General features: G+C 63.7%; 48 protein-coding genes and 1 pseudogene (1 of these 49 running past the window's edge). 33 read left to right on the forward strand and 16 right to left on the reverse strand.

What is annotated here, in order from left to right; genetic code table 11:
- The 7 genes from JQ567_RS04475 to JQ567_RS04505 all read right to left on the reverse strand — a co-directional run.
- A partial coding sequence (locus JQ567_RS04475) for an ATP-binding protein (RefSeq protein WP_212437680.1) occupies positions 1–1202 on the reverse strand: 1202 nt, incomplete at its 3' end.
- A 232-nt stretch (positions 1203–1434) separates the two neighbouring features.
- Positions 1435–2070 carry a pyridoxamine 5'-phosphate oxidase family protein gene (locus tag JQ567_RS04480; RefSeq protein ID WP_212437681.1) on the reverse strand — a complete coding sequence of 212 codons (636 nt, stop codon included), beginning with the start codon at positions 2068–2070 and terminating at the stop codon, positions 1435–1437.
- 29 nt (positions 2071–2099) lie between these two features.
- A complete protein-coding gene (locus JQ567_RS04485; protein WP_212437682.1) occupies positions 2100–3401 on the reverse strand; it encodes an ArgE/DapE family deacylase in 1302 nt (433 codons plus the stop codon).
- A gap of 67 nt (positions 3402–3468) precedes the next feature.
- Positions 3469–5139 carry an ABC transporter ATP-binding protein gene (locus JQ567_RS04490; RefSeq protein ID WP_212437683.1) on the reverse strand — a complete coding sequence of 557 codons (1671 nt, stop codon included), beginning with the start codon at positions 5137–5139 and terminating at the stop codon, positions 3469–3471.
- Positions 5136–5969, reverse strand: a complete 834-nt coding sequence (locus tag JQ567_RS04495) for an ABC transporter permease (RefSeq protein ID WP_212437684.1) — start codon at positions 5967–5969, stop codon at positions 5136–5138. The genes JQ567_RS04490 and JQ567_RS04495 overlap by 4 nt, the downstream gene beginning before the upstream one ends.
- The gene (locus JQ567_RS04500; RefSeq protein WP_409363577.1) at positions 5969–6970 is read right to left on the reverse strand and encodes an ABC transporter permease; all 1002 of its coding nucleotides are present in this window, start codon (positions 6968–6970) and stop codon (positions 5969–5971) included. The genes JQ567_RS04495 and JQ567_RS04500 overlap by 1 nt, the downstream gene beginning before the upstream one ends.
- Positions 6967–8544 (reverse strand): ABC transporter substrate-binding protein, encoded by a 1578-nt coding sequence (locus JQ567_RS04505; RefSeq protein WP_212437685.1) that lies wholly within the window; start codon positions 8542–8544, stop codon positions 6967–6969. The genes JQ567_RS04500 and JQ567_RS04505 overlap by 4 nt, the downstream gene beginning before the upstream one ends.
- 151 nt (positions 8545–8695) lie before the next feature.
- Between JQ567_RS04505 and JQ567_RS04510 the strand changes: the two genes are divergently transcribed.
- Together JQ567_RS04510 and ggt are read left to right on the forward strand one after the other, a co-directional pair.
- Positions 8696–9571 (forward strand): helix-turn-helix domain-containing protein, encoded by an 876-nt coding sequence (locus JQ567_RS04510; RefSeq protein ID WP_212437686.1) that lies wholly within the window; start codon positions 8696–8698, stop codon positions 9569–9571.
- A gap of 266 nt (positions 9572–9837) precedes the next feature.
- The gene (ggt, locus tag JQ567_RS04515) at positions 9838–11556 is read left to right on the forward strand and encodes a gamma-glutamyltransferase (protein WP_249165240.1); all 1719 of its coding nucleotides are present in this window, start codon (positions 9838–9840) and stop codon (positions 11554–11556) included.
- Positions 11557–11679: 123 nt separating this feature from the next.
- Here ggt and JQ567_RS04520 read toward each other — a convergent pair whose 3' ends face one another.
- Positions 11680–12174, reverse strand: coding sequence for a MarR family winged helix-turn-helix transcriptional regulator (locus JQ567_RS04520; protein ID WP_249165241.1), 495 nt, complete (start codon positions 12172–12174; stop codon positions 11680–11682).
- A 164-nt stretch (positions 12175–12338) separates the two neighbouring features.
- Here JQ567_RS04520 and JQ567_RS04525 point away from each other — a divergent pair, with 164 nt between their 5' ends.
- The 10 genes from JQ567_RS04525 (at position 12339) to JQ567_RS04570 (ending at position 23139) form a co-directional block, all read left to right on the forward strand.
- Positions 12339–13616 carry an amidohydrolase/deacetylase family metallohydrolase gene (locus tag JQ567_RS04525; protein ID WP_212437687.1) on the forward strand — a complete coding sequence of 426 codons (1278 nt, stop codon included), beginning with the start codon at positions 12339–12341 and terminating at the stop codon, positions 13614–13616.
- Between the two features lie 18 nt (positions 13617–13634).
- The gene (locus JQ567_RS04530) at positions 13635–16037 is read left to right on the forward strand and encodes a xanthine dehydrogenase family protein molybdopterin-binding subunit (RefSeq protein ID WP_212437905.1); all 2403 of its coding nucleotides are present in this window, start codon (positions 13635–13637) and stop codon (positions 16035–16037) included.
- The gene (locus JQ567_RS04535; RefSeq protein ID WP_212437688.1) at positions 16034–16870 is read left to right on the forward strand and encodes a xanthine dehydrogenase family protein subunit M; all 837 of its coding nucleotides are present in this window, start codon (positions 16034–16036) and stop codon (positions 16868–16870) included. The genes JQ567_RS04530 and JQ567_RS04535 overlap by 4 nt, the downstream gene beginning before the upstream one ends.
- Complete coding sequence (locus JQ567_RS04540; protein ID WP_212437689.1) at positions 16867–18078, forward strand: 2Fe-2S iron-sulfur cluster-binding protein; 1212 nt, start codon at positions 16867–16869, stop codon at positions 18076–18078. The genes JQ567_RS04535 and JQ567_RS04540 overlap by 4 nt, the downstream gene beginning before the upstream one ends.
- A 78-nt stretch (positions 18079–18156) precedes the next feature.
- Entirely contained in the window at positions 18157–19311 is a 1155-nt protein-coding gene (locus JQ567_RS04545; protein WP_212437690.1) for an ABC transporter substrate-binding protein, read from the forward strand.
- A 72-nt stretch (positions 19312–19383) separates the two neighbouring features.
- Positions 19384–20256, forward strand: a complete 873-nt coding sequence (locus tag JQ567_RS04550; protein WP_212269167.1) for a branched-chain amino acid ABC transporter permease — start codon at positions 19384–19386, stop codon at positions 20254–20256.
- A complete protein-coding gene (locus JQ567_RS04555) occupies positions 20253–21299 on the forward strand; it encodes a branched-chain amino acid ABC transporter permease (protein WP_212437691.1) in 1047 nt (348 codons plus the stop codon). The genes JQ567_RS04550 and JQ567_RS04555 overlap by 4 nt, the downstream gene beginning before the upstream one ends.
- Positions 21299–22081, forward strand: a complete 783-nt coding sequence (locus JQ567_RS04560; protein WP_212437692.1) for an ABC transporter ATP-binding protein — start codon at positions 21299–21301, stop codon at positions 22079–22081. Before JQ567_RS04555 ends, JQ567_RS04560 begins: the two co-directional genes overlap by 1 nt.
- Positions 22074–22778 carry an ABC transporter ATP-binding protein gene (locus JQ567_RS04565; protein WP_212437693.1) on the forward strand — a complete coding sequence of 235 codons (705 nt, stop codon included), beginning with the start codon at positions 22074–22076 and terminating at the stop codon, positions 22776–22778. The genes JQ567_RS04560 and JQ567_RS04565 overlap by 8 nt, the downstream gene beginning before the upstream one ends.
- On the forward strand, positions 22768–23139 hold the full coding sequence (locus tag JQ567_RS04570) for a Rieske (2Fe-2S) protein (protein ID WP_249165242.1): 372 nt from the start codon (positions 22768–22770) through the stop codon (positions 23137–23139). The genes JQ567_RS04565 and JQ567_RS04570 overlap by 11 nt, the downstream gene beginning before the upstream one ends.
- Positions 23140–23208: 69 nt before the next feature.
- Here the strand turns inward: JQ567_RS04570 and JQ567_RS04575 are convergent, their stop codons facing one another.
- Positions 23209–24069: an alpha/beta hydrolase gene (locus tag JQ567_RS04575; RefSeq protein ID WP_312017344.1), complete on the reverse strand. Its 861-nt coding sequence runs from the start codon at positions 24067–24069 to the stop codon at positions 23209–23211.
- Positions 24070–24806: 737 nt separating this feature from the next.
- On the opposite strand from JQ567_RS04575, the gene JQ567_RS04580 reads away from it, so the two are divergent.
- Together JQ567_RS04580 and JQ567_RS04585 are read left to right on the forward strand one after the other, a co-directional pair.
- Positions 24807–25844, forward strand: coding sequence for an aldo/keto reductase (locus tag JQ567_RS04580; RefSeq protein WP_409363578.1), 1038 nt, complete (start codon positions 24807–24809; stop codon positions 25842–25844).
- Positions 25844–26698 carry an amidohydrolase gene (locus tag JQ567_RS04585; RefSeq protein WP_249165243.1) on the forward strand — a complete coding sequence of 285 codons (855 nt, stop codon included), beginning with the start codon at positions 25844–25846 and terminating at the stop codon, positions 26696–26698. The genes JQ567_RS04580 and JQ567_RS04585 overlap by 1 nt, the downstream gene beginning before the upstream one ends.
- 18 nt (positions 26699–26716) lie before the next feature.
- On the opposite strand, the gene JQ567_RS04590 is transcribed toward JQ567_RS04585, so the two are convergent.
- From JQ567_RS04590 to JQ567_RS04600, 3 genes are all read right to left on the reverse strand, one after another.
- On the reverse strand, positions 26717–28318 hold the full coding sequence (locus tag JQ567_RS04590; protein ID WP_212437695.1) for an FGGY-family carbohydrate kinase: 1602 nt from the start codon (positions 28316–28318) through the stop codon (positions 26717–26719).
- Entirely contained in the window at positions 28315–29292 is a 978-nt protein-coding gene (locus tag JQ567_RS04595) for a sugar-binding transcriptional regulator (protein ID WP_312017345.1), read from the reverse strand. Before JQ567_RS04595 ends, JQ567_RS04590 begins: the two co-directional genes overlap by 4 nt.
- A gap of 80 nt (positions 29293–29372) precedes the next feature.
- Positions 29373–30395: a zinc-binding dehydrogenase gene (locus tag JQ567_RS04600; protein ID WP_212437696.1), complete on the reverse strand. Its 1023-nt coding sequence runs from the start codon at positions 30393–30395 to the stop codon at positions 29373–29375.
- Between the two features lie 303 nt (positions 30396–30698).
- Here JQ567_RS04600 and JQ567_RS04605 point away from each other — a divergent pair, with 303 nt between their 5' ends.
- A complete protein-coding gene (locus JQ567_RS04605) occupies positions 30699–31217 on the forward strand; it encodes a hypothetical protein (RefSeq protein WP_212437697.1) in 519 nt (172 codons plus the stop codon).
- 141 nt (positions 31218–31358) lie between these two features.
- On the forward strand, positions 31359–32612 hold the full coding sequence (locus JQ567_RS04610) for an MFS transporter (protein WP_249165244.1): 1254 nt from the start codon (positions 31359–31361) through the stop codon (positions 32610–32612).
- Between the two features lie 44 nt (positions 32613–32656).
- Here the strand turns inward: JQ567_RS04610 and JQ567_RS04615 are convergent, their stop codons facing one another.
- The 3 genes from JQ567_RS04615 to JQ567_RS04625 form a co-directional block, all read right to left on the reverse strand.
- Entirely contained in the window at positions 32657–33925 is a 1269-nt protein-coding gene (locus JQ567_RS04615) for a pyridoxal phosphate-dependent aminotransferase (RefSeq protein WP_249165245.1), read from the reverse strand.
- A 12-nt stretch (positions 33926–33937) separates the two neighbouring features.
- Complete coding sequence (locus JQ567_RS04620; RefSeq protein WP_212437699.1) at positions 33938–35494, reverse strand: aldehyde dehydrogenase family protein; 1557 nt, start codon at positions 35492–35494, stop codon at positions 33938–33940.
- 253 nt (positions 35495–35747) lie between these two features.
- Positions 35748–36680, reverse strand: coding sequence for a LysR family transcriptional regulator (locus tag JQ567_RS04625; protein WP_212032490.1), 933 nt, complete (start codon positions 36678–36680; stop codon positions 35748–35750).
- A gap of 170 nt (positions 36681–36850) precedes the next feature.
- Between JQ567_RS04625 and JQ567_RS04630 the strand changes: the two genes are divergently transcribed.
- From JQ567_RS04630 to JQ567_RS04700, 16 genes and pseudogenes are all read left to right on the forward strand, one after another.
- The gene (locus JQ567_RS04630; protein WP_212437910.1) at positions 36851–38134 is read left to right on the forward strand and encodes an FAD-binding oxidoreductase; all 1284 of its coding nucleotides are present in this window, start codon (positions 36851–36853) and stop codon (positions 38132–38134) included.
- A gap of 153 nt (positions 38135–38287) precedes the next feature.
- Entirely contained in the window at positions 38288–39049 is a 762-nt protein-coding gene (locus JQ567_RS04635; protein WP_212437700.1) for an ABC transporter ATP-binding protein, read from the forward strand.
- On the forward strand, positions 39042–39743 hold the full coding sequence (locus tag JQ567_RS04640; RefSeq protein ID WP_212437701.1) for an ABC transporter ATP-binding protein: 702 nt from the start codon (positions 39042–39044) through the stop codon (positions 39741–39743). Before JQ567_RS04635 ends, JQ567_RS04640 begins: the two co-directional genes overlap by 8 nt.
- A 13-nt stretch (positions 39744–39756) precedes the next feature.
- Positions 39757–40632, forward strand: a pseudogene (locus tag JQ567_RS38815) (branched-chain amino acid ABC transporter permease); the annotation flags it as partial.
- 141 nt (positions 40633–40773) lie between these two features.
- Positions 40774–41670 carry a branched-chain amino acid ABC transporter permease gene (locus JQ567_RS38820; protein ID WP_312017352.1) on the forward strand — a complete coding sequence of 299 codons (897 nt, stop codon included), beginning with the start codon at positions 40774–40776 and terminating at the stop codon, positions 41668–41670.
- A 95-nt stretch (positions 41671–41765) separates the two neighbouring features.
- Positions 41766–42989: an ABC transporter substrate-binding protein gene (locus tag JQ567_RS04650; protein ID WP_212437703.1), complete on the forward strand. Its 1224-nt coding sequence runs from the start codon at positions 41766–41768 to the stop codon at positions 42987–42989.
- A gap of 70 nt (positions 42990–43059) precedes the next feature.
- Complete coding sequence (locus JQ567_RS04655) at positions 43060–43722, forward strand: helix-turn-helix domain-containing protein (protein WP_212437704.1); 663 nt, start codon at positions 43060–43062, stop codon at positions 43720–43722.
- A 24-nt stretch (positions 43723–43746) separates the two neighbouring features.
- The gene (locus tag JQ567_RS04660; RefSeq protein WP_312017346.1) at positions 43747–44715 is read left to right on the forward strand and encodes an ornithine cyclodeaminase family protein; all 969 of its coding nucleotides are present in this window, start codon (positions 43747–43749) and stop codon (positions 44713–44715) included.
- A 25-nt stretch (positions 44716–44740) separates the two neighbouring features.
- Positions 44741–48058 carry a molybdopterin-dependent oxidoreductase gene (locus JQ567_RS04665; RefSeq protein ID WP_212437705.1) on the forward strand — a complete coding sequence of 1106 codons (3318 nt, stop codon included), beginning with the start codon at positions 44741–44743 and terminating at the stop codon, positions 48056–48058.
- 360 nt (positions 48059–48418) lie between these two features.
- Positions 48419–49756: an extracellular solute-binding protein gene (locus JQ567_RS04670; protein WP_312017347.1), complete on the forward strand. Its 1338-nt coding sequence runs from the start codon at positions 48419–48421 to the stop codon at positions 49754–49756.
- A complete protein-coding gene (locus JQ567_RS04675; RefSeq protein WP_212437706.1) occupies positions 49753–50826 on the forward strand; it encodes an ABC transporter permease subunit in 1074 nt (357 codons plus the stop codon). The genes JQ567_RS04670 and JQ567_RS04675 overlap by 4 nt, the downstream gene beginning before the upstream one ends.
- 4 nt (positions 50827–50830) lie before the next feature.
- Positions 50831–51751, forward strand: coding sequence for an ABC transporter permease subunit (locus JQ567_RS04680; protein ID WP_212437707.1), 921 nt, complete (start codon positions 50831–50833; stop codon positions 51749–51751).
- Between the two features lie 10 nt (positions 51752–51761).
- Positions 51762–52523 carry a glycerophosphodiester phosphodiesterase family protein gene (locus tag JQ567_RS04685; RefSeq protein ID WP_212437708.1) on the forward strand — a complete coding sequence of 254 codons (762 nt, stop codon included), beginning with the start codon at positions 51762–51764 and terminating at the stop codon, positions 52521–52523.
- Positions 52520–54061 carry an alkaline phosphatase gene (locus JQ567_RS04690; RefSeq protein WP_212437709.1) on the forward strand — a complete coding sequence of 514 codons (1542 nt, stop codon included), beginning with the start codon at positions 52520–52522 and terminating at the stop codon, positions 54059–54061. Before JQ567_RS04685 ends, JQ567_RS04690 begins: the two co-directional genes overlap by 4 nt.
- Positions 54061–54867 carry an inositol monophosphatase gene (locus JQ567_RS04695; RefSeq protein ID WP_212437710.1) on the forward strand — a complete coding sequence of 269 codons (807 nt, stop codon included), beginning with the start codon at positions 54061–54063 and terminating at the stop codon, positions 54865–54867. Before JQ567_RS04690 ends, JQ567_RS04695 begins: the two co-directional genes overlap by 1 nt.
- On the forward strand, positions 54864–55811 hold the full coding sequence (locus JQ567_RS04700; RefSeq protein WP_212269141.1) for a sugar-binding transcriptional regulator: 948 nt from the start codon (positions 54864–54866) through the stop codon (positions 55809–55811). Before JQ567_RS04695 ends, JQ567_RS04700 begins: the two co-directional genes overlap by 4 nt.
- Positions 55812–56119: 308 nt before the next feature.
- Here the strand turns inward: JQ567_RS04700 and JQ567_RS04705 are convergent, their stop codons facing one another.
- On the reverse strand, positions 56120–56812 hold the full coding sequence (locus JQ567_RS04705; protein WP_212437711.1) for an SDR family NAD(P)-dependent oxidoreductase: 693 nt from the start codon (positions 56810–56812) through the stop codon (positions 56120–56122).
- 259 nt (positions 56813–57071) lie between these two features.
- On the opposite strand from JQ567_RS04705, the gene JQ567_RS04710 reads away from it, so the two are divergent.
- Positions 57072–57671, forward strand: partial view of an SDR family oxidoreductase gene (locus JQ567_RS04710; protein WP_212437712.1) — the 5' portion only. The gene runs 201 nt beyond the window's last position; only the first 600 of its 801 coding nucleotides appear in the window; its start codon is at positions 57072–57074; the stop codon falls past the right edge of the window.

The following is a 57671-nucleotide window of genomic DNA, read 5'->3' on the forward strand; positions in this document are numbered from 1 at the left end:
ACATCCTGCCACCCGTCATCGTCAGCCATATCGGAGCCGAGCCCGGCGCGGGCGCGCGTCAGCATGCGACGGAAGTCGCCCAGGTCCGGCACAGCCGAACCGAGGCCCTCTATTCGGCAGCGGACGACGAACTCCTGATAGAGGACGCCGATGGCACGGAACCCAGCGTCGGGTTCGGCCATGACGGCGCGCAGAATGCGGTCCACGCGCTCATGCCGCTCCGCCAGTGCCTCGACGCTAAGCGGCTGCTCCACCGATTCGGGACGGATCTCCAGCGCCGCTGACTTCGCCGCCATGAGCTGGCCGAGGAGGTCGGGCGGCGACCTGCGCTGGGGCCGATTATGCTCGGGCGGCGGTGCTGCCAGGATGATAGCGCGTGCGTCCGGTGTCGCTTCCGGCAGAGGCATCAGGCGCGGGGTCGCGTTGCGCGGCGTTGTATCCGTCGGACCAATGCGCAGCCCCAGCGGACGGCGGGACAGGGCCGGCCCCAGCGCCATGAATTGGCCGCGCTCCAGATCCCGGAAGGCCTCTGCCTGTCGCCGCTCCATGCCCAGCAGGTCAGCGGCACGCGCCATGTCGATATCCAGAAAGGTTCGCCCCATGAGGAAATTGGACGCCTCGGCCGCGACGTTCTTGGCGAGTTTTGCCAGTCGCTGGGTGGCGATGATTCCCGCAAGCCCGCGTTTGCGGCCACGGCACATCAGGTTCGTCATGGCGCCGAGCGAGAGTTTGCGCGCCTCGTCCGAAACCTCGCCGGCGACGGCCGGCGCGAACAGCTGCGCCTCGTCCACCACCACCAGCATCGGATACCAGTGGTCGCGGGCGGCCTCGAAAAGCCCGCCGAGGAAGGCGGCCGCGCGCCGCATCTGGTTCTCGGCATCGAGCCCCTCGAGATTGAGCACCGTGGAGACACGATGTATGCGCGCTCGCTCGCCGGCGACCTGCAGACCCCGCTCGGTATGGTCCTGAGCATCGATCAGGAGGTGGCCGAAACGGTCGGCAAGCGCAACAAAGTCGCCTTCGGGGTCGATGATGGTCTGCTGCACCCAGGGGGCGCTCTGTTCCAGCAGCCGGCGCAGCAGATGGGATTTGCCGGAGCCCGAATTGCCCTGCACCAGCAGGCGCGTCGCCAACAGTTCCTCAAGGTCCAGGTTAGCCGGGGCGCCTGCCGTCGTGTGGCCCATCTCGATCGCAACGGTCATGTCTCGACTCAAAGTCTCCCTGCGGAGGCGGGCTTAACAACCCGACCGCAGCCCGTCGAGCGCCCAATGGCCGGTTACTCATGTTCTCCACGGCTGGTCGAACGCTTGCATGGTCGCGCATTATGGGAAAAGTGATGACCGTCATCATGGCCCACGCGATTCGATGTCGCTCTTGACAACGCTAAATCCAATATTGTTGGCAGAGCCGTCCGGGGTCGAGACACCTAATTCATCAATAGAGCCTCGTCCGGTAGCCTTCCTCCATGGTCTGCTCGGCCACTTCAACTGATATGGCCGCCGTTTGCTCGGCGATGATGCGGCCGAGGGTCGGGAAGCTGTGGCGTTCGACCTGGGCATTGGGATCCCACAATTTCGAGCGCATCAGCGCCTTGCCGCAATGGAAATAGCATTCGTCGACATGAACCTTGAGCCCGATGATCGGCACGACGTTTTGCACCGCCAGCGGCGTCAGCAGGGCCGGATCCTGGGTGATCTCCGCCTTGCCGTTGATGCGCAGCGTTTCATTGATGCCCGGCACCAGGAAAATCAGGCCGATACCTGGCGAGGCCAGGATGTTACCGAACGTGTCGACCCGGTTGTTGCCGCGGCGGTCCGGGATCAGCAGCGATTTGTCGTCGAGCACCGCGACGAAGCCCGGCGCGTCACCGCGCGGGCTCGCGTCGGCGTTGCCCTTGCCATCGCTCGATGCGAGGACCAGGAATGGGGAGAGCGCGATGAAGTCGCGACAGAACTTGTCGAGATGGTACAGGACCTTCTTCTCGGCGAGCGGGCTTAGCTGCCCGAAATGCGCACGCAGATCTTCTGGCGTCCGGACCAGGGGCTTGCCGCCCGCGCCGTTGCTCTCCATGGCAGAGCTCCTCCTGTCTTGTTGCGTTTTTACGCCACCTCGACACCGCACCAACCCGCGATGAACAGCGCCAGCGTCTTGGTGACCTTCTTCACGGATTCGAGTTCGACCCGCTCGTCGAAACCGTGCGCGTTTTCCATCCGCGCGCCGAAGCAGAATGCGGGGACATCGTAATCGAGCCCGTAGAAGCGTGTGTCGGTGAGGCCGGTGAAGCTGGCATCCTCGAGCGGGCCGCCGAACACGGCCTCATACGCCGCCGCGAGCACCGCCTCGCTGTCCTGCGCGCCGGTCACCTCATAGCCCGGCGACAGAAAGCCGGACCATACGACCTCCGGCGCGTTGTCGACAAGGAACGGATGGGTCTTGGCGGCCTTCGCGACGCAGGCGACGATCTCGGCCTGACAATCAGCGATCGTCCAGCCGGGCAGGATGCCGATGCGGCAATCGACGTCGCACCAGGCCGGCACGCTCGAGGCCCAGTCGCCGCCCTTGATGATGCCGGGATTGAAATTCAGCGGATGGTTTACCTTGCCGAAGAAGCGATGGGTCTTGGCGCGCTCGTTCCACTCGGCCTCCAGCCCTTCGAGGGCCTGGATCAAATGATAGGCGGCCTTGATGGCATTCGAGCCGGTGCCGGCGTGCGAGACGTGGACCGGCAATCCGCGAACCCTGAGGCGGAACCAGATCACGCCGACCTGGGCACGCATCAGTTTGCCGTCGGTGGGTTCGGGGATCAGGCAGGCGTCGGCGCGATAGCCGCGCTGGAGCGTGGAGAGCGCGCCGAGCCCGGTGCTTTCCTCCTCGATCACCGACTGCAGATGGACGCGGCCCTTCGGCGCTAGTCCCGCAGCCTTCAATGCATCGAGCGCGTAGAGCGCGGCGATGGTGCCGGACTTCATGTCGCCGGCGCCGCGGCCGTAGAGCCAGCCATCCTCGACGACGGGCCGGAAGGGCGGACGTTTCCACATGTCGAGCGGGCCGGTCGGCACGACGTCGCAATGACCCTGCAGGATCAACGAGCGCCCGGTTTCCTCGGCTGGCCGATAGGTCCCGACGACCGTGCGGGCGCGCGAGAAATCGGTCTCGACCGGCCCATAGCCGGGCAGGGATTTGAGATCGTCCTGGTTGATGATCCAGTCGTCGACCTCGTAGCCGCGCTGGCGCAGCAGACGCGCGATCATGTCCTGGCACGGCCCTTCCTGGCCGCGCGTGCTCGGTATCGCCGAGAAGGCGATCGTGGTTGCGATCTGCGCCTCGAAGGCGGCCTCGACCGCGGCTTCGATGCACTCGCGGGCGCCGGCGGGAAGGGGAATGACGTTGCTTTGCGACACGGGTCAGTCCTTGCAGGGTTTCACAACAAGATCGGCAGTGTGTCTCGGGAGCAGCATAGCGCTGTCATCATGCGAGCGCCTCGCGTTGCCGCGCGAAATTTGGCTGATCGAAGAAACGGCGCCCCGGAATCGCGTCGAGCAGGTCGCGCGTATAGGCCTCGCGCGGGTTGGTGAACACGGCCGCGGTCGGTCCTTCCTCGACGATGCGGCCATGCTGCAGGACGATGACGCGGTCGGCGATTTCGGCCGCGATGCGCAGATCATGCGTGATGAAGATCATCGCCAGCCGCATTTCGCGCCGCAGTTCGGCGAGCAGCGCCAGCACCTGTGCCTGCACCGAAACGTCAAGCGCGGATACGGCCTCGTCGGCGATCAGCACCTTCGGCCGCAGCGCGAGGGCGCGCGCGATGCAGATGCGCTGGCGCTGGCCGCCCGAAAATTCGTGCGGATAGCGATCGGCGGCTGAGGCGGTCAACCCAACGCGCGCGAGCAATTGCCGCGCCTGCGCCATCGCCTCGTTCCGTGCGGTGCCATAGGCCATCGGGCCGCGCGCCACGGCGTCGCCGACCTTCTGGCGCGGATCGAGGCTGGAGAACGGATCCTGGAATATGATCTGGAGACCGCGGCGCGCCTGGCGCAGCGCCTCGCCGCGGAGCAGCCGCAGGTCCTGGTGGCCGAGCCGGATGGCGCCGGAATCGGGCTCCGTCAGCCGCATGATCATGCGGCCGAGAGTCGACTTCCCGGAACCGGACTCGCCGACAACAGCCAGCGTCTCGCCTTGATGCAGCGTGAGCGAGATGCCGTCGGCCGCGACCACTTCCCGCGGCGGCCGCAGCCAGCCGCGTTTAACGCGAAAAGTCTTGCGCAACTCCACGACGTCGAGCAGCGGTGCGGCCTGCGATGCGGTCTCGCGGCTCTTCACATGCGCCTTCGGCACCGCGTCGATCAGTTCGCGGGTGTAGGGATCGCGCGGATTGCGCAACACTTGCTCGACCGAGCCGTGCTCGACAACCTTGCCGTGGCGCAGCACGACGACGCGATCGGCGACGTCGGCCACCACGCCGAAATCATGGGTGATGAGCAGCACGCCCATGCCGCGCTCGCGCCTGAGATCGTCGATCAGGCGGAGGATCTGGCGCTGGGTGGTGACATCGAGCGCGGTCGTCGGCTCGTCCGCGATCAGTAGCTCAGGCTGGTTCGCGGTGGCCATCGCGATCATGACGCGCTGGCGCTGGCCTCCGGAGAGTTCGAACGGATAGCTGTTGGCAAGCAGCGACGGGTTCGGCAGGCCGACCTGGGTCAGCAACTCCTGCACCCTGGCTTTGATCGCGGCTGCCGGCGGCACCGGTTGCTGGTGCGTGAGGATCGTCTCCTCGATCTGTTCGCCGACGCGTTTCAGCGGATTAAGCGACGACAAGGGCTCCTGGAAGATCATGGCGGCTTTGCCACCGCGCAGCCGGCGCAGGGCGCGGCGATCGAGGGCGGCGGTATCCTGCCCGACCACCTTCACGGCGCCGGACACGATATCGACGCCTTTCGGCAGCAGCGAGAGGATCGCATGCGCGATCATCGATTTGCCGGAACCGGATTCGCCAACCAGGCAGACCACCTCGTTGCGCCCGATCGCAAACGACACGTCCTCGACGGCGAACGGCCGGTCGCCGCCTTCGGGCAACGCAATCGAGAGCTTCTCGACCGAGAGCACGGATGCCGGGTCCTGCACGCTTGGGCTTGTCATGCGCGACGCCTCGAGACGCGCGGATTGAGCACGTCGGACAGGCCCTCGCCGAACAGGTTGATGGCAAGCACGGTGATCAGGATCGCGAGGCCAGGAAAGACGCTCATCCACCAGGCCTGCCGGATGACGGTGCGCCCGGCGCCGATCATGAAACCCCAGGACATCAGGTTCGGATCGCCGAGCCCCATGAAGGAGAGTGCGCTCTCCAGCAGGATCGCGGTCGCGACCGTCAGCGAGACGACGACGAGGATCGGCGAGATCGCGTTCGGCAGGATGTGTCCGAGCACGATGCGGGCCGTGCTCTCGCCTTGGCACAATGCGGCCTCGACAAATTCGCGCCCGCGCAAGCGCAGGAATTCGGCGCGCGTCAGCCGCGCGAGCGGCGGCCAGCTCACCGCGCCGATGGTGAGGATGATGGTGAGCAGCGAAGGGCTGAAGGTCGCAACCAGCAGGATCGCCAAAATGAACGCCGGGACTGTCTGGAACAACTCCGTCACCCGCATCAGCACGAGATCGACTTTTCCGCCGAAATAACCTGATATGGCGCCGATCACGACGCCGATCGTCATGGCGGCCAGCGCGGATGCGATGCCGATCAGGAGCGAGACCCGCGCGCCATGCGCCACGCCCGCCGCGACGTCGCGGCCAAGCGTATCGCCGCCGAGCCACATCCCGTCCTCGCCGGGCGGCGTGAAGGGCGTGCCGCTCATCTCCCACGGCGAGACCGGGAATACGACAGGCGCCGTGATCGCGACGATCAGGACGATGATGAGCAGGACGAACCCCGCCATTCCGCTCGGATGCCGCAGGAAAGCCTTGACCGCGTCCATCAGGCAGCTTCCGTCGTCATGCGCGGATCGATCAGGCGGTAGATCAGATCGGTCACGAGGTTGAGAGCAATCACGATGACGGACAGGATCAGGAAGATGCCGAGCAGCACCGGATAGTCACGCTGCAGCACGGCCTCGAAGGTGAGCCGGCCAAGGCCGGGCCAGGCGAACACCGTCTCGATCACCACCGCGCCGCCGACGAGCGCGCCGGCCTGCATGCCCGCGACCGTCACGACCGGCACCAGCGCGTTGCGCAGCATATGGCTGACGACGATGCGCGGGCGGGCCAAGCCCTTGGCCCGCGCCGTCTTGATGAAATCCTGGTGCGAGACCTCGATGATCGAGGAGCGCATCAGACGGGCGTAGATCGCCAGATAAATCGCGGCGAGCGACATGACAGGCATGATCATGTGCTTCATGATGTCAAAGATGCGCTCGATTGCCGTGTGCTTCGCGTTGATCGTCTCATAACCGAACGGCGGCAGCCAGCCGAGCGTCACCGAGAAGACGAGCACGAGCATCAGCCCGAGCCAGAACACCGGCGTGGCGTAAAGCAACAGCGAGAGTACGGTAAAAACCGTGTCCGCAATGCTTCCGGCAACCAGACCCGCGAGCGCGCCGAGCGTCGTGCCGATCAGGAGCGCGAGGCAGAAGGCCGTGAGCGTCAGCAGCAGCGTTGCCGGCAGGCGCTCGAGGATGAGATCGAGCACCGGCCGGCGCTGGCGATAGGAATATCCGAGATCCAAAGTCAGCACGCGCGCGAGATGCGTGCCGAGCTGTACGAGATAGGGTTTGTCCAGCCCGTATTCCTTGCGCAGATCGTCGAGGATCTTGGGGTCGGCCGCGCCCGATTGCCCGGCCATGACCATGGCCGGATCGCCCGGTGCTGCGCGGACCAGCACGAAGTTGAAGGTCGCGATCACCAGAATGATGGCGACCAGCCGCACAATCCAGGCGGCGACCAAGAGCCCGATTCTTGCGGCGCTCCTGGTTCCCGTCACGATTTGTAGACCGTGCCGAAGGTTTCGTGGGAGCCGATCCCGGTCGTCACGATTTCCTTGAACGCCTTGTCGTAGATGATCGGGTATTCGAGCTCCAGCGTCCAGGCGACGGGCACTTCCTCGACCAGGATCTGCTGCACCTTGGAATAGAGCTCCTGCCGCTTGGCCTCGTCGAGCGCTACCGCCGCTTCCTCGAACAACCTGTCGACCTCGGGGTTTGAATAGCCCTGGGTATTCGAGAACAGGATACCCTTCTTGATGTTGGAGGAGATGTAGGTGCGGGCGACGCCGAGTGCGGGATCGCCGAGCTGATAGAGCAAATTCTGGGTCATCTCGTAATCCCAGTTTCCGACCTTGTCGGCCCAGCCCGCCATGTCGGTGCCGACCAGAACGAGATCGATGCCGGCCTTGGAGAAGCTCTGGCGGAAGAACTCGCCGGCGCGCTGATAGACTTCGCCATAGGGCGGCACGAGGTATTTGATCTCGGCCCGCTTGCCGTTGGCGCCGGGCTTCAAGCCCATCTCGTCGAGCAGCGCAATGGCCTTTTCGACCGAGAACTCGTAGCGCTTTACCTTGGGGTCGTAGAATTTGGTTTTCGACGAGATCGGGCCGGTCGCGACTTTGGCGTTGCCGAAATAAACACGCTTGTTCATCGCGTCGCGGTCGATCAGATGCATCACCGCCTGCCGGAACCGCTTGTCGTTCATCGGCGCGACGCGATTGTTCATCTCGAGCCACTGGTGCGGAGCGAAATATTCGTAGCCCTTGGTGGTGTATTCGAGGTTCTTCTGCGACTTGAAGCGCTGCACGTCAAAGAACTCGACGTCGGACCATTGCACGAGTTGGACCGTGCCATTCTCGAGCGCAAGCGCCCGCGAGGCGCTGTCCGGGATGATGCGGTAGATGATTTCGTCGAGATAGGGTTGGTCCTTGCGGTAGTAGCCATCGTGCCGTACGAGATGGACGTGCGAGCCGCGCACCCATTCCTTCAGCTTGAAGGGGCCGGTGCCGATCGCCTTGTCGTTCATCGGGTTCTTGCGGAACTCGGTTCCCTCGTAGATGTGCTTCGGCACAATCGGGGCCGAGGTGCAGTCGAAGCAGCCGAGGAAAGGCGCGAAAGGCTGCTTCAGCTTGAATACGACAGTCAGCGGATCAGGCGCCTCGGCGGACGCGACGCGCGCGAAATTCTGCCGCGCGCGGGGATGGGTCTCTGTCAGCACCTTCATGCAGCTGAAGACAACGTCCTCTGATGTCATCGGCTTGCCGTCGTGAAAAGTGATGCCCGGGAACAGCTTGAACGTATAGGTGAGGCCATCAGGCGAGATCTCCCACGATTGCGCCAAACCCGGCATCGGCTTCAAATCGGCGCCGTATTTCAGCAGGCTCTCGTAGATCTTGCCGCCGAGCGTCAGCGTCGGCTGTTGCTGGTTGAATGCCGTGACGAGGATCGGCGGTTCGGGTTGGATGATCGTGTTGAGCGTGCCGCCCTTTGTCTGACCAGCCGCTCTGGTGATGCCGAGCGGGATCGCCGCGCTGGCGGCCAGCATTGCAGCAGTGAATTCGCGCCTGTTCATGGACCAACCCCTTCGTTGCGGATTGCGCCATCGTGACGGAGCGCCGTATTCTGTGCTACACGGCACGGGACAGCGATCATCGCGATCGGGCCATCTGGCCCGGAAGATGCATGGCTGTGAGGAGAGCAGGCATCTCACATCAAGAGTCCAGATGAACATAAATGTAAGAGTCGGCACAGCACCGACCGGCGGCGACAGCCTTGAGCGCCCATGCCACAAGCGATGCGGACCGATAGCCGCTGCGAACTATGCCGGCCACCTGCAGACGCAGAAGCGGCCGGTCGTCGCTATGGCAGCGACTTATCCTTCGGAGAGCACCAGCACGCGTCACGCACATCGGCGAGGGCAGTTCATCCTCCAGACCGTCGGCGTCACCTCGATGATGACGGAACGCGGCAATTTCGTCATCCCGCCGGGGCATGGCCTGTGGATTCCCGTAGGGATCGTGCATCAATCGCGTGCCTGGGGCGATATCGAGGCCCAGACCATCTATGTCGAGCCGGATCAGGTGCCGAGCTACCCGGCGACGTGCCGCCTGATCCGCGTTTCGCCGCTGCTCGAGGCGCTGATGGACGAGGCTGTGCGGATGCCGGTGGATTACGACGAGGACGGGCGCGACGGGCAGCTGGTTGATCTCCTGCTAGGCGAGATCGGCCGGATGCCGGAAGTGTTGCTGCACGTGCCGATCCCGCTGGATCCGCGTCTCGCCCGGATCTGCGAAGCTGTGATCGCCGATACCAGTTCCGACCTCACCCTCGACGATTGGGCCGACCGCAGCGGCCTCAGCCGGCGTACGCTGACGCGGATGTTCCGTCGTGAGACCGGCCAGAGCTTTGCGGCCTGGCGCCAGCGCGTCCGGCTGCTGGAAGCGCTCGCCCGCCTCGGCGCCGGCGAATCCGTAACCAGCGTCGCACTCGATGTCGGCTATGACAGCCCGAGCGCCTTCACGGCGATGTTCAGGCGCGAACTTGGTGCTGCGCCGCGCAGCTACCTGCGGTGGGCCGACCAGGAGATCGTGTTGAGATAGCCGGGCAAGATCCGCCCCGCGTTGCGAAATTTTGAATATTTCCAGACGCCAATTGTCGCCCATGCTGTGCTGTGGTGGGCGATTGACGATGCAGCCTTTGTGAGCGGCCTCGCCCTTCCGGTTGATGGCGGCTTCACTGCGCGCTAATCGGCTCCCCTAAAATGCACCGGCTTTCGCGCGGCGGCGTCGCGTGATAGGCGACGTCATGCGATGACATCACGGCATGATCGGCAACGGCAAAGGCCGTCAGGGAGACCTTCGAGTTCATGACACAATGGCGAGACCGGACCACCAGTACCTTTGATTGCGAGAAGACACCTGTGTCCGCGTCGCGCGGCATGGCGGTGACCAATCATCCGTTGGCCTCCGCCGCGGCGCTGGAAATCATGGCGCAGGGCGGCAATGCCATCGACGCCACGGTCGCCGCGCTGTTCACGCTGACCGTCGTCGAGCCGATGATGGTCGGTATCTTCGGCGGCGGCACCGCGGTGATCAGATTGGCCGATGGCCGCGAACTGGTGATCGATGGTCTTTCCACGGCGCCGGCGATGACGCGGCCGGATAGCTACAAGCCGGTTTCCGATAAATGGCCGGACTATATGGAGACCGAGGGGCGAGCCAATCGCGTCGGCCCCAAGGCGATCGCGGTGCCCGGCAATCTGATGGCGTGGTGCGAGATCGCGCAACGTTTCGGCAAGCTTGATTTGCCGACGCTGATGGAGCCGGCCATCCGCCACGCGGCGCGCGGCTTTGAGGTGACGCCCTATCTGGCCACCTGCATCGAAGAAACCGCTGATGATCTGGCGCTCGATCCGGCGATCTCAGCGATATTCCTGCCAAACGGCAAGCCGCTTCGGGCGGGCAGCCGGCTCATTCAATCCGATTATGCCGCAACGCTGCGCACGATCGCGCAATCAGGTCCCGGCGTCATATACGGCGGCGAGTTTGGCCGCGCCATCGCGCGCAAGCTCGAGCAAGCCGGATCGTTCATCCGGCTGGAGGATCTCGCCAACTACCGCACCGTCGAGCGGGAGCCGGTGCGCGGTACGTATCGCGGCGTCGAGATCATCGGTCCGCCGCCGCCGTGTTCGGGTGGTGTGCATACGATCCAGATTCTCAACATCCTGGAAGCCTACGATATCGGCGCCTCCGGCTTCGGCACGCCGCAAACGCTGCATCTGGTGCTCGAGGCGCTGAAGATCGCCGCCGCCGATCGTCGCGCCGTCACCGCCGATCCGGCATTTTTCGACGTCCCGATCGAAAGGCTGATCTCGAAGGACTATGCGAAACAGCGCCGTGCGGAAATCGATCCGCAACGCGCGGGCGCCTACACGTCGAAAGTGCTGTCGAACGAATCCGCCAACACCACGCATGTCACGATCGCGGACGGCGACGGCAACATCGTTACCTCGACGCAGACCATCAACAGCCTGTTCGGCGCGCGTCTGGTGATTCCGGGAACCGGCATCATTCCCAACAACTACATGTTCCTGTTCGATCCGCACCCCGGTCTGGCGCTGTCGTTGATGCCGGGCAAGCGCATCACCAGCGGCATCTCGGCGCTGATCGGCAAGAGGGACGGCAAGCCAATATTCGCGCTGGGGCTGCCGGGTGCGCACCGGATTCCGTCCTGCGTGCTACAGGCGGTGCTCAACATCGTCGATCACGGCATGAGCGTGCAGGAAGTCGTCGAGGCGCCGCGCGTTTTCAGCTGGGGGCTCGAAGCCGAGGTCGAGCGCGGATTTCCGGAGAGCGTGCGCGCTGATCTCGCTGCGCGGGGGCACGATGTCGTTCCGGTCGATCACGTCGGCGGCGGAATGTGCGCCATCACCTTTGCGCCGGACGGGACCATGACAGGTGCTGGGTGTTGGCGCGCCGATGGCGTTGCGGCCGGGTGGGGGGGCGGACTGGCGCGCGCCAACACGTCGTTCTGGCCGGATCCACGCCGGCCCAAGCCGAGATATTCATCGAGTTTGGGGAGGTGATTATAGTCGATGAGCCCGTCTGCGCGCGTCTTGCCAACGGGGCGCAATGAGGCTCGCGACGGCCCAGGGTGACTACAAATTATGCAGATCAAACTAAAAAGTCAGCAGATGACGCCGTGACGCTTAATCGAATATGGCAGAGGCGCTGTCATGATCGGAGTGTGCCGCCACGATACGCTGCATCATCTCGACGAATGCGACTTGCTCCCGTTCACTCAAATTGTCGAGTGTGGCCCGGTGCGCGGCCCGGGCCGAGGCTTCGATTTTTGCCAGGAGCGTCGTTCCCGCCGGGGTCAATTTGCAGAGCCGGGCGCGGCGGTCTTCGTCATTAATGGCTCGCTCGACAAAATTGCGAGCCGCCAGTCGCTTCAGCGCTCCGGTCGTCGTCGTCCGATCCAGCGCGATATCGGCCGCCAATGTGGTCTGATCGGCGGTTATCCGCACCGCAAGCGCCGAAAGCAGGCTGTATTGCAGCGGTGTGATCTCGAACTCGCCGCACGCTTCCTGGAACAGGGCGACATGGATCTGATGCAGCCGCCGGATCAGAAATCCCGGTCGCTGTGACAACGGCCACGGTCGGTGTCTGGTCTCGACGCGACGCCTTTTCGCCTTTTGCAACGCACTCTCCCAGCCCCCGGCACCCGGCGCGGGTTATCCGATTCGAGCGCCGGCGCCATGATTAATCATGGCATGCGCTTTGCTTTTGTAAAATACGAAGTATGCTTCGTATCTCGACAGGAGAGCGGGGGTGAACTCCGCCGGCCGAAACAGAGGAGATCGCTATGTCTATCAGCGCCAGCTTCGACCAGCTTCTGCGCGGCGGCCGGGTGATCTGCCCGGCCTCAGGCATCGATGGCATCCGGGACGTCGCCATTCGCAATGGCAAGATCGCGGCCGTGCAGCCCGACATCCTGCCGACCAGCGCCAGAGAGGTGATCGACGTGACCGGCAAGCTGGTATTGCCGGGTCTCATCGACACGCACGCGCATGTCTATCAATACGTCACCGGCCGCTTCGGCATGAATGCCGACATGGTGGGCGTGCAGTCGGGCGTCACGACGTTGGTCGATCAGGGTGGTCCGTCATGTATGACGTTGCCGGGTTTCCGGCACTTCGTCGCCGAGCCTGCGAAGTCGCGCGTCTATGCATTTCTGTCGGCTTACCTGGTGGGCGGGCTCGAGGGTCATTACTATCCCAAGCTCTACAGCCCTGATGGCGTCGACATCGACGCCACGGTGAAGTCGGCCACGTCCAATCTCGACATCGTTCGCGGCATCAAGGCTCATGCGGAGATCGGTGGTTTCGCGCGCTGGGGCATTCGCGTCATCGAGATGGCGTCCGAGATCGGGCGCCGCGCCGACCTGCCGGTCTATGTGCATTTCGGTCAGCTTTGGGGCTTACCCGAAAGCGGCACCAACGGCGAAGACGTCGACACGATTCTGGAGCGCGTAATCCCCTTGCTGCGCGAGGGCGACGTGCTGGCGCATCCGTTCACGCGCCATCCCGGCGGCTTCGTCAACCGCGAGGGCGAAGTGCATCCCGTGATCCAGGCGGCGCTGGATCGCGGCTTGAAGGTCGACGTCGGTCACGGCAGCCACTTCTCCTATCGTCTCGCCAAGAAGGCGATTGCCGCCGGCATTATTCCGACGACGCTCGGAGCGGACATTCACGGCTACAATACCCACGTGCCTCAGCCTGCCGGCACGCCGGACCAGCACGAGGATGACGAGAATCATCCGTTTGCGGGTCAGGCCAAGTTCAGCCTGGTCCAGGCGATGAGCTCGATGATGGCCCTGGGCCTCACGCTCGAACAGATTGTGCCGATGGTCACCTCGAACCCGGCCAAGATGCTTGGCCGTGCTGACGAAATCGGAGCCCTCAAGGTCGGCAGGGATGCGGACGTCTCGGTCATTGGACAGCGTGCCGGACGATTTGTCCTTTCTGACAACGAGAAGAACGAAGTCATCGCCGAACGCCTGCTGCAGCCCGCGTTCTGCCTACGTGCCGGTACGCGATATGACGCGATCGCGCCAATTCTGCCTCAGGCGGTTGCGGCGTAACGGGGGCAGCGTCAGCCGATCGAGGAGAACGCCACAGTGCGCAATGAGCGCGATTTTCCCTCCGCGGGCGGTGCGGGCGCCGGACAAGGCGTCGGCGCGCGGCTGCCGCGCAAGGAAGACGACCGCCTGATGCGTGGCCGCGGGCGGTTTGTAGCCGACATTCGTCTCGCCGGGCTCCAGGACGTTGCGTTTGTGCGCAGTCCTTTGGCGCATGCGCGGATCCGCGGAATACGGGTGCCGGAGCAGCATCGCGCCAGCGTCTTCACCGCAGCCGATCTGGTCGGCGTCAATCCGATCCGTGCCGTGTCAGCGCTGCCGGGCTTCAAGATCTCCGAGCAACCGGTACTCGCCGCCGGCAAGGTGCGTCAGGTCGGCGAACTGGTTGCGATGTGCGTCGCCCCGACGCGTGCCGAAGCCGAAGACATTGCGGCGGCGGTGATGCTTGATCTCGAGCAGCTTCCCGCCGTCTATGACATGCGCAAGGCGCGGGAACCGGGTTCGGCCCTGGTACATGAGCATTGGGGCGACAACGTCTTCCTCGAAACCAACTTCGAAGTGGACATCGCGTCCGCACTCGATGCGCCGATTAAGGTGTCGCGGGAGATATCGACCGCGCGGCAGTGCATGTCGCCACTCGAGGGGCGCGGCGTCGTCGCGACCTTCGATCATCGCCTCGATCAACTCACGCTCTATTCCGCCGCCCAGATGCCGCATATCACGCGCAGCGGTCTTGCTGAATGCCTCGGCATCGAGCAGGGCCAAATTCGTGTCATTTCGCCAGATGTCGGCGGTGGCTTCGGGCATAAGGGAATCCTGCTGCCGGAAGAAGTCTGCCTTTCGTGGCTGACGATGCGTTGTGGCCATCCGGTGCGCTGGACGGAGGATCGCCGCGAGCATCTCACCGCCAGCTCCAACTGCCGCGAACACCATTACAAGATCACCGTCTATGCCGATCGCGACGGGCGGCTGCGCGGTATCGATTGCGAAGCGACCGTCGATTCCGGCGCTTACTCCTCCTATCCGTTCTCGGCGTGCCTCGAGGCGGCGCAAGTCGCCAGCATCCTGCCTGGCCCTTATTTGATGCTGGCCTATCGCTGCCGAACCTTTTCGGTCGCCACCAACAAATGTCCGATCCTGCCTTATCGCGGCGTGGCCCGCACCGGCGTTTGTTTCGCGCTCGAGCTGATGCTCGATCTGGTCGCGGCGGAAGCGGGATTGGAGCCAGGCGAAGTACGTCTGCGGAATCTGGTGCGGCCCGAGCAGATGCCGTTCGACAATATCACCAAAAAGCACTTCGACAGTGGTGACTATCCCGAGGCGATGCGCCGCGCCTTGGCGTCTATCGACGTCGAGGGTGTGCGGGCACGTCAGCGCAGGGGCGAAGCCGACGGCCGCCGGATCGGCGTCGGCGTTTCCATCTATTGCGAGCAGGCCGCGCACGGGACGTCGGTCTATGCCGGCTGGGGCATTCCCATGGTGCCCGGTCACGAGCAGGCGTCCGCGCGGCTAACGCCGGATGGTGGCCTCGAACTGCGGGTCGGCGTGCATTCGCATGGGCAGGGCATGGAGACGACGCTCGCCCAGGTCGCGCACGAGATGCTGGGCGTCGATGTCGCGAGGGTGCGCATCATCCTCGGCGACACCGCGATGACGCCGTACTCCACGGGCACCTGGGGCTCGCGTTCGATGGTGATGGCAGGCGGTGCGGTCGCAACCGCGTGCCGTGAATTGGGAGAGCGCGCCAAACGCATCGGCGCCAAACTGCTGCAGCATGATCCGGAGGCGGTGGTGCTGCAGAACGGCGAGGTTCAGGGCGTCAACGGTAGCGTTACCTTGAAGGAAATCGCGCACACCTGGTATCGCCGTCCGCAGGATCTGCCGCCCGATGTCGATCCGGGCGGGCTTGAGGTCACATCCGGCTACAAGCCGCAGCGCGATTCCGGAACTTTCAGCTATGCCGCGCATGCCGCGGTGGTCGCGGTCGACCCCGATCTCGGCGAGATCGAAATCCTCGATTACGTCATCGTCGAGGACGGCGGCATTCTCGTCAATCCGATGGTGGTGGACGGCCAGATCTATGGCGGCTTGGCCCAGGGCATCGGCACCGCGCTGTACGAGGAGATGCCGTTCGATGCGGCGGGGCAGCCGCTGGCGACGACGTTAGCGGATTATCTGCTGCCCGGTCCGACCGAAGTGCCTGCGGCGCGTCTCGATCATATGGAGACGCCATCGCCCTATACGCAATTCGGCGTGAAGGGCATCGGCGAGGGCGGTGCGATCGCTCCGCCCGCTGCGATCGTCAACGCCCTTAACGATGCACTGCGGCCGCTAGGTGCGGAACTGATGCAATCACCCGTTACGCCTTACCGTGTCGTCGAGGCGATTCTGGCGGCGCGCGACGCAGAAAGGCCGGCGGCATGAAACCGGCGCCCTTCGGCTATGAACGCCCGCGCGATTTACAGGCGACATTGGCCCTGTTGGGCGGGGCCGAAGCCTCCACCAAGATCATCGCCGGTGGCCAATCGCTGGGTCCGATGCTCAATCTGCGGCTGGTGGAGCCGCGGATGATCGTCGACATCTCAGGGCTTGACGAGCTCAAGCAGGTCGAGCGCCGCGGCGACGAACTCGTGCTCGGGGCCTGTGTCACCCACGCCGACATCGAGGATGGACGCGTTCCCGATGTTACGCGTGGTGCCATGCAAGGCGTTGCCGGTAACATCGCCTACCGCGCGGTTCGAAATCGCGGCACGGTTGGCGGATCCCTCAGCCATGCCGATCCTGCGGCAGACTGGGTTTCCGCGCTCTCGGCGCTGGGCGCGAAACTGACGCTGCGAAGCCTTGCTGGCGTCCGTACGGTCACGATGGAGGAGTTCATCGTCGGTGCGCTGGAATCGGCGCTGCGGGTTGGTGAGATCGTGGAGACGATCCATGTTCCGGCGAGGCCGGCATCGGCGCATTGGGGATACGTCAAGAGTTGCCGCAAGACGGGCGAGTTCGCGCATGCGATCGGCGCGATTCTGATCGATCCGAGCGTCGCAACCGCCCGCGTCGTGATAGGCGCGATCGATGCTGCGCCGATCGTCATCACGAATGCGACGGAATTGTTCGGCGGGCGCGTTGCCGGCGACTACAAGGAGCGCTTCGACGGGCGTGTGGCTGATCTCCTGCTGGTGAAGGCAGGCGTCACCAACGCCGCCCATCGCCATATTCACGTGAATGTTCTGAAGCGCGCGGTCCGCGAGGCCGCCGCATGAACATGATCGCACTTTCCGTGAACCAGCGCGCAGTGCAGGCTCTCGCAGAGCCACGTACCAACCTTGCGGATTTCGTCCGTGAAAAGCTCGACCTGACCGGGACGCATCTCGGTTGCGAACACGGCGTCTGCGGCGCGTGCACGGTGCTGATCGACGGCGTGCCGGCGCGCTCCTGCATCACCTATGCGGTGGCCTGCGAAGGGGCAGAAGTCACCACGATCGAAGGCCTCGATGAAGACGATGTTACGACAGAGCTTCGCGCCGCCTTCACCCGCGAGCACGCGCTGCAATGCGGTTATTGCACGCCTGGAATGCTGGTGTCCGCGCGTGATCTCGTGCTGCGGCTGCCACAAGCCGACGAGCGCCTGATCCGGGTCGGCTTGAGCGGCAATCTGTGCCGTTGCACCGGCTATGTCGGCATCGTGCGGGCGGTCCAATCCGTGATCGAGGCGCGACGTGTACGCAACATTCCACCCGAACCGGGTGGAGGACGGAAGATCCTCGGGCCCGTCGGCTCGGGCCGAAGCCTGGATCGCGGTGCCGATCGGGCCGAACGCGTGCGGCCGGTGGCGAGTGGACAAACAAAGCTGGAGGCGGCCAATGCGGTCGACACGATCCCGGACTTCATTCCGGCCACCGTGTTGACGCAGCATTTCAACGTCGCGCACCCGTCGGAACAGGTCTTTGCGATGTTCAGCGATATCGCGGCCGTTGCGGCGTGCCTGCCGGGCGCGTTGCTGACAGCGCCGCCGAAACCGGAACGGGTGGAGGGTACCATCCGCGTCAAGATTGGTCCGATCGCTGCGACATTCTCGGGCGCTGCGCGCGTCGAAAGCTGCCCGGCCGATATGTCCGGCCGCATCGTCGGCATCGGCAACGACCGGCGCAGCCGGTCCTCGACCCAGGGCGAAATTCGTTATTCGCTGGTGCCGATCGAGCAGGGCGCGGCCACGCGTGTTGAACTTTCCATTGGTTATTCACTTACTGGAATGCTGGCGCAGGTCGGAAGGCCGGGGCTGGTGCGCGACCTCGCTGCGCGATTGATCGCGGAATTCGCTGGCAATCTCGATCGCCGCCTCTCGGGTGCATCGACGGGCGATATCGCGCCAGCCGAGTTGAGCGGAATGTCGCTGTTGTCGGGTCTTTTGCGAACACGGGTTGCGCGCTGGTTTGGCCGTTTCTCGTCCAACAAGGACGGCGCGGCATGAAGGATCGACGCTGCGCACAGTGCGGAGCGGCGAGTTTTGGACTGCGGATGGATTAACAGCGGCAGATTGGAGAATCACATGACATGGACGTTCAGAATTGTTCCAGCGATTGCGCTGGCGGCTGCTTTGCTGGGTGGCACCGCCGATGCCCAAACCATCAAGATCGGGGTGAATGAACCGCTCACAGGCGCATTCGCTGCTTCCGGTACCTACGTCGTCAACGGCGCCAGGATCGCTGCCGACGAGATCAACGCAAAGGGCGGCATTCTCGGCAAGAAGATCGAACTCGTCATCGAGGACAACAAAAGCAATCCGACGGAAGCGGCCGCCGTCGCCGAAAAACTGATCACCAGCGACAAAGTGCCGGTTCTGATGGGGGCGTGGGGCTCGAGCCTGACGCTGGCCGTGATGCCCAAATTGATGGAGTACGAAGTGCCGATGGTGGTTGAGACCTCATCGTCGGGCAAGATCACCACGACGGGAAATCCCTACATCTTCCGTATCTCGCCGCCGTCGGCGATCGAGGCTGCCGCCTTCAAGGGGATCGTCGACAAGCTCGAACTGAAGAAGGTCGATTTCCTCATCATCAACAACGACTGGGGACGCGGCACTGCTGAGGATTTCAGCAAGATGATGAAGGAAAAGGGGATCACGGTCGGCGTCGTCGAGACGATGGACCAGGGCGCGCAGGATATGAGCGCGCAGCTTTCCAAGCTCAAGGGCACCGATTCCGAAACCATCATCGTGACGACGGCGGTGGACCAACTGACGCTGATCTTCAAGCAGGCCGCGGCGCTGGGGCTCAAGAAGCGCATCATCACCACTGGCGGCTCACAGAATCCGGATCAGATCATCGCTCAGGCAGGAGCCGCCGCCAACGGCACAATGCACCTGACGACCTTCCTGCCCTGGTTCCCCGACAAGACGCCGAACCCGGAGGCGACCAACTACTTCATCGCCGAATGGAAGAAGCGCGGTTTCGACTTCGCCGGCTGCACCGAGAGTTTTCGCGGCTATGACGGCATTCGCACCGTGGCGGCCGCAATCGAGAAGGCGGGCAAGGCGGAGCCCGCGGCGATCAAGGCGGCTCTGTGGGATATCAACATCAAGGGCCTGAATGGCGACATCGTGTTCCGGAAATCCGGCCCGGCTGGCAAGGAAAGCGGCCAGAGCCAGCCCAACGTCTATCTGATCGAAATCACCGACGGCAAGATCGGCATGAAGACACTCTGACGTCAAATTGCTGACCGGCAAGGGCCGCGGCGAACCCGCGGACCTTGCTGCGTCGGATAATTGGGAGCCACCTTGAGCGAATTTCTGCAACATCTGATCAACATGCTGGTCCTTGGCGGCACCTATGCCCTGCTGGGCATCGGACTGACGTTGATCTTCGGCATCATGAACGTCGTGAACTTCACGCATGGGGTGCTCTATACGTTCGGCGCCTACATCATGTTCATCGTGGTGCATCAGCTCGGGGTTAACTTCTTCCTGGCGCTGCCGCTCGCCGTGGTGGCCGGCTGGCTGCTTGGCGCGGCGATCGAGCTGATATTGCTGCGGCCGCTGCGCGGCTCCGATATCGACACCACCATGCTTGTCATGATCGGCGCCTGGATCGCGATGCAGTCCGGCGCCCTGTGGATATGGGGCGGTGTGGCGAAATCGGTGACGACGCCGTTCCCCGAGGCGCCGCTGGTGCTCGGTCCGGTCTCCGTGTCCTGGCTTCGGCTGTTCGTGCTCGCCGCCGCAGCCATGCTGATCGTCGTCACCTATCTCCTGATCAACAGGACAAAACTCGGCTGCGCAATGCGGGCGACATTTCAGGATCATGACACCGCCTCGCTGATGGGCGTCAACGTCGACATGATCTACACCTCGACCTTCGCGATCGGCTCGAGCCTAGCGGCCGCGGCGGGTGCGCTGCTGGGTCCGGTCTACGTGATTTTCCCGCAAATGGGCGATCTCGCCGCCGTCAAGGCGTTCGCGATCGTCATCCTCGGCGGGCTCGGCAACATCACCGGCGCGGTGATTGGCGGTTTCATCCTGGCCTTGGCCGAAGAGCTGGGCGCCGGCTACGTTTCGTCGGGATATCGCGATGCGATGGGCTTCCTGATCATCATTGCGGTTCTGATCTTCAAGCCGACCGGACTTTTCGCGCGCTCGGAGCGCGTCGGATGAGAACAGTGGTCGCTATTCTGACGGTCGTCGCGTTCGCATCCGTACCGCTGTGGCTACGCGATCCGTATCTGATGAACGCGTTGATCACGACCGGCATCTTCATCATCGGCGCGATGAGCCTCAATTTGCTGCTTGGGTTCACCGGCCAGCTCAGCCTCGGCCACATCGCGTTCTTCGGTATTGGCGCTTACGTCAGTGCCCTGACGTCGCTTGGATTCGACGCTGGCTTGCCCTTCGGCTTCCGCATGGTTCACGAGCCCTGGCCTCCGATCATCGGCTTTGTGCTGGCGATCGTCATTGCGGGGTTCTGCGGATATCTCGTCGGGCTGCTGTCGTTTCGTGTTCGCGGCGCATATTTCGTGATTGTGACGATTTCCTTCGCCGAAGTGGTCCGGCTGGTGGCCCTCAACTGGGTCGAGCTGACGCAGGGACCGCTGGCGCTGACCAATATTCCCTCGATCACGATCGGAATGCCAGGTCTCGGAGATCTTACCCTCCGCACCAAGTTGCAGAATTACTATCTCGTGCTCGCTGTCGCGGTTATCGCCTATGTGCTGATCTCGCGCCTGGTCCATTCACATTTCGGCCGCGCCATGCGCGGGCTGATGGAAAACGAAACGCTGGCGGTGTCTGTCGGCATCGACGTGACGAAAACGCTCACGCTGGCGGCCGTGATCTCGGCGGGGATCGCCGGAGCGGCGGGCAGCCTCTATGCGCACTACATCCGTATTATCGATCCTGAGGTGTTCGCCTTCATCAACACCGTGACGATGGTGATCATGGTCATCACCGGCGGCAAGGGCTCGTTGGCCGGTCCTGTCGTCGGCGGCATGATCTTTGGACTGTTGCCTGTGTTCCTGCGTCCGATCATGGCGCCGGAGGCACAATGGATCGCGTATGGCGGCGTGCTGATCGTGATCCTGTTCGTATTGCCGCGCGGCATCGTGCCATCGCTGGCACAGCGGTTTGCGAAACGGCGGAACCGGGTCGAAGCGGTGGCCCCGGTTGCCTTCGTAAAGCGCGACGCCAAGGAGCATGCGTGATGGCGGCCCCGGCGACGGCATTGAAAGTCGAGCAAGTCGCCGTACGCTTCGGCGGGCTCGTCGCGCTCTCGGACATGAATTTTAGCGTCGACGAGGGTGAGATCGTCAGCCTGATCGGACCCAACGGCGCCGGCAAGACCACGGCGTTCAACGTTGTCACGGGCTTTCTGGATCCAACCCATGGCGCCGTGAGCTATCGCGGAACCGCTCTCAATGGCCTGAAGCCGCATCAGATCGCCGATCTTGGATTGATCCGCACCTTCCAGCGCACCAGTGTCTTCCCGAACGACACGGTTTACGACAATTTGCTGGTCGGGCTGCATCGCCAGGGCAGGGTCGGCCTTCTCGAAGCCATTCTGGGCCTGCCGCGCGCACGGTCTTCCCAGCGCCGCTTGCGCGAACGCGCCAGCGAATTGATCGAACGGGTGGGCCTTGAACGCCGCGCCCACGATCTTGCAGGGTCGCTGTCCTACGGCGAACAGCGGCTTGTCGGCGTGGCGCTGGCGTTGGCGGCCGAACCGTCGATGCTGCTGCTCGATGAGCCGGTCTCCGGCATGAACGCCTCGGAAACCCATACCTTCGTGCAACTGATCCGCAACATCAGGGATCGCGGTGTCACCATCCTGCTTGTCGAGCACGACATGCCGATGGTGATGAGCGTCTCTGATAGAATTGTGGTGCTGAACTACGGCCGGATCATTGCCGAGGGTTCGCCGGACGTGATCCGGAACAACCCGGCGGTCATTGAAGCTTATCTCGGGCAAGGAGCCAAGCGTGCTTGAGATTCGCGACATGGTCTGTGGCTATGGCGGCGTTACGGCGCTGCGTGGCATTTCGCTGGAGGTCAAGGCCGGGCAACTCGTCGCCCTGATCGGCGCCAACGGCGCTGGCAAGAGCACGACGCTGCGCGCGATCTCCGGACTGGTTGCGCCGCGTTCGGGGTCGATGCGCTTCGAAGGCAAGGACATTGCGGGTGCCAAGCCGCCGCGCGTGGTGGCCGCAGGCATCGCGCATTGTCCGGAAGGACGGCGGGTATTTCCGCACATGACAGTCGAGGAAAATCTCGACATGGGCGCCTATCTGCGCACCGGCTCCGCCGAGATCGCGGCGGACCGCGACCGGATCTATGGCGAGTTTCCGCGGCTTGCCGACCGCAAGCGGCAGGCTGCCGGTACCTTGTCGGGCGGTGAGCAGCAAATGCTGGCGATCGGCCGGGCGCTGATGTCGCGGCCGCGGCTGATCATGTTCGACGAGCCTTCCCTTGGACTTGCGCCCAACATCGTCGAGCGGACTTTTGCGATCATCCGCGGCATCCGCGATGCCGGAACGACGGTTCTGCTGGTCGAGCAGAACGCGTTTGCGGCGCTCGAAATGTGCGACCACGCCTATTTGCTGGAAGGCGGCCGCATCGTGCTCTCCGGGCCCGGCGCCGAGATGATCGAGAACGAGCACGTGCGAAAGGCCTATCTTGGCGGATGAGCAGAACCAGACGGCGGCGCTGTCAGGCGACGGAAAATGGATGCCGGTCTGCGGTCTCAGCCGGTTGATTTCACAAACGATCGTCTGTGCCCGTGTGACCGGCGTCGATCTGATCCTGGTCTGGAACGAAGGTCGCGCGGTAGCCTGCGAACGAATGTGCCCGCACGAACAGGCCGACCTCAGTCTCGGACGCCTGTCCGGAGGACGCTTGTGCTGCCCCCGTCACGCGGCCTCGTTCGATCTCCGCAATGGCCAGATTTCCTACGGCTGGCCGAGCCGGCCGCTGCGGCTGTACCCGATCCGGATCAACGACGATCAGGTCTGGATCGACGCTGACGCGATCAGGTCGCCGGCGACCTAGCACCAACGCTAGGCCCGGACGCAAAATCGCGAAAACAACCCCATGCAAAGTAGAATGGCCAGTAAAATACTACCGGCAGAGCCTTCGGGCGATGTCGACAAGCGCGCCGTCGGGACGCCGCAGCTCGCTCAGGATGCTGAAATGGTCTGCGCCTTCAATCGGGTAGATATTGCCGGGCGCGCCTGCGGCCATGCGTGCTTCGTGAAGCTGGATTGAATCGAAAACCAGCGCCGGCAGTTCGGCGGTACCGTAGGCGATATCGAGGCGTTTGTGGACAGCGGGCAGGCGAAGTGGCGACAATTGTGCCACTTCCTGGTCGGTCAGCTTCAGCGCGTTGTTCAGTCCGGTGTCGCGGATTGGCGCAAGATCGTACACGCCCGAAATCGCCAATCCTGCAGCGACGCGCGGGTGATCGAGCGCCATGGCGACGAGGTGGGCGCCGGCCGACCAGCCCGAGAGGATAACGGGACCGGAGATGCCGTATGCCGCTCCGTTTTGCGCCAGCCAATCGAGCGACTGGGATATCTCCGCCACGATCTGGGTCAACGATGCGTCGGGCGCCAGCGAGTAGCCGGGGATGGCAACCGACCAGCCATGCGCCGCGACGCCTTCGACGAGCATGGCGAATACGTCGCGTGCGTTGCGCTGCCAGTAGCCGCCGTGCAGGAACATCAGGCAGGGGGCTGTCCCGTCGGTCGCCGGATAGAGATCGATCTTCGTCCTTTCGCGGTCGCCATAGGGCACATCCAGAAACGATTTGCGGCTGGCGCGCAGCGCTTCGGAAGCCTGGTTTCGTTCAACGATCAGCGCCGCGCTGTTCTTTACCGCTGCATTGTTGTCATAGGCAGCGTCGCGCTCGGCTTGCGAAAGCGTGGCCCAGTTCAGCCTGGGATCTGAAGACCTGTCGTTCGTCACTCTCGTATCATTCACACAAATTGTTCCCATTGCCGACGCTTTCTCCTCGGTCAGTATATCCGCGCGGCCCTTGGCTCCAAGCTCGCTGATTACGATCGTGCAGATAATCCAATCGACTTCTCTACGTCCCACCCAAAATGACGCGCGGATTACGGTCCGGCGCACCGAGAGGTCAACCGGGTACGAACTGCGCAATTTGGTCTATTTTGAAGCGCGCACGTCCGCTGTTCATCTCCATTGGGAAAGCAAGATAAGCTGAAATTTCAAAGCTATCGCTTTTGCGTTGCCCCCATGATGGACTGGAGCGGGAGTTTAATCTTCTCAAGTGGTTAGAAGGCGACGTGTGCACGATGCCTGCACCGGGAGATCAAAGAAAGTCTAGCGACAACCAGCGTCAGCAGCCTCGCATTCCGATGTGTCGTCGGGTGTGTTCCCCGCTGCCGATCCGGTCACACCGAGAGACATTGCGATCGCGCCGCACGGGTCCACGTCGAATCCGGCCTGTCGGTCAGTCGGTACCCGCTTTCGTGCGCGGCCGAACATCGGATGTGATTGCCGCTTGGTACGGTCGGATTGACTTCCGCTCCAGGTTTTTCGGTGGCAAAATCAGTATCCGGCCAGGGCTGTCCCATTGAACGGGCGGCCGCGGCTGGCAATATCGCCAGGTTCAAAGCCAGCGGACATGTCCAATGGCAAGCAAGGTAAAGGCGCATCACCGCGACTGGGCGATGGGCCGAAAAGAGCCGGTCAATATGAAACCAGTATTTGCGGTGCCGCGCCGTGCTCTTGGTGGGACGCGGCTTCAGGTTTCGGTTCTGGGATTCGGAACCGCGCCGCTTGGTGATCTCTACGTGCAACTGGATGACGGCACGGCCATTGATACGGTGAAACGTGCATTCGAGCTGGGCATCAATCTCCTCGACACTTCTCCACTCTACGGCAACGGCCTTGCCGAACATCGTTGCGGCGCCGCAATCAGGCGCGTGCCGCGCCAGGACATCGTCCTTTGTACCAAGGTCGGTCGCTGGACGGACCCGTTTCGCGGTCGCGGCGACGGCTCCGGTTTTGTAGGAGGGCTGCCGCACCGAGCAGTGGTTGATTATTCCTATGACGGCACGATGCGTTCGGTGGAACAGTCGCTGTTGCGGCTAGGGGTCGACCGGCTGGACCTGTTGCTGATCCATGACGTCGACGTTTGGACTCATGGCGTCGATGCCATCGACGAACGGTTTCGCGAAGCGATGGAGGGCGCATACGTGGCGCTGGACCGGCTTCGCGCAGAGGGCGTTGTTGCGGGCATCGGGATCGGCGTGAACGAGGCCGAGATGTGCGTGCGTTTCGCGCAAGCCGGATCATTCGATACCATGCTGCTCGCGGGGCGCTATTCCCTGCTGGAGCAGCCGGCGCTGGCGGAGTTTCTGCCGCTTGCGCAACAACAGGGAATCGGTGTGTTGCTCGGCGGCGTATTCAATTCGGGTATTCTGGCTACCGGCGCGGTGAGCGGTGCCAAATACAATTACAGGGATGCGACACCTGAGATACTGGCAAGGGTGGCTCGGATCGAAAGCATCTGTGATGCGCATGGCGTTGCCCTGCCAACCGCGGCGTTGCATTTTGCTCTGGGCCATCCGGCGGTGGCGAGCGTTGTGCTGGGGGGCCAGAGTCCGCAGGAGGTCGAACGCAACGTAGCCGCGCTGTCCTGCGACGTGCCAGCGGCGCTTTGGGCCGATCTGAAGGCCGAGCGCCTGCTGGCTGCGGAAGCGCCCGTTCCGCTGCCGGTAGCCGGCTGATGCGGATCGATGCGCATCATCATCTGTGGACTCTCGCGCGTGGCGATTATGGTTGGTTGACTCCCGCGCTCGCGCCGATCCACCGCGACTTTTCCCTCTCGGATCTGGCGCCGCACCTCGCTGCCGCGAACATCAGGGGGACGATCCTGGTGCAGGCGGCACCGACCGAGGCGGAGACCATGTTTCTTCTCGACATCGCGGCGAAGGCACAGGTGGTGCGGGGTGTGGTCGGCTGGACGGACTTCGACGTGGCCGACGGCGGGGCGCGCATCGATGCACTTGCCGCGCACCAACTCTTGGTTGGATTGCGGCCGATGGTGCAGGACATGCCCGATGACGATTGGCTGCTCCGCCCCGCCTTGGCGCCGCTATTGGCAGCGATGGCCCGAAACAACCTGGCGTTCGACGCGCTGGTGCTGCCGCGCCATTTGCCGCGACTGCTGCGGCTGGTCGATGATCATCCCAATTTGCAGTTCGTGCTTGACCATTGCGCCAAGCCCCGGCTTGCGACCGGCGAGACAGCAGAATGGTATCGCGACGTCGCGCTGCTTGCCGAACGCCCCAACATCGTCTGCAAGCTATCGGGATTGGTGACTGAGGCCGCACCGGATTGGCAGATTACGGATCTGCGGAAAGCGGTGGATCATGTCGTTGCGTGTTTCGGACCACATCGCCTGCTATGGGGAAGCGACTGGCCGGTGGTCAATCTGGCGGGCGGCTATAAAAAATGGATTACCGCCGCCGAAACCATGCTCGCCGGTCTGTCACCGGATGAAAAGGCGGCTATCTTCGGCGGTAATGCGGCTCGCATCTATCTCTCAAGCCGGGGACGGAATGCTGAAGCCAGTTGCTGAGGAGAAAAGACATCGCGTTCAGAATGCTCCTGCGGACGCGGAGGGGCGGCCGGCCGGTCGCAGACCTTCGGCTTCGATTTCGTTGCGGATTGCGAACAGCTTGAGATAGGTCGAATAGGCGGCATCGTTCGCCGCCGCCCATATCGGGTCGGCCTTGTGGATCGTCTGCTCCGGCGCCATCGCGTCGAGCGCCGCGAACAGATCCGGGTAAAGCCCGGCCGCGACGGAGGCGACCATCGCGGTACCGAGCAGCACCGGTTCGGGCGAGTGGGAGATGACGAGGTCTGCGCCAAGCGCATCGCGATAAAGGCGCACCATCAGCGGATTCCTGGTGTGTCCGCCGGAGAGACAGGCGCGGTCGATCGAATAGCCACGCGTGTTGAGATGCTCAAGGATATGACGGCTTTGCAGCGCGAGCGCGCGGGCCGTCGCGTAGTAATGTTCGAGGAAGGAGCGTGGGCTCGTCTCCAGGCCAATGCCGCTAACGAGCGCGCGCACCGCACCGTCGCCATAGGGCGCGCGGTTGCCGAGCCAGTCGGGCACGATATGCCGCCGCGCGCCGAAGGAGGGGCCTTCGAGATCGAGCAGCGCGAGAATATCGCGCGCGGTTTCCGCGTGCCGCGCTGCCGATGCCTTGCCGGGGCTGGCGGGATGCTGGTCCAGCACGGTGTCGAGCGCCGCGCCCGAAATGCTCATCCCGGCCTCGTGCATCCAGTAGCCGGGAAATACCGCGTCCTTGAAGGGACCCCAGACCCCCGAGATGTGCCGCTTATCCTCCGCCCAGCACATGTAGCAGCTCGAGGTGCCGCCGATCAGCGCCAGTGTGCGGTTCATCTTGTCGCGAAATCCGTGGCCCACGACGCCGAGAGCGCCTGCTTCCGCGTCGATCAATCCAATCGCGACCGGCACGCCCGGCGCGATGCCGAGCGCCTTCGCCGCATCCGCGGAGACCGTTCCGTGAACCTGACCGACCAGGCCCGGCGGCTCGGCGAGCTTGCCGCGCCGCAGCAGATCGGAGAGATCAAGCGTAGCGAGCAGATCGCGGCGCCACGGATCGGGGTCGGCAGGCAAATACGGATACTTGCAGGCAAGCCCGCAGACGGAGTGCCGATCGATGCCGGTCATGCGGCGAGCAACTTCGTCCGAGAGGTCGCGCACGGCGGTGACGCGCGCCCACGCCTCCGGCGTGTGCCGCTTTACCCAGAGAATCTTGGGCAGATACATCTCCGGCGAGACCGTGCCGCCGACATGATCCAGATAGTGGTCGCCGGATGCTCCAATCTCCGCTGCCTCGCGTTCGCCGCGATGGTCCATCCAGCAGACCACGTCCGCATCGCCTTGCAGCGGCGGCCCGCCGTTCGCCTCGAAATAGGTCGAGGATGTCGCGTCGACGGCGACTCCCGCGATCGCAGCCGCCGCACCCGGCGCATCGGCAATGGCGGCGCGGATGGCGGCACATACCGCCGCCCAGATTTCGTCCATCCGATAAACAGCGTGGTTTTCCGCGGGCCGCAGCAGTTCGAACGGATGACTGCGCGCGGTCACCAGCCGGCCCGACGCGTCGAACAGCCCGGCGCGCGCCGACAACGTACCGACATCGATGGCGAGCAGCAGGCTCATTGCAGCAGCGCCGCTGCCGCAGATTCGTCCGTGACGAGGCAGCGTACATAGCGCGCGTTCAGAATGCCGCGGATCACCGGCGCCTTGGGTAACCCGCCCGAGGCCAGGATGGAGATCGGATACGCCTTCAGTTCCTGCGGGCTCAGCGCCATGACTCGGGAATTGAGAGGGTGGTCGACCGGGCGGCCGTATTCGTCGAGATACGTTCCGAGCAGGTCGCCGACCGCGCCCGCCTTGCGCAGTCCGTCCAGCGCTTCATTCACGATATGGGTCGCCGCGAGCAGCGAGCGTGGTGTCAGGTCACCGCAGGATACCAGCGCGATCTGGCCTTCGCGAGCCCTGCGCATCACGTCCGCAAGTCCGTAGTGCGTCAGGAGTGTGGAACGGCTCTCGACCGACGGGCAATAGATCGGTGCCGCGACGTAGTAGCATTCGGCGCCGATCAGGCGCGCAAACTCGGTCGCGACCTCGAACGTGTTGGTGCCGGCGCCGCGCGTCATGCCGCCCATCAGGGAAGTCACCCAGCTGCGGGCGAAGCGTCGCTGCTTGAGCGTGCGCGCGGCGGCTCTCAGCGTGCGGCCCCAGCCGACGCCGAGGCCGATGCCATCCTTCAGCAGGGGGTGAAGCATCGTGCTCGCGGCTTCACCGATCACCTGTTGCAGCGCATCGGGATCGGGCAGGCTAGGAACCACCGAAACATCGTCGAGCGCGAAGCGCGCCTTCAGCTTTTCTTCCAGCGCAACGCAGTTGGCGAGCGGCAGCTTGATCTCGACGCTGACGAGCCCATCCTGCCGTGCCTGCCCGAGCAGCTTGTTGACCTTGAGCCGCGTCAGCCCGAGCCGATCGGCAATCTCCTGCTGCGTCATCGCGCCAACATAGTAATACCAGCACGCTCGAGCCTGGATTTGCGCTTCGGCCAGATCCTCGGCGTTGATACGCATTGTCGTCGTTTCGCTGTCGGGTGTGTCGCTCACGGTCTCACCTCACGCATACACCGGCTTCATCGTGATGCTCCCATTTGCTAGTGGCAGCCAGGTGTCATTCCGGCGTCGGTTCAACTCCCCTTCAGATCGACGAGGACCTTGACGTAGCCGGGCGCATTCTCGGCAAGTGCCGTGAACACGCCGGGCGCTTCCTCCAGCGCGACGCGGTGGGTGACGATCGAGCGTACGTCGATCTTCCCCGCTGCGAGGAACTCAATGGCGCGCGGATAGACGTCGCCCATCCGCCGCGCGAACTTGATGTTCAGGCCGCGGCGGCGCGCGTCCGCTGCCGGCAAGGTGTAAATGTCGCCGTCGGGAATGCCGACAAGCACGATCCGCCCGCCGATGCGCGTCGCGGTTACGGCGTCGCGGAAGCCGAACGGCGAATTCGTCGCTTCCAGCACAAGGGGGCAGCCGCCCTTGGACCATTCGGCAATGTCGGCGGCGCTTTCACCGACGCGATCGGCGCCGATCTTTTCGGCTATTGCGCGGCGATGCGGCAGCGGATCGCAGGCGAGGACTTCCCCGGCGCCGGCAGCTTTCAACACCTGGACGATGAGCAGGCCGATCGGGCCGCAGCCCAGCACGGCCACGCGTTCGAGCATGCGCGGCTTGGCGAGCCCGACGGCGTGAATGGCGACGCCGAGCGGCTCCAGCATGACGGCGTCCAGCGCGTCGAAGCCATTCGGCAACGCGACGAGCTGCGACCTTGGTGCCCAGATGCGCTCCGTCATCGCGCCGTCGAAGGGAGGAGCTCCAATGAACTCAACGTTAGGGCAGAGGTTGGGATGGCCCTCACGGCACCAGTCGCACCGACCGCATGCCTTGTTCGGATCGACGGCAACAAGCTGGCCGCGCGCGAGACCGAGTTCCTCGACGTCCTGACAGAGATAGCCGCCGAACTCATGCCCTGGGACAAAGGGTTCGTTGATAAGCGTGCTGCCGATACCGCCGTCCTTGAAATAATGCAGATCGCTGCCGCAGACGCCGACCGAGGCGACATCCATCAGGACTTCGTCCTCGCGGCCCTCGCGCAGATTGAACTGCGCTACCCGCGCTTTGTTGGCGCCGTCGATGAAGAGAGCTCGGCTCATCAATCCCTTCAGCCCGGCTTGCACCGGGTTCCCTCGTGGGACATTCCTATCGTGCTCTATTACATTCGTATTTTATGAGATGCAACATATGAGAAATATAAAAAACATTTGTCTTTTGACCGAAATCCAGTCTCTCAACGAATCTTAAAAATCTAGTTATATCAACCTCTTAGGAAGAGGTTTGGTGCGCGATCCGGCTTTCACGAAGATCGATGCTTGCGATTGGCAGCGGAAATAAGGTGATGCCCATCATCGTGCGGCCGACCAATTTGTCTTGGCCGCTGATCAATCCGACAAGAGCGCTTGGGGCACGCTTCCTCGACTACCAAGATCGGCGAGCCCATTCGCGCGGTGCTGCCGCGCGGCGCAGGCGTAGCAGTCCTCATCCGAAAACCGGAGCGATGCGCCATCCACAAGCTCATTGTCGGATCCCCGCCGGAGGGAGGATCGCGACGCAACCGCAAAGAGTTCGAAGGACCGGCTTCATGCACGATCAATCGTCGAAGCGATGATCGCGAACCGGCAGCATGCAGATCTCGCCTCTGCTCTTACGGAAGCCTGGGCCCGCGGCGATCGCTGGAGGGCGTCGATCCGCACAAGCATCGCGATCTGCTGAAGACTTCCATAGCTCGATCCAAAAAGCTAAGCCGCCTGCTGGAGTCTAGCATCACCGCCTGTCGCCGCGTGCTGTCGCAGGAAGAGCCTAACGAACTGGTGGAGCACCTGCGGGCGGCGCTGCGCGAAATCGAGGCGCTGCCTCCGGTCGAGCAGGCTCCTGGAGTCAGTTGCGGATGCATCCCGGCGATCCGCATGATAGGCTGACTGACATAAAGATAAGCAAACCTTGGGAGGAGAACGATCATGCATCCGACCAGTGCGCAAACGTCTTCGCCGCAATCGCTGGCGTTGGAGAGCGGGGAACTCAAGGCGGTTTTCTCGAAGGTTAGCTGGCGCCTCATCCCGTTGCTGCTGATCGCCTACATGATCGCCTATCTCGATCGCATCAATATCGGCTATGCGCAGCTGCAAATGAAGCAAACTCTGCCGTTCGACGATGCCGTCTACGGCCTGGGCGCGGGAATATTTTTCATCGGATACTTTTTGTTTGAAGTGCCGAGCAACCTTCTCCTGGAGAGGATCGGTGCGCGCAAGACGCTGTTGCGTATCATGGTGCTCTGGGGTCTGACCGCATCGGCCATGATGTTCGTGTCCACGCCGCTGCAGTTCTACGTGTTGCGATTCCTGCTCGGTGTCTTCGAGGCAGGTTTTTTCCCAGGTGTCATTCTGTATTTCACCTATTGGTATCCATCGGTGCGGCGCGGCCAGGTCATTGCGATCTTTATGTCCGCTACCACGATCATTTCCGTGCTTGCCGGACCGCTTTGCGGCGCTACCTTGAAATATTTCGACGGGGTCAGCGGGCTTTACGGTTGGCAATGGCTGTTCCTGGTGCAGGGATTGCCGGCGGTCATTCTTGGGTTCCTGGTGTATTTCCTTCTGGAGGACAAGCCCGCGAACGCCAGCTGGCTCTCGAAGGACGAGAAGAAGCTTCTCGAAGACAGCCTTGCGCATAACGTGACGGGTGTCGAAAGCGAGCCTGCCGGCACGTTCGGCGGCTTGCTGCGGGATCCGAAAGTGTATGCCCTGTCGCTCGTTTATCTGCTCCTGCTGGGTGCTACCTATACGATGGTGTTCTGGCTGCCGACCTTGATTCAGAGCTGGGGGATCAAGGATCTGTTGCTCGTCGGGATCTACGCGGCCATCCCTAACGCAGTCGGTGTCATCGGCATGATCTTGATCGGCCGGCATTCCGACAAGTGGCGCGAGCGGCGCTGGCATTTTGCAGCATGTGTGGTGATTGCTGCGATCGGCCTCTTCGTGACGACGCTGCTGCAGGGCAACCTGGTTGGATCGCTCCTCGCGCTGTCGTTCGCCGTGATCGGGATAGCGTCTGCTACGCCGCTGTTCTTTGCGTTGATCAGCGAATACCTCTCGGTCGGAGCTGCCGCCGGTGGTCTCGCGCTCATCAGCAGTCTCGGCAACCTCGGTCCGGCGATAAGTCCGACGATCAACGGGCTCATTGTCAGGAGCACAGGTGACAATACTTACAGCATGTATTTCGTGATTGCGCTCTACCTTCTGTCCGGGCTGCTCCTGCTCCTGACGATCCGACCGACTTCAATCGCGGGTGTGCCGGCGCCGGTGGCTGCGCACTGACTGAACCTGACAAAAGGCGTTCACGCGAAGGTTTGTGCCTCTGCTCACAACGGATGAGCTAATTCGGCGACCCGCTCGCTGTCCTTGGACAGTTGCGCGGATGCTGCCGCAATGCGCCGGCAGGCCTCCATGAGTTCTGCGGCCGACGTTGCGTAGGAGATGCGGAAGTACGGCGCGAGGCCAAATGCCGAGCCGGGAACGACCGCGACGCCGACGGCCCGCAGCAGATATTCCGCAAAGGCCGTGTCGCTCGTGATGATGCCGCCGTCAGGAGCCTTCTTGCCGATCAGGCCCGCGCAACTGGCGAACGTGTAGAACGCGCCTTCGGGCACGCGGCAGGTGATGCCCTCGATCGCGTTCAACGCGGAAACAACGAGATCGCGGCGCGCCTGGAACGACCTGCAATGATCTCGCACGATCTCCTGCGGACCGTTGAGCGCCTCGACAGCCGCTGCCTGGCTGATCGATGATGGGCAGGACGTCGATTGGCTCTGCACGACAGCCATGGCGCGAATCAGCGCGCGTGGCCCGCCGGCGTAGCCAATGCGCCAGCCGGTCATCGCATAGGCCTTGGAAACACCGTTGACCGTCAGCATGCGGTTGCGAAGCCCCGGTTCGATCGCGGCCGGTGTGACAAAGCGGAAATCGTCGTAGACGATGTGCTCGTAGATGTCGTCAACGATCAGCCAGACGTGCCGGTGTCGCGACAGCACGTCGAGCAGCGGCCGATAGTCAGCCTCGCGGTAGGCAGCTCCGGTGGGATTCGATGGCGAATTCAGCATCACCCAGCGCGTACGTGGCGTGATCGCGGCTTCGAGATCGCCGGCGGTGAGCCGGAAGCCGTTGGCTTCCGAACACGGCACCAGAACCGGCTTGCCGCCTGCAATGAGGACGATGTCGGCGTAGCTCACCCAGAATGGCGCGGGGATGATGACCTCGTCGCCCGGATCGAGACTGGCCATCATCGCATTGTAGAGAACCTGCTTCGCACCGCTTGAAACCGTGATCTCGTCCTGGGCGAACTCAACGCCGTTGTCGCGCCGGAACTTGGCGCGGATGGCGGATTTGAGCTCGGGCGTTCCGTCGAGCGCGGTGTATTTGGTAGAGCCCGCGTGCATGGCGCGCGCCGCCGCTTCCTTGATGTGAGCGGGCGTGTCGAAGTCGGGCTCTCCGGTGCCGAGGATGATGACATCCTTGCCCTCGCGCTTCAGATCGGTGGCGAGGCCGGTAATCTTCAGGATCTCCGACACCCCGACCGACGAAAGCCGGGAGGCCGGGCGGAAATGCGATGATGTCGGAAGCGGCGCGTTCATGGCAATTTCCATTCAATCCACGTCGAACTTGACACCCTGGGCAAGCGGCAGCGTGCGGCCATAGTTGATCGTGTTGGTGGCGCGGCGCATGTAGGCCTTCCAGGCATCCGACCCGGACTCACGTCCGCCGCCGGTTTCTTTCTCGCCGCCGAATGCGCCGCCGATCTCGGCGCCTGAGGGGCCGATGTTCACGTTGGCGATTCCGCAATCGGAGCCGCGCGCCGACAAGAAGGCTTCAGCCTCACGCAGATCGTTGGTGAAGATCGAAGACGATAACCCTTGCGGGACGGCATTGTGCAATTCGATCACGGCATCGAAGTCGCTGTATTTGATGACATAAAGGATCGGCGCAAAAGTCTCGCGCTTGACCGTTCCGGTCTGTCCACCGATCTCGACCAGCGCCGGGCGGACATAGAAGGCCGCGTCTGTGCCCGCGACGGCGACGCGGTCGCCGCCGACGATGGCCGCTCCGGCGGCCTTGGCTTCGCCGAGGGCGCGCTGCATCGATTCATAAGCGAGGCCGTCGATCAGTGGGCCGACCAGATTGCCGGTGAGGGGATTGCCGACGGAAACGGACTGATAGACCTTCTTCAGGCGCGGCACGAAGCTGTCATAGACGCTCTCGTGAACGAACAGGCGACGCAGCGTGGTGCAGCGCTGGCCGGCCGTGCCCATGGCCGCGAAGGCGACGCCGCGCAGCGTCAGGTCGAGATCGGCGGTCGGCGTGACCACCGCCGCATTGTTGCCGCCGAGCTCCAGAATGGCGCGGGCAAAGCGCTGCGCGAGCTTCGGAGCGACTGCGCGTCCCATCGCGGTCGAACCGGTCGCCGAGACCAGGGGAACCCTGGTGTTGTTGACGAGGGCCTCACCGATCTCGCGCCCTCCGACCAGCACGGCAGACAACCCGTCGGGCGCCGCGCCGCCATCGGCCTTGAAGCGCTTCAGGGCGCGGGCGAACAGCGCGTCCGTCGCCAAGGCGGTGAGGGGCGTCTTTTCCGACGGCTTCCAGACGATGCTGTTGCCGCAGACCAGCGCCAGCGCGGCATTCCATGACCAGACCGCGACCGGGAAATTGAACGCCGAGATGATGCCGGTGACACCGAGCGGATGCCAGGTCTCCGCCATCCGGTGCTCGTGGCGCTCGGTGGCGATCGTCAAGCCGTAGAGCTGCCGGGAAAGCCCCACGGCATAGTCGCAAATGTCGATCATCTCCTGCACTTCGCCGAGACCTTCGGACTCGATTTTGCCGGCCTCGATGGAAACCAGCCGGCCGAGCGCGCGCTTGCTGGCGCGCAACTCTTCGCCGAGCAGCCGCACCAGTTCACCGCGCTTGGGAGCAGGGACCAGACGCCATTGCAGGAAAGCCGCATGGGCTTTTTCGATCGCCGAGGTCGCGCCGGCAGCGTCGACCTCCCTGACGTGCGCGACGGTTTCACCGGTGATCGGGGTTCTCGCGACCAGCGTGCCACCGGTATAGCTGACAGGTTCGACACCGAGTTCAATCAGAAGCGCGTCGACGTCGGCCTTGAGCGAGAGGTCTTTGGTTTTGGCGGATTGTTTGTCTGACATGAGGGGCTCTTTCCGAGGGCTCGCGTTGATTTCAGAGAAGGCGGCTGTCAGCGATTGGCTTGAGACGTCACCATCGTTCTCCGTCAGGGGCCGGAAGGCGATGTCCCGCCTTATAGAGAGGACAATGGTCCGGCATTTTCAAACGATAGAAGTTCAATAAGTTATTCCAGCGCCGAATGACCAGGGGCCAAATCCAAAACGGGCTGACAATTGAGGATGAGTCGCAGACCCGACCTCGTCAGAGCGCGACGCTTCAGCGGTCTGGCGCCGTTTCCAGAAGAAGCCATTCCCGGAAGGCAACAAGTGGCGGATGGTACGCCCGGTCGGTCGGCCACACCAGATAATAGGCCTCGGCGCTTTTCATCGGCAGATCGAGGGCGCGCACCAGCTTGCCGGTGCTCAGCTCCTCCTCGATGAGAAACTCGGGAAGCAGCGCGACGCCGAGCCCGGAAATCGCCGCCTGGGAAGCGGTGGCGAACTGGTCCAGCAGCATGCCATGGACGGCATGGGCATCCACGCCGTGCAGCGTCAGCCATTGTTCCCAGGCGTCGGGGCGCGTCGTCAGGTGCAGAAGAGGGGCCTTCCGCAGATCGCTTGCTTGCTTGAAACCATAACGCTCTCGCAGCTCGGCGCTGCAGGCGGGGATCACGGTCTCCGACCGCAGCAACGCCAGTTCACCCCCTTGCCATTCCGGGCGCCCGAAATGGATCGCGGCATCGACGGGCTCCAGTCTGAAGTCGAAATTCGAGAGCCGGGTGACCAGATTGATGGTGATGCCGGGGTTGCCCGCGAGGAATTTGGGAAGCCGCGGCGCCAGCCATCGGGTGCCGAAGGTCGGCAGGATCGCCAGCGTCAGCGTGCCGCCGAACGGATTGGCGCGCAGATTGAGCGAGGCGGTACTGATCTTGCGCAGCGCGTCGCGTATCTCGCGGGCATAGGCGTCGCCGCCCACGGTCAGGCGGATGGTCTGCCGCTCGCGATGAAACAGCTCGACCTCGAGCTGCTCTTCGAGCGCCTTGACCTGACGGCTCACCGCGCCTTGCGTCAGCGACAGCTCTTTTGCCGCGGCCGTGATGCTTCCGGTCCGCGCCGCCGCTTCAAAGGCGGACAGCAGAGGCAGTGAAGGCAAAAAGCGGCGTGGGCCCTGCACATCATTCTCCAGCCGAATGAGGTCTTGATCAAACATGACTTGGCCCGGTGCTGCTGGCAACGCTAGATTACCGCCCGGCCTCGCAGTCACGCAGTCGGCATGTCTTCCAACGGTCAGCATCTTACTTGCCGAATTGGAATGAACCAGTCAACGCGCCTCGAAAAGCCAGACCTTGCGGGCGGCAACAGACGAGGACGTCGCAGACGATGCTAGACAACGCCAGATCCCACGGTCTCTGGGAATTGACCGCACCGGCGGCGCCTGAAACGGCTGAGTTACGCGGATCGATCAAGGTCGATACCGCCATCGTCGGTGGTGGATATACCGGTCTCTCGGCCGCTCTCCATCTCGCCGAGGGCGGTGCCAACGTCGCATTGCTGGAAGCGGTGGAGATCGGCTTCGGCGGGGCCGGCCGGAACGTCGGTCTGGTCAATGCCGGTATGTGGGTGATGCCGGACGTGCTTCCCGACATGCTCGGCGGCGATTACGGCGAGCGTCTTCTCGGACTGCTGGGCGACGCCCCGAAGCTTGTGTTCGATCTCATCGAGCGTCATCGCATCGAATGCGAAGTCGAGCGTGCCGGCACGCTGCATTGCGCCGTCGGTGCCAAAGGGCTGAAGGAGCTGGAGCAGCGCGCGGCTCAGTGGAGCCGCCGCGGCGCGCCGGTGGAGTTGTTGAACGCCGCCGACACCGCAGCGAAAATTGGCTCCTCGGCTTACGCCGGATCGCTGTGGGATCGGCGCGCGGGCACGATCCAGCCGCTGGCCTATGCGCGGGGTCTTGCTCGCATCGCTTTGAATGCCGGCGCGAAGATATTCACCCGTAGCGCAGTTATCTCCGCCGCGCGAATTGGCGGCAAATGGAAGCTGCAAACCGCTGATGGCAGCGTCATCGCCGATCGTGTCATCGTGGCGACCGATGCCTATGCGACGGGCCCTTGGTCCGAAGTTACGATGGAGCAGGTCCACCTGCCTTATTTCAACTTTGCCACCCAGCCGCTGTCCGACAACATCCGTGCGTCCATTCTTCCCGAACGGCAGGGGGCCTGGGACACCAATGAGGTGCTGAGTTCGTTTCGCTTCGACCGTGCCGGCCGCCTCGTGTTCGGAAGCTGCGGCGCGCTGCGTGGGACCGGTGCGGCGGTTCACCGATCCTGGGCAAAGCGGGCGCTCAAGAAGCTTTTCCCGCAAATCGGCGACGTTAGATTCGAATCTGAATGGTACGGCCTGATCGGAATGACCGACGATAACCTGCCGCGATTCCACAAGCTCGCTGAAAACGTGATCGGCTTCAGCGGCTACAACGGGCGCGGCATTGCGCCCGGCACGACCTTCGGGCGCCTGTTGGCGCTCCACGCGCTTGGACAACTCGACGAGAAAGATCTGCCGCTGCCGGCGTCGTCGCCAACCAAGCCCAACTTCCGCAACGCCAAATCGGCATTTTACGAGGTCGGGGCACAGCTCCTTCATCTGGTCCAGGCGCGGCGGTAGGTCCCGTCATCGAATTTCGGAATTCCGAAGAATAGCAAAAGGATCGCATCGGAAATTAGTTGACGATAGGAAACTTTTGATCAAAGGTGGGCGCGCGGTCTGGATCTAATCCGACTCTCCAATCCGGGATCCAGACCTCAGCAAGGTACAGGCATGACGGATGGCGCCGTATACGCTCTGGAAACCCGCGGCCTCAGCCGCGAGTTCGGCGGCTTCTTCGCTGTCAATAGCGTCAACTTCCGCCTTGCCCGCAACAGCATGCACGCCGTCATCGGCCCCAACGGGGCTGGCAAGACCACCCTGTTCAACCTTCTGACGAAATACCTTCCGCCTTCGGCCGGTACGATCCTGCATGACGGTCATGATGTCACCCGCCTCAGCATGCCGGCGATGGCCAAGCGCAGCGTAGTGCGCTCCTTCCAGATATCGGCGGTGTTCGCCGGACTGACCGTCCGCGAGAACATCGAGCTCGCTTTGCTGCCCGAGAACGGACTCGCCTGGAATCTGCTCGGCCGGATTTCCCGCCATCGTGGTGTGCTGGATCGCGCCGATGCGTTGCTCGCGCGCTTCGGCCTGTCGGAATATGCCGAGACGATGGCGGGCAGTCTTTCCTATGGCCGCAAGCGCGTGCTCGAACTGGCGACGACGCTTGCGCTCGAACCCAAGGTGTTGCTGCTCGACGAGCCGATGGCGGGGCTCGGCCACGAAGATATCGGGCGCGTGACGCAATTGATCCGCGAGGCCGGCCGGGGCCGCACGGTGCTGCTGGTCGAGCACAACATGAATGTGGTTGCCGAACTCGCCGACACGATCACCGTGATGGTGCGCGGCGAAGTGCTGGCGGAAGGAAGCTATGCGGAGGTCTCCTCGCGCGCCGACGTGATGGCCGCCTATACGGGGCAGGCGCATGCCTGAGACCCTCACGGTCGGCAACCTCGAGGCCTGGTACGGCGAGTCCAAGGTCCTGCACGGAATGGATTTCAGTGTCAGGGCGGGCGAGGTGGTGACGCTGCTCGGCCGCAACGGCGCCGGCAAGACCACGACGCTGAAGGCGATCATGGGCCTGCTCGACAAGCGTTCGGGTTCGATCGCGTTCAACGGCCGTGAGATCATCGGCGCCGCGCTCTATGACATCGCGCGCAAGGGTATCGCTTTCTGCCCGGAGGAGCGCGGCAACTTTGCGAGCCTGAGCGTGCGCGAAAACCTGCTGCTGCCGCCGAAGGTCGCTGCCGGCGGCATGACGGTCGCGCAGATCCTTGAGCTGTTTCCGAACCTGAAGGAGCGGCTCGACAGTCAGGGCACGAAGCTGTCCGGCGGCGAGCAACAGATGCTGGCGCTCGGGCGCATCCTGCATACCGGCGCGCGCATCCTGCTGCTCGACGAGCCGACCGAGGGCCTGGCTCCCGTCATCATCCGCCAGATCGGCCGCACCATCACCGAACTGAAGACGCTCGGCTTCACCATTCTCCTGGTCGAGCAGAATGTCGGCTTCGCCGCCGGCCTCGCCGACCGGCACTACATCGTCGAACTCGGCCGCATCGTCGAGGAAATCCCGGGTGCGGCGTTCGAAGGCAAGCTCGGTTCGCTCAAAAGCTATCTCGGACTCTGACCGAAAGGGCATCATGACCACCATCCTTGGCGTCCCTTCCGCGGTCCTCTATGGCCAGCTCCTGCTCGGGCTGATCAACGGCGCCTTCTACGCCATGCTGAGCCTCGGCCTCGCGGTGATCTTCGGCATGATGAACATCGTGAACTTCGCCCACGGGGCGCAGTACATGATGGGTGCGATGGGCGCATGGTTTCTGCTCAATTATCTCGGCATCGGCTATTGGTGGGCGCTGATCCTGGCTCCGCTCGCCGTCGGCGCGATCGGCATCGTGATCGAGATGCTGCTGCTGCGACGCCTTTACAAGCTCGACCATCTCTACGGCATGCTGCTCACCTTCGGTCTCGCATTGATGGTGCAGGGCATGTTCAGCGACTGGTTCGGCTCTTCGGGCCAGCCCTATTCGATTCCGCAGGCGCTGATGGGTGGCAGCCATCTCGGCTTCATGTTCCTGCCGAACTACCGGGCCTGGGTGATCGCCGCTTCGGTCGTGATCTGCCTCGGCACCTGGTACGTGGTCGAGCGGACCAAGCTTGGCGCCTATCTGCGCGCCGCGACCGAAAACCCGATGCTGGTTCAGGCTTTCGGTATCCGCGTCCCGCGCATGATCACGCTGACCTACGGCGCCGGCGTTGCGCTCGCCGCGCTGGCGGGCGTCCTGGCCGCGCCGATCTACCAGGTCAGCCCGCTGATGGGAGCCGATCTCTTGATCGTCGTCTTTGCGGTGGTGGTGATCGGTGGCATGGGGTCGATCATGGGCTCGATCCTGACCGGCTTCCTCGTCGGCATCATCGAGGGCCTGACGAAGGCCTTCTATCCCGAAGCCTCGACGACGGTCGTCTTCGTGGTGATGGCGGTGGTGCTGCTGATCCGCCCGGCCGGCCTGTTCGGATCGAAGCCCGAGGCCGCGCAGGGGCAACCGCAGTCCAGCCTGTCGGTGCCGGCGCCGCCAGTGCGTACGCAGAACCTGATCTTCCTGACGGTCGCCGCCTGCCTCGCGGCCGCGCCGATCGTCGTTTATCCCGGCTTCATGATGAAGGCGATGATCTTCGCGCTGTTCGCCTGCGCCTTCAACCTGGTCGCCGGCTATGGGCGGCTGGTCTCGTTCGGCCACGCCATGTTCCTGGGCTCGGCCGGCTATGTCTGCGGCCATGTTGCGAAGATCTGGGGGCTGCCCCCTGAACTCGCCATTCTGGCCGGAACGGCAACCGCGGCCACGCTTGGCTTTGTCTCGGGCTGGCTCGCCATCCGCCGCAGCGGCATCTACTTCGCCATGGTGACGCTGGCTTTCGCGCAGATGGTCTATTTCGTCGCGCTGCAGGCGCCTTTCACCGGCGGCGAGGACGGGCTGCAGGCGATTCCGCGTGGCATGCTGTTCGGGCTGATCGACCTTTCGCGGCCGGCGAACCTCTACACGTTCGTGCTGGCGATATTTCTCGGCGGTTTCTTCCTGATCATGCGCCTGGTCGGCTCGCCGTTCGGGCGCGTGCTGAAGGCGATCAGCGATCACGACGCCCGCGCGCAGTCGCTCGGCTTCGATACGAGCCGCTACAAGCTCGTTGCCTTCACGCTCTCGGCGGCGCTCGCCGGCCTCGCGGGTTCGACCAAGGCGATCGTCAGCCAGATCGCCAGCCTGACCGACGTGCACTGGTCGATGTCGGGCGAAGTATTGCTGATGACGTTTCTCGGCGGCGTCGGCACGCTCTACGGCCCACTCGTCGGCGCCTTCATCGTCGTCGCCATGCAGAACTATCTGGCGGCATTCGGACAATGGGTCACCGTCATTCACGGCCTGATCTTCGTCGTCTGCGTGCTCGCCTTCCGGCGCGGCATCGTCGGCGAACTGATCGAGTTCTGGCATCGCCGGCGCCGGGCACCAGCGGCGACACAAGCCGTGCTTCGCAAAGTGGCCGTCGCGACGAAGGAATGAAACGTCTCGATAAGAAACTTCGTCATCCGGGGAAGTGGAACAGGACCGAACCAAACCCCGCTCGGAAGAGCGGATCTGACAACAGGGGATAGATCATGCGAAAGATGCCTTCCAGACTCTTGTGTGGTGTAGCCGCCGCGCTCTGCCTCGGCGCCATCGCCGGCCAGGCCGCAGCCCAGGTCAGCGACGACGTCGTCAAGATCGGTGTGCTGACCGACATGTCCGGCCAGTATTCCGACCTGAACGGGCCAGGCTCGCTGCTGGCGGCGCAGATGGCGGCAGCGGACTTCGGCGGCAAGGTTTTGGGCAAGCCGATCGAAATCATCGGCGCCGACCATCTTCAGAAGGCCGACGTCGGCGTCGGCATCGCCCGGCGCTGGATCGAGAACGAGAAGGTCGACGCGATCTCTGACGTCACCAACAGCGCCATCGCGCTTGCGGTACAGCAGTTGACGCGCGAGACCAACCGCGTGGCGCTGTTCGCGTCGCCCGGCACGACGGACCTGACCGGCAAGCAGTGCTCGCCCACCGGCTTCCACTGGGTCTACGACAATTATTCAAACGCGGTCGGACCGCTGAAGGCGCTGATCGACAAGGGCAACGATACGTTCTTCATCGTCACCGCCGATTTCGCCTTCGGGCATTCGCTCGAGAAGATCGCGAGCGAAGCGATCAAGGCGAATGGCGGCAAGGTCCTGGGCAACGTCCGCCATCCCTTCGGCGCAGCCGATCTCTCGTCGTTCCTGCTGCCGGCGCAGGCATCGAAAGCAAAGGTCATCCTGCTGGCCACCGCCGGCAAGGATATGACGACGGCGATCAAGCAGGCCAACGAGTTCGGCATCATCGCGGGCGGGCAGGCCATCGCCGCGCCGGTCGTGTTCATTACCGATGTCAACGCCCTCGGCCTGCCGACCGCGCAGGGCATCTCGTTTGTCGAGGGTTTCTACTGGGACCAGAACGACGAGACGCGCGCCTTCGCCAAGCGCTTCTTCGAGACCCGCAAGGCCATGCCGACGTCGGTGCAGGCCGGCGTCTATTCCTCGATCACGCACTATCTCAAGGCGATCCAGGCCGCGGGTACCGATGAGGCCAAGGCCGTAGCCGCCAAGATGCGCGAGCTGCCGGTCAACGACTTCTTCGCCAAGGACGGCAAGGTGCGCGAGGACGGCCGTATGGTCCACAACATGCTGCTGGTCCAGGTCAAGAAACCTTCCGAATCGAAGCAGCCATGGGACTACTATAATGTCCTGGCGACCGTTCCCGGCGAGCAGGCCTTCCAGTCTCTTGCCCAAAGCGAATGTCCGCTCGTCAAGAAGTGAGGCAAGGTCCCGGCGGCGACGGCCGCCGCCGGGACCTTACTTCCGCGATAAAAAAAGGGAGAGAGCCGCGATGAAGAAGACTGCGACGCGATCGTCGCTGAGGGAGGCCACGGCAACAGTGGTTGTGCCGGCCCGTTTCTCGGCCGACGCCGCGCCGGCCGAGGGAAGCGATGACCTCGGTCACAGGTTGAAGCGCGTACGGATCGACAAGGGGTGGACGCTGAAAGAGGTCAGCGAGCGCACCGGCGTCGCGCGCTCGACCCTGTCGAAGATCGAGAACGGCCAGATGTCGCCGACCTACGACGTGCTGCAGAAGATCACGCGCGGCGTCGATCTCGACATCGTCGAGCTGTTCGATCAGCGTCGCCAGAATGCGCCGTTCGGCCGCCGCAGCGTCACGCGCAGCGGCGAGGGCAAGCCGCACCGCACCGACACCTATGATTACGAGGTGTTGGCGACCGACCTTTCGCAAAAGCATATCCTGCCTTTCAAGGCGCGGATCAGGGCGCGCAGCCTTGACGAGTTCCCCGGCTGGGTGCGTCACGAGGGCGAGGAGTTCCTGTGCGTTTTGTCCGGCTCTGTCCAGGTCTTCACGGAATTCTACGCTCCCGTTACGCTCGGGGTCGGCGACAGCACCTATTTCGACAGCAAGATGGGCCACGCCATCGTGTCGCTCAGCAAGGAAGATGCCGAGGTCATCTGGATCTGCACCGGCATCACCGCACTCTCATGATATTGTAAGACAGGAATTAACCCGATGCTGCGCAGCTACTCCGCTGCCGACGTCCATGCCGCGCTCGGCTATCCCGAGCTGATCGAGGCATTGCGCGAGGCTTTCAAGCGCGACGGCGAGCCGATGCCGTTGCGGCAGGCCTATGAAGTCGGCGTCGATGGAGCGCCGGCTCGTCTCCTGACGATGCCGGCCTGGATCCGCGGCGAAGCCGTCGGCGTCAAGCTCGTCACGGTGTTTCCGCAGAATGCCGAGCGCGGTCTCGGTGCGGTGTCGTCGCTTTATTTCCTGCTCGACGGTCAGACCGGCCAGCCACGCGCGACGATCGACGGCGAGGCGCTGACCAATCGCCGCACGGCTGCTGCTTCGGCGCTCGCCTCCGGCTATCTGTCGCGCGCGGACAGCCGCACCCTGCTTATCGTCGGAACCGGCCATGTTGCGCGTCATCTCGCCGCCGCTCACCGCGCCGTGCGTCCGATCGAGAAGGTGATGGTATGGGGACGCAATCCGGAGCGCGCGCGGGCTCTGGCCGACGCGCTTGTCCGGCAGGGCGCGAATGCAGTTCCGGTGACCGACCTTGACCTCGCTTTGCCGCAGGCCGACATCGTGAGCTGCGCCACGACGTCGACGGAACCTCTGGTCAAAGGCGCGCTGCTGCGGGCTGGAACCCATCTCGACCTGGTCGGTGCCTTTACGCCGCAGATGCGCGAAAGCGATGACGCGGCCATTTCGCGCAGCCGCGTCTTCATCGATACCTATCCTGGCGCGCTCGCCGAAGCGGGAGACCTGCTGCAACCGATCGCCGCCGGAACCTGGAGCGCCGACAGGATCTGCGGCGATCTCCATGAACTGACAAGTGGCGCGAAAGCCGGCCGCCTTGATCGCAACGAAATCACCCTGTTCAAATCGGTCGGCGCGGCGATTGAGGATCTTGCGGCCGCGAGCCTGCTGGTGAACGAGGCCAATCCGAACTCACGCGCGCAGCCTCCCGAGTGAGGCTGTGCGGCAACGAGGCCTGACTATGTCGACGCAGGAAAAGCCTGGCTTCTGCACGCTCTGCCGCTCCCGCTGCGGCACGATCAATGTCGTCGAGAATGACAGGCTCGTTGCGGTGCGGCCGAACCCGGCCCATCCGACCGGCAAGGCGCTATGCCCAAAGGGCAGGGCCGCGCCGGAGATCGCGCATTCAGCCCGCCGCCTGAAGACGCCATTGCGACGCACCGCGCCGAAGGGCGCGGCCGATCCGGGCTTCGTGCCGATTTCCTGGGACGAGGCGCTGACCGAGATCGCCGAGCGGCTGGGGCGCTACCGGGAAGAAAGCGGGCCGGAATCGGTCGCGTTCGCGGTAACCTCCGGCTCTTCGTCGTCGACATCAGACAGCCTCGACTGGATCCAGCGCTTCATCCGCGGCTTCGGCAGCCCGAACAATTGCTTCTCCACCGAGATCTGCAATTGGCACAAGGACCACGCCCACGCCTTCACCTTCGGGTGCGGCCTGCCCACGGCGGATTATCGCAATTCCGAACTGATCCTGCTCTGGGGCCACAACCCCGCCAATGTCTGGCTTGCCCAGGCAGAAGCAATCAGCGCCGCGCGGGCGAGGGGCGCCAGGCTTGCGGTGATCGATCCGCGCCGGACCGGCTCGGCGCGCGATGCCGATCTGTGGATGCGGATCCGTCCCGGCACCGATGCCGCGCTGGCGCTCGGCCTCGCGCGCTGCCTCATCGTCAACCGCGCCTACGACGCCGATTTCGTGCGGCACTGGAGCAACGCTGCCTTCCTGATCCGCGATAGCGACGGTTGCTTCCTGGGCGCCGGCGATATCGGGCTTGAAGGCGACGGCTTTCTGGTCTGGGATGCGGTCGCGGGTAAAGCAGCGCCGGCCGAGAGCGGGCTCGCGACAGCCGCGCTCGAAGGATGCTTCGATGTCGTCGGCCCTCAAGGCCCGATCGCCTGCCGCACCGGTTTCGATCATTATGTCGCGGCAGCCGAACCCTACGATCCCGCGACGGTCGAGCGCATCACCGGGATCCCGGCGGCGCAAGTTGAGGAACTCGCGGCCACGATCTCGAAGGCATCATCGGTCTGCTATCACGGCTGGACCGGGCTCGGACAGCACACCAATGCCTCCCAGACCGAACGCGCGGTCGCCACGCTCTATGCATTGACCGGCCATTTCGATGCACCGGGCGGCAATGTCAGGATGCCGAGCCTTCCGGTGCCGTCGCTGCATTCCATGGCGATGATCCCGCCGGAGACGCGCGCACGCACGCTCGGACTGTCGGAGCGGCCGCTTGGGCCGCCGGCCGACGGCTGGATCACCTCCAGCGATTTCTACGACGCTGCGCTGACCGAAAAACCCTACCGCGTGCGCGCGCTGTTCGCGTTCGGCTCCAATTTGCTGGTATCGCATCCGGCGCCGGAGCGCGGACGAGAGGCGCTGAAGGCGCTCGACTTCCAGGTCCATTGCGATCTGTTCCTGAACCCGACAGCCGAGATGGCTGATATCGTGCTGCCGGTGTCAAGCCCGTGGGAGCACGAGGCGTTGCGCCTCGGCTTCGAAATCTCGCCCGAGGCGCAGGAATTGGTGCAGCTCCGTCCGCAGATGATTCCGCGACAGGGCGAGGCCCGTTCGGATATGTGGATCGTCTTCCAGCTCGCCAAGCGGCTCGGCATGAGCGAACTGTTCTTTGGCGGCGATGTCGAGAAGGGGTTTGAGCATCTGCTCGCCCCGCTCGGCCTCGATCTCGAAACGCTGCGGGCCAGGCCCGAAGGCATTCGCGTGCCGCTCGAGCATGGCCATCGAAAATACCAGACGACCGGTTTTGCCACGCAGACCGGCAAGGCCGAGCTCTATTCGGAACTGCTGCATCGCCACGGCTATCCGGCGGTCCCGCGTTTCATCGAGCCGGCCGAGCGCCGCGATGAAGCGTTTCCGCTGACGCTGTTTTCCGCCAATAGCGGTTATTTCTGCCACAGCCAGCATCGCGGCATCAATGCGCTGCGCCGCAAGCGCGCCGAGCCGACCGCTGAGATCCATCCAGAACTCGCCCGCCGCAAGAATATCCTGGAGGGCGACTGGATGTTGGTGCGCAGTCGTAAGGGCACGATCCGGATCCGCGTCGCTTTCAACGACGCGCTCGCGCAGGACGTGGTGGCGAGCGACTATGGCTGGTGGCAGCCTGCGCCGGATCTCGGCCTGCCGGGCTATTTGCCGGACGAGACGCGGCTCGTCGGCGCGAGCTTCAACGCCATCATCTCGGAACACGGGCGTGATCCGCTCAGCGGATCGCTGGCGCTGCGCTCCTTTACCTGCGACGTCGAACGTGACGAGAGCACCGCCTGGCAGGGCTGGCGCTCATTCGTCGTCGCGGAGCGCTGCGAGGAATGTGCCGATGTGGTGGGGCTGACATTACGGCCAGTCGATGGTGGGGCACTTCCGGCATTCCGGCCGGGCCAGTATGTCGGCGTCCGGATTGGCGAGGCGATCCGCTCGTATTCGCTCACCGGGGCAGCGATCGCGGCACCCGATGCCTATCGTATCGGTGTCAGACACATCGAGGGCGGGCAGGTGTCGACGGCGATCAGGCACGATCTCGCACCTGATGACACCGTCGAATTGCAGTCACCGAAGGGTGGCTTTGTGCTGCCGCTGCGCAACGAGTTTCCGGTCGTCTTGATCGCCGGCGGCATCGGCATCACGCCGTTCCTGTCCTATCTCGACACGCTCGAGGGCGCCGCCGACGAGCCACAGGTCACGCTGCATTATGGCTGCCGGGATGGCGCAAGCCGCCCGTTCCATCATCGGCTCGAAGCGCTGCGGCAGCGGCTGCCGAATCTCACGCTGGTCACGCATCTGACCCGCCCACGGAGCGGCGACCGTTTTGATCGGCTGGGCCGGTTCACCGTCGCGGATATCGACACGGAATTGCTGCGCAAGCGTGCGCGCTTCTACATGTGCGCGTCGGATGCGATGATGGAGGAGGTCGGCGCGGACCTGCAGGCGCGCGGCGTACCAGTCTTCGAGATTTTCAAGGAGCGCTTCCGCTCGCCCGCGCCGCCCGCGCTCGACGGCCTGATGTCGCGCCAAATTCATTTTGCCCGCTCGGGACGCACATTGATCTGGTCGCCGCAGGCGCCGCTGGCCAGCATTCTCGCGGTGGCGGAAGCCGCTGGCATTGCGATTCCGAGCGGCTGCCGTGTCGGCCAATGCGAGAGCTGCGCCGTGCCGGTGAAGACCGGCGAGGTTCGCCATCTCGTCGATTGTTCGGAGTTGGATGAGGGGCATTGCCTGACCTGTCAGGCCGTTCCCCTTTCCGACCTCGTCATCGACGCATGACTCAAGGCATCTGGGCACTACGTCCCACTTCGATGCTGGTCCGGCGGTTGATGCTTGGTCAATAGCAAGACCGACGCCTCCGACCATCAGCCCATCCTTTGACTGATGGAGCAAGTTGCTCGCCACTCCTGCGATATTGTGGGGTCTTCAAGGCCAACGCGCCGCCGCGCTCCCGGTCGATTGCGCCGTGCACCACCGTACGCTGACCAGCCGGGCTTGAGCACGAGTGCCCCCGCAACAAAATCCCTATACCCGGCCCCCCCTTTCATCAAAGCGACACATATGTCATTATAGAAATACAAATGATCGAAGCCGGGTTTTGAAGCGCCGGCTCACTGGACCGCTGAGGGAGGGTCACCCGTGAAGAAGATTGCATTCATTGCGGCATTGTTCGGGGTTTTGGCGTCGGCCGCGCCCGCTCAGGCGGCGCGTGTCGAGGTGCAATGGTGGCACGCCATGAGCGGCGTACTGGGCGAACGGCTCAACGAACTGGTCGAGAAATTCAACGCATCGCAGGATAAATATACCGTCGTGGCGGTCGCCAAAGGCAATTACGACGAAGTGACCAATGGCGTGATCGCGGCCTATCGTGCCAAGCGGCCGCCGGAAATGGTGCAGATCGCCGAACGTGGCTACATGACCATGCTGCTGTCGGGCGCCGTGGTGCCAGTGCAGGAACTTCTGGACCAGAAGGGCTACAAGGTCGACTTCTCCGACTTCATCAAGCCGGTGGCGAGTTTCTGGAGCTACAAGGGCCGCATGTCGGCGATGCCCTTCAACTCCTCGACGCCGATCTTCTGGTACAACAAGGACCACTTCCAGAAGGCCGGCTTCGATAAGCCGGCTGCAACCTGGCAGGAGCTGGAGACACAGCTCTACGCCATCAAGGCCAAGGGCGTCAGTGAGTGTGGCACGGTGCTGCCGGGCGACTTCTTCTGGAGCCTGCTGGAAAACTACAGCGCCATCAACAACCAGCCCTACGGTACGCTCGCCAACGGCTTCGACGGACTTGGCACTGAATTCGTCTACAACAAGACCAAGGTGGTCTCGCAAGTCGCGCGCCTGAAAAAATGGCTCGACGATGGCGTCCTGCAGATTGCCGGCCAGGGCTTTAGCCCGGAACAGCTGTTCACCTCCGGACGCTGCTCGACCTTCGTCAATTCGACCGCGTCGCACGGCAATATCGAACGCAACGCCAAGATCAACTGGAGCGCCACCTTCCTGCCGCACGAGAGCGATATCAATCCTCCGCTCAACAGCACCATTGGCGGTGGCGCCATCTGGGTGATGAAGGGGCACACGCCGGAACGCTACGACGCGGTCGCGGCCTTCCTCGATTTCGTTGCGCAGGCGGAGACGCAGGTATGGTGGCATGGCGTCACCGGATATGTCCCGGCGACCAACAAGGCCTATGCGCTGGCGCGCGAGCGCGGCTATTATAAGGAGCATCCGACACGCGAGATCGCGGTGCTGCAACTCTCGCGCGGCACGCCCAACGACAATTCGCGCGGCTTCCGCTTTGGCAATTTCGTGCAGACGATGCTGGCGCAGCGCAGCGAGGTGGAAGCGGTGTTCACCGGCCAGAAGCAGCCGCAGCAGGCGATGGATGACGCCGTCAAGCGCGGCAACGAGATCCTGCGCCAGTTCGAGAAGCTCAACGCCGGAAAAGGCACCGAGTGGGCCCCCGAGGCGAAATGAAGGCAAGTGCGCCGATCGCAACTTCGCCGATCTGGCCGGAAGCGCCGGCAGAGCCACTTTCCGGCTTGGCCAGATCGCAGCACAAGTCGCCCGGCGAAACTGCCGCCGGGCGTAGCGCGGTGACGGAACGGGCCGGTAAGGCGCGGGCGCCCAAGCGCGGCCAGCCTGATCGGGAACCCGGACTGAAGCGAGCGAATTTCGGCCGCGGCGCCGGCCTGCCGACGCTATTGCTGCTGCCGCAGGTGTTGATCCTGGTGTTCTTCTTCTTCATCCCGTCGCTTCGGGCGCTGACGCAGTCCGTCCTGTTGAGCGATCCGTTCGGCACCACCGTCCATTTCGTGTGGTTCGACAACTTCAAGGCGCTGTTTGCGAGCGGCGAGTATCGCCAATCGCTGGTGACGACGGCCTGGTTCACGGTGGCGCAGAACGTGATTACGCTGGCGATTGCCGTCGTGCTGGCATTCGCCACCGACCGGGTGGTGCGAGCGCGATCGGTCTACCGGACTCTCATTCTGCTGCCCTATGCGATCGCGCCCGCGATTGCCGGCATCCTGTGGGCGTTCCTGTTCAATCCGGTCGTTGGGCCGCTCGCACACATGTTGCACGCGCTCGGGATTTCCTGGGATCCCAATCGCAATCCGAACGACGCGCTGTGGCTCGTGATCATGGCGGCGTCATGGAAGCACATCTGCTACGACTACATCTTCCTGGTGGTCGGCCTGTTGGCGGTGCCGGTCTCGCTGATGGAAGCCGCCGCCGTCGACGGCGCCGGGCCGATCCGGCGGTTCTTTCTCATCGCGCTGCCGATGCTCGGGCCGACCATCTTCTTTCTCGCCGTGATGAATTTTATCTACGGCTTCTTCGAAACCTTCGCGATCATCGATGCTGTCACCCATGGCGGGCCGGCCGGCGCGACCAACATCCTGGTCTACAAGGTCTTCGTCGATGGCTTCATCAACCTCGACCTCGGCTCCTCGGCGGCGCAGTCGGTGCTGTTGATGACCTTCGCGCTGATATGCACGCTGCTACAATTCCGCTATTTCGACCACAAGGTCAATTACGGGGTCTGACCGCATGGTGGAGCGCGCACCCATCCTCGATATGATCTGCCACGCGATCCTGATCGCCGGCGCGATGTTGGTGTGCGTGCCGCTCTACTTCGCGTTCGTCGCGGGCTCGCTGACGATCGCCGAGGTGCAGAAGGTGCCGCTGCCGTGGCTGCCGGGCGACCAGTTTTTTGCCAATCTGCAGACGGCCTGGGTCAAGGCCGACTTCAGCCGCAGCTTTCTCAGTTCCATTGTGGTGGCACTCGGCATCACTGCCGGAAAGATCGTGGTGTCCTTGCTCTCCGCCTTCGCCATCACCTATTTCCGCTTCCGTTACCGGATGCTGGCGTTCTGGTTGATCTTCATGTCGCTGATGCTGCCGATCGAGGTGCGGATCGTGCCGACGTTCGAGGCGGTGGCGAACGCCGCGCTGCCGCTGCAGTGGCTCGCCGATATGCTGCATGTTGCCGATCTCTGGAAATGGATCAGCGGCCACGATGTGGCGATCGCGCTGGAATGGAACATGGTCAACACCTATCCGGGGCTGATCCTGCCGCTGATCGCGTCCGCCACTGCGACCTTCCTGTTCCGACAGTTCTTCCTCACCGTGCCGGATGAGTTGTGCGAGGCGGCAAGGCTCGATGGCGCGTCCCCGCTGCGATTCTTCTGGAGCATCCTGCTGCCGCTGTCGGTCTCGAACATCGTCGCGCTCGCGATCATCCTGTTCCTGTTCGGCTGGAACCAGTATCTGTGGCCGCTGCTGTTCACCACCGACAAGGACATGGCGACCGCCGTGATCGCGCTGAAGAATCTGATCCCGCGCGCCGACAGCGAGCCGGCCTGGAACATCGCCATGAGCGGCGCGCTGCTCGCGATGCTGCCGCCGACGCTGGTGATTCTGCTGTTGCAGCGCTGGTTCCTCAAAGGGCTCGTTGACAGCAGTAAATAGGGGACCCATCATGGTTTTTATCGCCGGACACCGCGGCGCCCGCGACCTTTGGCCGGAGAACAGTCTGCTCGGCTTTCGCAATCTGCGCGGACTTGGCGTCGACGCGGTCGAGTTCGATATTCATCAGAGCGTCGATGGTTCGCTGGTCGTCATCCACGATCCGCTGCTCGATCGCACCGCGCATGACACCGGGCCGGTCGGCATTCGGACGCTGAAACAATTGACCGCCATCCGTCTGCGCGAGGCCGGCGAAGAATGCATCCCGACGCTCGATGCCGTGCTCGACGTGTTCCGCGATTCACCGCTCGAGCTTCACATCGAAATCAAGACCGACGCCTTCGGCAATCCCTATCCGGGAATCGAAGGGCGCCTCATCGAGGCGGTCAAACGGCGCGGGCTGGAGCGGCGCGCGGTGCTCACCTGCTTTGTCCCTGACGTGATCGCGACGTTGCGGAGGCTGTCGCCGCAGGCGCGGGTGCTGGCCTCGCTGGACCGCAGGTCGGCGGAAATGATGGGCGGCATCTCGCCGGCGTTCGACCGTCTCGCCGCGATACCCGATTGCATCGTGGCGGTCGAGAAGTCGCTGCTGACGCTGACGCTGCCGCTGGCGCTGAAAGTCTTCGGCCGCGAGCGGCTCGGTGCCTGGGTGACGAACGAGCCGCAGGATATCGCCCACTGGCTCGCCCAGCCGGTGCGGCAGATCACCACCGACCGGCCCGATCTCGCCGTGAATATCAGGCGCGAACTGGCGTCCGCGTCTGTGCCGTCATGAGCGGCATCACGATCCCGCGCCGGCGATTCCTCGCAGGCTCATTGGCCAGTGCCGCGATGGCCGCGCCATTCGGGATCGTGCGCGGTGCGCCGGTGGCGTTCAACGCGGACCCATACACGCTCGGCGTAGCCTCCGGCTGCCCGCGCGAGGACCGCGTCATTCTGTGGACACGGCTCGCGCCCCGACCGCTCGAAGAGGGCGGCATGCCGCCTGCGCCGGTCGAGGTCGAGTGGCAGGTCGCGGAGGATGAAGGATTTACGCGCATCGCCACGAAGGGCGTCGTGCAGGCGACGGTGGAGCTCGCGCATTCGGTGCATGCCGAGGCAACAGGCCTGCGGCCGGGCCGCGTCTACTGGTACCGGTTTCGCGCCGGTGCGGCGGTGAGCCCGGTCGGGCGTACCCGCACCGCGCCGGCCGGGGGCAACAGCCGCTTCCGCTTCGCCTTTGCCTCCTGCCAGCAGTACGAGCAGGGCTATTTCGCCGCGTATCGCGACATGGCGGCGCGCGATCTCGATCTTGTCGTGCATCTCGGCGATTACATCTACGAAAAGTCCTGGGGCTCGCGTCACGTCCGCCAGCACGGCGTCGGGATTCCGACGACGCTTGCCGAGTTCCGCAATCGCTACGCACTCTACAAATCCGACGCCGACCTGCAGGCGGCGCACGCCGCGTTTGCCTGGCTGTCGATCTGGGACGACCACGAGGTGGCGGATGATTACGCCAATGACCGCTCCTACACGACGCGCGATCCGGAGCAGTTCATGAAAATCCGCGCTGCCGCCTATCAGGCCTATTACGAGCATATGCCGTTGCCGCCATCCGCCCGTCCGCTTGGACCGAATGCGACCATCTACGAGCATTATCGTTTCGGCGACATGCTGGACATCATGCTGCTCGACGACCGGCAGTATCGCGCCGCGCCAGCCTGTGTGAAGGGAGGGCGCCCGACCACGGTGCCGGACTGTCCGGAACGAACCGAGGAGGAACGCTCCATGCTCGGCCGGCCGCAGGAGCAGTGGCTCGACGCACGATTGCGCGACAGCCGCGGGCGCTGGACCGTGGTGGCGCAGCAGACGCTGATGGCCGAAAGCAAGCGCAAGGCGGACGATGGCAACCGCTTCTGGATGGATGGCTGGGACGGCTACCCCAATGCCCGCCGCCGGCTGCTCGATTCGATCGTGTCGCACAAATTGCGCAACCCGGTCGTCATCGGCGGCGACCGCCACGCTTACGTTGCCGCCGACCTCAAGCGCGATTATTCGCAGCCGCATGAAGCGACGATGGCGACCGAATTCGTCGGCACCTCGATCTCTTCCGAGGGGCCGAGCGAGAGCAGCGTGGCCAAGGCGCTCGCCGACAATCCGGGCTTGACGTATGCGCGGGGCGACAAGCGTGGCTATGCGACCGTCGAACTCGATGCGCGATCCTGCAAGGTCGGTTTCGAGGCGCTCGACGATGTCAAGGACGTGAACAGCGGTGTGCGCCGGCTCGCGACCTTCGTGGTCGAGGATGGTGCGCCCGGCGTGAAGGCAGCCTGATGCCGATATCCGCCAGGACGGATTTGATGGCGTTGATGCGTGGCGCCGAGCCGGTGGTGGCGGAGGCGGCTGCGACGCTGGTCGCGATGCAGCGCGCGCCGCTTGCGACGGCACGCAAGGAACTACGTGACATCGTCACCGACGCCGACCTTGCCGCGGAAAGGATCGTGATCGATGGACTGAGGTCGCTGACACCAGGGGCGGCGATCCTGTCGGAGGAGCGGGGTTTTAGCGGCAACACAAGCGGACCGCGCTGGATCGTCGACCCGCTGGACGGCACCGTGAACTACGCCTCCGGGCTGCCGTGGTATTCGGTCAGCGCGGCCTACCATGATGGCGATGAGGCGCTGGTCGGCCTGGTTCAATCGCCGCTGGCCGATGTCTGCGCCCGCTACGTGCACGGCGCGCTTGCCACCGTGAACGGTGAACCCGTGCGGGTGTCGAGCACGCGGTCGCTTTCCGATGCGGTGGTATCGGTGATCCTGACATCGCATTATCAACCCGACGAGGTGCGGACGGCCGCTGCCATCATCGAGCGGCTCGGCTCGGCGGTTCGCGGCGTCCGCATCGTGGTCTCGGGCGCGCTCGAGATGACATGGATCGCGGCCGGCCGGCTCGACGCCTTCGTGTCGATCAAGGCCGATCTCGTCTCGCACGCTGCGGCGATGCCGCTGGTGCGCGCAGCAGGCGGACGCGTGACCACGATTGCGGGCGAGGCTTCGCAGTTTGACGATTTGCAAAAGATCGCTTCAAATGGTCACGTTCATGACGAGCTTTTGCGGTTGCTCGAGGAGATTGCGCTTTGAGTGACCAGACCATCCTGCGGGTCGCCTGGCTCTATTACATGGAGAACCTGACCCAGGCCGAGATCGGCGAGCGGCTCGGACTGACGCGGGCGCGCGTCAACCGCATGCTCTCGGAGGCGCGGCACAGCGGCATCGTGAGTATCAGGCTGAACTCGGCGTTCGCAAGCTGTACCGAGCTCGAACATCAGTTGCGCCAGCAATGCGGGCTCGACGACGCGGTGGTGATCCCGAGTCCGGAAAATCCCGAACTGGTGGCAAGCCTGATCGGAATGGCCGCGGGAGCCTATTTGTCGAAATTCCTGGAAGAGAAGAAGCCACGCACCATCGGCATCGGCTGGGGTGCGACCTTGCGCGAAACCATCCGCCATGTGACGCCCGCGGAATATCCGGATCTCTGGATCGTCTCGATGATGGGCGGGCTCTCACGCGGGCTCGAACTCAACACTTTCGAGATCGCAGGCGAACTGGCGCGCCGGCTGCACGCCAAGTGCAGCTATCTGGCGGCCCCGATCTATGCCAGCAGCCGGCGCTCGCGTGACACCTTCATGGCACAGGAGGTCTACGCGGAGGTGTTGGACCGCGTCGAGCGGATCGATCTTGCGCTGCTCAGCATGGGCGACCTCTCGCCGCGTTCGCTCCTGGTGCGGCACGGGCTGCCGCCCGATGTCGGCATCGAGGATCTGCGCGCTGCCGGCGCCGTCGGTGACGTGCTCGGCCAATATCTCGAGCAGTCTGGCCGGCAGATCAACCACGGCATCAATTCGCGCGCCATCGCCTTGCCGATCGAGAAGCTGGCGCGGGCGCCGACCGTGATGCTGATCGCGGGCGGCACCAACAAGGTGCCGGTCATCGCGGCGGCGCTGCAGGGGCGGATCGGCAAAGTGCTGGTGACGGATGAGAAGGCCGCCGCCGGCGCGCTCAAGCTGATCGGCAAGCGGCGGTGAGCATGTTTGAGCAAGATAAGCTATTGAAGTATCAAGACCATCTCTTTTCTGTCGCGCCCATGATGGATTGGAACGAGTGCTTAGCTCTTCCAAGTAGTTTGAGGGGGGCGGCGTGTGCACGATGTGTGCACCGGGAGATCAATGAAAATCCAGAAGCAACCATCGAGAGCAGGCTGAATTGAGCGCTTCGGCGTCGGCTACGGGGCCATGTTTCTATCGGCTGAGCGATCTGGTTCGACAGGCCGCGAATTTGAATCCGGTCATGTGCCAGTGCTACGCGCGGCCCAATTCCAACGGTCGATATATCGCTATAGCATCGGTTCGAACTGGCAGTGGACCAGCAGTTCGGAGAGCGATGCGTTATTCGGCAGCATAAGGACCGTTTCGACCAGGCGTGCGATGTCGCCCGGCTGGCTCATCTCGTGACGGGGGATCTCGTCGTCGTTCAGCGTCATGTCGGTCGCCACATAGCCCGGGCATACGACGGTGGCGCGGATACCCGCGGCGCGTCCCTCGCGCCTCAAGCCATGGGTCAGCGCGACCACCGCGAACTTGGTCATCGCGTAGCCGACGTTGGATCCGACGCGCCTTCCGGAGAGCGAACCCAGATTGACCACGCGGCCGTGACCGCAGACCGACAGGTGGGGGAGCGCCGCCCGGATCATGCGCAGGGGGCCCTTGACGTTGATCCGCCACATCTCTTCGAGTTCATCCTCGCCCTCGTCGGAGACGAGAACTTTGGGATTGATGCCGGCGGCATTGACGAGGGCGTCGACGCCGCCCCATCGCGCGACCGTCGCCCTGACCCACGAGATCGGGCTCGCTGCGTCCTCGGCGTCATAGCGATGCGTCATCAGCCTCTCGGTCTGCTGGAGGCGATCTGGATCGCGAAGTCCGGCGGACACCCGGAAACCCGATGCCAGAAGTCGATCGACGACGGCGCGTCCAATGCCGCGCGAGGCACCCGAGACCATGACGATGCGATCGTCGACGTTCAACATTGGTTTGTCTCCTGGCCCGAGCGGTTAGGTCATGGCGGTTCGCTGCGACGGTAGAGGGACGAGGTCGGGGGAGGGTAAGAGAAATTCATTCTGCCCGCATCCGTCGCTCTTATGGCGAGCCTGACGATACGGCGGAGTTATTGGCGGTGCTTATGAGGGCAGAGCGAATCCGTCCTATGCGCGCGTGATCGCACGTTCGTATTGTTGCGCCGCTGCGGCCTGGTGAACTGCTTCACTGGACCGCAATGGAGCCGTGCGGATGGCATTTTCGGACTATCGAACGGCGCTGGTCACGGGTGCATCCTCAGGCATCGGGGCGGCGACGGTCCGCCGCCTCCGTGCGGAGGGGCTCGAGGTACGTGCGGCAGGGCGCGATGCGGGCCGGCTGAAGGCTCTGTCGGCCGAGACCGGATGCCGGATACACGCGGTGGACTTGAGCGACCTGGACGCGCTGGCGGGGCTGGCGAAGTCGGCCGAGTTCGACGTCCTGGTCAACAACGCAGGCCAATCCCGGCGCGGCACCATGCTGGACACGGCGTCCGAAGACGTCGATATCCTGATCGACATCAATTTGCGGGCCGTGCTGCATCTCACGCGGCTGATCGTGCCTGGCATGGCGAGCCGGGACCGCGGCCACGTCGTCAACGTCTCCTCCATCGCGGGCCATTACGCCTTTGGCGAAAATGCGACGACGTTCAATTCGTCCGTCGCCTATCACGCGACCAAGGCGGGTATTCATTCGCTGTCGCAGCAATTACGGGTCGATCTCTATGGCACCAGGGTGCGCGTCACCGAGGTCTCGCCTGGGCGCGTCGCGACCAATATTTTCCAGAACCCGAACGTCGCGGACGGTGAGAGC

Origin of the sequence: Bradyrhizobium sp. AUGA SZCCT0431 (assembly GCF_018131065.1) — a bacterium.
GTDB lineage: Bacteria > Pseudomonadota > Alphaproteobacteria > Rhizobiales > Xanthobacteraceae > Bradyrhizobium.

Excerpts from the sequence above, each read along its gene's own strand:
- JQ567_RS04490 (WP_212437683.1), bottom strand. The coding sequence starts at position 5,139 with ATGACAAGCCCAAGCGTGCAGGACCCGGCATCCGTGCTCTCGGTCGAG.
- JQ567_RS04690 (WP_212437709.1), top strand. The coding sequence starts at position 52,520 with ATGAGCGGCATCACGATCCCGCGCCGGCGATTCCTCGCAGGCTCATTG.
- JQ567_RS04580 (WP_409363578.1), top strand. The coding sequence starts at position 24,807 with ATGAAACCAGTATTTGCGGTGCCGCGCCGTGCTCTTGGTGGGACGCGG.
- JQ567_RS04680 (WP_212437707.1), top strand. The coding sequence starts at position 50,831 with ATGGTGGAGCGCGCACCCATCCTCGATATGATCTGCCACGCGATCCTG.
- JQ567_RS04585 (WP_249165243.1), top strand. The coding sequence starts at position 25,844 with ATGCGGATCGATGCGCATCATCATCTGTGGACTCTCGCGCGTGGCGAT.
- JQ567_RS04615 (WP_249165245.1), bottom strand. The coding sequence starts at position 33,925 with ATGAACGCGCCGCTTCCGACATCATCGCATTTCCGCCCGGCCTCCCGG.
- JQ567_RS04525 (WP_212437687.1), top strand. The coding sequence starts at position 12,339 with ATGTCTATCAGCGCCAGCTTCGACCAGCTTCTGCGCGGCGGCCGGGTG.
- JQ567_RS38820 (WP_312017352.1), top strand. The coding sequence starts at position 40,774 with ATGAAGGCGATGATCTTCGCGCTGTTCGCCTGCGCCTTCAACCTGGTC.
- ggt (WP_249165240.1), top strand. The coding sequence starts at position 9,838 with ATGACACAATGGCGAGACCGGACCACCAGTACCTTTGATTGCGAGAAG.
- JQ567_RS04600 (WP_212437696.1), bottom strand. The coding sequence starts at position 30,395 with ATGAGCCGAGCTCTCTTCATCGACGGCGCCAACAAAGCGCGGGTAGCG.
- JQ567_RS04705 (WP_212437711.1), bottom strand. The coding sequence starts at position 56,812 with ATGTTGAACGTCGACGATCGCATCGTCATGGTCTCGGGTGCCTCGCGC.
- JQ567_RS04625 (WP_212032490.1), bottom strand. The coding sequence starts at position 36,680 with ATGTTTGATCAAGACCTCATTCGGCTGGAGAATGATGTGCAGGGCCCA.
- JQ567_RS04505 (WP_212437685.1), bottom strand. The coding sequence starts at position 8,544 with ATGAACAGGCGCGAATTCACTGCTGCAATGCTGGCCGCCAGCGCGGCG.
- JQ567_RS04540 (WP_212437689.1), top strand. The coding sequence starts at position 16,867 with ATGAACATGATCGCACTTTCCGTGAACCAGCGCGCAGTGCAGGCTCTC.
- JQ567_RS04535 (WP_212437688.1), top strand. The coding sequence starts at position 16,034 with ATGAAACCGGCGCCCTTCGGCTATGAACGCCCGCGCGATTTACAGGCG.
- JQ567_RS04480 (WP_212437681.1), bottom strand. The coding sequence starts at position 2,070 with ATGGAGAGCAACGGCGCGGGCGGCAAGCCCCTGGTCCGGACGCCAGAA.
- JQ567_RS04650 (WP_212437703.1), top strand. The coding sequence starts at position 41,766 with ATGCGAAAGATGCCTTCCAGACTCTTGTGTGGTGTAGCCGCCGCGCTC.
- JQ567_RS04640 (WP_212437701.1), top strand. The coding sequence starts at position 39,042 with ATGCCTGAGACCCTCACGGTCGGCAACCTCGAGGCCTGGTACGGCGAG.
- JQ567_RS04660 (WP_312017346.1), top strand. The coding sequence starts at position 43,747 with ATGCTGCGCAGCTACTCCGCTGCCGACGTCCATGCCGCGCTCGGCTAT.
- JQ567_RS04620 (WP_212437699.1), bottom strand. The coding sequence starts at position 35,494 with ATGTCAGACAAACAATCCGCCAAAACCAAAGACCTCTCGCTCAAGGCC.
- JQ567_RS04545 (WP_212437690.1), top strand. The coding sequence starts at position 18,157 with ATGACATGGACGTTCAGAATTGTTCCAGCGATTGCGCTGGCGGCTGCT.
- JQ567_RS04655 (WP_212437704.1), top strand. The coding sequence starts at position 43,060 with ATGAAGAAGACTGCGACGCGATCGTCGCTGAGGGAGGCCACGGCAACA.
- JQ567_RS04590 (WP_212437695.1), bottom strand. The coding sequence starts at position 28,318 with ATGAGCCTGCTGCTCGCCATCGATGTCGGTACGTTGTCGGCGCGCGCC.
- JQ567_RS04510 (WP_212437686.1), top strand. The coding sequence starts at position 8,696 with ATGAACATAAATGTAAGAGTCGGCACAGCACCGACCGGCGGCGACAGC.
- JQ567_RS04630 (WP_212437910.1), top strand. The coding sequence starts at position 36,851 with ATGCTAGACAACGCCAGATCCCACGGTCTCTGGGAATTGACCGCACCG.
- JQ567_RS04685 (WP_212437708.1), top strand. The coding sequence starts at position 51,762 with ATGGTTTTTATCGCCGGACACCGCGGCGCCCGCGACCTTTGGCCGGAG.
- JQ567_RS04635 (WP_212437700.1), top strand. The coding sequence starts at position 38,288 with ATGACGGATGGCGCCGTATACGCTCTGGAAACCCGCGGCCTCAGCCGC.
- JQ567_RS04695 (WP_212437710.1), top strand. The coding sequence starts at position 54,061 with ATGCCGATATCCGCCAGGACGGATTTGATGGCGTTGATGCGTGGCGCC.
- JQ567_RS04555 (WP_212437691.1), top strand. The coding sequence starts at position 20,253 with ATGAGAACAGTGGTCGCTATTCTGACGGTCGTCGCGTTCGCATCCGTA.
- JQ567_RS04495 (WP_212437684.1), bottom strand. The coding sequence starts at position 5,969 with ATGGACGCGGTCAAGGCTTTCCTGCGGCATCCGAGCGGAATGGCGGGG.
- JQ567_RS04675 (WP_212437706.1), top strand. The coding sequence starts at position 49,753 with ATGAAGGCAAGTGCGCCGATCGCAACTTCGCCGATCTGGCCGGAAGCG.
- JQ567_RS04560 (WP_212437692.1), top strand. The coding sequence starts at position 21,299 with ATGGCGGCCCCGGCGACGGCATTGAAAGTCGAGCAAGTCGCCGTACGC.
- JQ567_RS04665 (WP_212437705.1), top strand. The coding sequence starts at position 44,741 with ATGTCGACGCAGGAAAAGCCTGGCTTCTGCACGCTCTGCCGCTCCCGC.